73 protein-coding genes (2 of these 73 only partly in view) are annotated in these 52476 nt (G+C 62.1%); 28 read left to right on the forward strand and 45 right to left on the reverse strand.

All coding sequences use genetic code 11. From position 1 onward, the window contains the following. The 23 genes from GGR00_RS06170 to GGR00_RS06280 all read right to left on the reverse strand — a co-directional run. On the reverse strand, positions 1–722 hold the 5' portion of the coding sequence (locus GGR00_RS06170) for a hypothetical protein (protein WP_184698550.1). The gene continues 1654 nt to the left of window position 1, outside the view; only the first 722 of its 2376 coding nucleotides appear in the window; the start codon lies at positions 720–722; its stop codon lies off the left edge, out of view. Beyond that, positions 722–1465 (reverse strand): phage terminase large subunit family protein, encoded by a 744-nt coding sequence (locus GGR00_RS06175; RefSeq protein WP_184698553.1) that lies wholly within the window; start codon positions 1463–1465, stop codon positions 722–724. Before GGR00_RS06175 ends, GGR00_RS06170 begins: the two co-directional genes overlap by 1 nt. Further along, positions 1465–2133 (reverse strand): SPRY domain-containing protein, encoded by a 669-nt coding sequence (locus GGR00_RS06180; protein WP_184698555.1) that lies wholly within the window; start codon positions 2131–2133, stop codon positions 1465–1467. Before GGR00_RS06180 ends, GGR00_RS06175 begins: the two co-directional genes overlap by 1 nt. A gap of 8 nt (positions 2134–2141) precedes the next feature. Then, complete coding sequence (locus tag GGR00_RS06185) at positions 2142–2690, reverse strand: hypothetical protein (protein ID WP_184698557.1); 549 nt, start codon at positions 2688–2690, stop codon at positions 2142–2144. 5 nt (positions 2691–2695) lie between these two features. Continuing rightward, on the reverse strand, positions 2696–3004 hold the full coding sequence (locus GGR00_RS06190) for a hypothetical protein (RefSeq protein ID WP_184698559.1): 309 nt from the start codon (positions 3002–3004) through the stop codon (positions 2696–2698). After that, complete coding sequence (locus tag GGR00_RS06195; protein WP_184698561.1) at positions 3005–3259, reverse strand: hypothetical protein; 255 nt, start codon at positions 3257–3259, stop codon at positions 3005–3007. It lies immediately after the preceding gene. Positions 3260–3263: 4 nt separating this feature from the next. Beyond that, positions 3264–4049 carry a terminase large subunit domain-containing protein gene (locus GGR00_RS06200; protein WP_184698563.1) on the reverse strand — a complete coding sequence of 262 codons (786 nt, stop codon included), beginning with the start codon at positions 4047–4049 and terminating at the stop codon, positions 3264–3266. Positions 4050–4051: 2 nt separating this feature from the next. Further along, on the reverse strand, positions 4052–4735 hold the full coding sequence (locus tag GGR00_RS06205; protein WP_184698565.1) for a hypothetical protein: 684 nt from the start codon (positions 4733–4735) through the stop codon (positions 4052–4054). A gap of 202 nt (positions 4736–4937) precedes the next feature. Beyond that, on the reverse strand, positions 4938–5198 hold the full coding sequence (locus GGR00_RS06210; protein WP_184698567.1) for a hypothetical protein: 261 nt from the start codon (positions 5196–5198) through the stop codon (positions 4938–4940). Next, positions 5198–5536 carry a Gp49 family protein gene (locus GGR00_RS06215; RefSeq protein ID WP_184698569.1) on the reverse strand — a complete coding sequence of 113 codons (339 nt, stop codon included), beginning with the start codon at positions 5534–5536 and terminating at the stop codon, positions 5198–5200. The genes GGR00_RS06210 and GGR00_RS06215 overlap by 1 nt, the downstream gene beginning before the upstream one ends. A gap of 25 nt (positions 5537–5561) precedes the next feature. Then, positions 5562–5834 carry a hypothetical protein gene (locus tag GGR00_RS06220; protein ID WP_184698571.1) on the reverse strand — a complete coding sequence of 91 codons (273 nt, stop codon included), beginning with the start codon at positions 5832–5834 and terminating at the stop codon, positions 5562–5564. Between the two features lie 39 nt (positions 5835–5873). Continuing rightward, entirely contained in the window at positions 5874–6104 is a 231-nt protein-coding gene (locus GGR00_RS06225) for a hypothetical protein (RefSeq protein ID WP_184698573.1), read from the reverse strand. A gap of 520 nt (positions 6105–6624) precedes the next feature. Next, complete coding sequence (gene nusG / locus GGR00_RS06230) at positions 6625–7167, reverse strand: transcription termination/antitermination protein NusG (RefSeq protein WP_184698575.1); 543 nt, start codon at positions 7165–7167, stop codon at positions 6625–6627. Further along, entirely contained in the window at positions 7164–7457 is a 294-nt protein-coding gene (locus tag GGR00_RS06235) for a hypothetical protein (protein ID WP_184698577.1), read from the reverse strand. The genes nusG and GGR00_RS06235 overlap by 4 nt, the downstream gene beginning before the upstream one ends. Beyond that, entirely contained in the window at positions 7454–7735 is a 282-nt protein-coding gene (locus GGR00_RS06240) for a hypothetical protein (RefSeq protein WP_184698579.1), read from the reverse strand. The genes GGR00_RS06235 and GGR00_RS06240 overlap by 4 nt, the downstream gene beginning before the upstream one ends. Then, entirely contained in the window at positions 7732–7950 is a 219-nt protein-coding gene (locus GGR00_RS06245; RefSeq protein ID WP_184698581.1) for a hypothetical protein, read from the reverse strand. Before GGR00_RS06245 ends, GGR00_RS06240 begins: the two co-directional genes overlap by 4 nt. Beyond that, on the reverse strand, positions 7947–8207 hold the full coding sequence (locus GGR00_RS06250) for a hypothetical protein (protein ID WP_184698582.1): 261 nt from the start codon (positions 8205–8207) through the stop codon (positions 7947–7949). Before GGR00_RS06250 ends, GGR00_RS06245 begins: the two co-directional genes overlap by 4 nt. Continuing rightward, the gene (locus GGR00_RS06255; RefSeq protein WP_184698584.1) at positions 8204–8464 is read right to left on the reverse strand and encodes a hypothetical protein; all 261 of its coding nucleotides are present in this window, start codon (positions 8462–8464) and stop codon (positions 8204–8206) included. Before GGR00_RS06255 ends, GGR00_RS06250 begins: the two co-directional genes overlap by 4 nt. Next, positions 8455–8691, reverse strand: a complete 237-nt coding sequence (locus GGR00_RS06260; RefSeq protein WP_184698586.1) for a hypothetical protein — start codon at positions 8689–8691, stop codon at positions 8455–8457. The genes GGR00_RS06255 and GGR00_RS06260 overlap by 10 nt, the downstream gene beginning before the upstream one ends. An 11-nt stretch (positions 8692–8702) precedes the next feature. After that, positions 8703–9026, reverse strand: a complete 324-nt coding sequence (locus GGR00_RS06265) for a hypothetical protein (protein ID WP_184698588.1) — start codon at positions 9024–9026, stop codon at positions 8703–8705. A 43-nt stretch (positions 9027–9069) separates the two neighbouring features. Further along, a complete protein-coding gene (locus GGR00_RS28240; RefSeq protein ID WP_246441288.1) occupies positions 9070–10020 on the reverse strand; it encodes a hypothetical protein in 951 nt (316 codons plus the stop codon). Beyond that, a complete protein-coding gene (locus GGR00_RS06275; protein ID WP_184698590.1) occupies positions 10017–10382 on the reverse strand; it encodes a RusA family crossover junction endodeoxyribonuclease in 366 nt (121 codons plus the stop codon). Before GGR00_RS06275 ends, GGR00_RS28240 begins: the two co-directional genes overlap by 4 nt. Next, complete coding sequence (locus GGR00_RS06280) at positions 10379–10627, reverse strand: hypothetical protein (RefSeq protein WP_184698592.1); 249 nt, start codon at positions 10625–10627, stop codon at positions 10379–10381. The genes GGR00_RS06275 and GGR00_RS06280 overlap by 4 nt, the downstream gene beginning before the upstream one ends. Before the next feature lie 80 nt (positions 10628–10707). On the opposite strand from GGR00_RS06280, the gene GGR00_RS06285 reads away from it, so the two are divergent. Continuing rightward, positions 10708–10932 carry a hypothetical protein gene (locus GGR00_RS06285; protein ID WP_184698594.1) on the forward strand — a complete coding sequence of 75 codons (225 nt, stop codon included), beginning with the start codon at positions 10708–10710 and terminating at the stop codon, positions 10930–10932. A gap of 167 nt (positions 10933–11099) precedes the next feature. Here GGR00_RS06285 and GGR00_RS06290 read toward each other — a convergent pair whose 3' ends face one another. The 11 genes from GGR00_RS06290 to GGR00_RS06340 all read right to left on the reverse strand — a co-directional run bounded on the left by GGR00_RS06290 (position 11100) and on the right by GGR00_RS06340 (position 18037). Beyond that, positions 11100–12260 (reverse strand): DNA cytosine methyltransferase, encoded by a 1161-nt coding sequence (locus GGR00_RS06290; RefSeq protein ID WP_184698596.1) that lies wholly within the window; start codon positions 12258–12260, stop codon positions 11100–11102. Continuing rightward, on the reverse strand, positions 12257–12451 hold the full coding sequence (locus tag GGR00_RS06295) for a hypothetical protein (protein ID WP_184698598.1): 195 nt from the start codon (positions 12449–12451) through the stop codon (positions 12257–12259). The genes GGR00_RS06290 and GGR00_RS06295 overlap by 4 nt, the downstream gene beginning before the upstream one ends. Next, on the reverse strand, positions 12448–13200 hold the full coding sequence (locus tag GGR00_RS06300; RefSeq protein WP_184698600.1) for a hypothetical protein: 753 nt from the start codon (positions 13198–13200) through the stop codon (positions 12448–12450). Before GGR00_RS06300 ends, GGR00_RS06295 begins: the two co-directional genes overlap by 4 nt. After that, positions 13197–13556: a helix-turn-helix domain-containing protein gene (locus GGR00_RS06305; RefSeq protein WP_184698602.1), complete on the reverse strand. Its 360-nt coding sequence runs from the start codon at positions 13554–13556 to the stop codon at positions 13197–13199. The genes GGR00_RS06300 and GGR00_RS06305 overlap by 4 nt, the downstream gene beginning before the upstream one ends. Further along, entirely contained in the window at positions 13553–14104 is a 552-nt protein-coding gene (locus GGR00_RS06310; protein ID WP_184698604.1) for a GcrA family cell cycle regulator, read from the reverse strand. Before GGR00_RS06310 ends, GGR00_RS06305 begins: the two co-directional genes overlap by 4 nt. Before the next feature lie 2 nt (positions 14105–14106). Continuing rightward, entirely contained in the window at positions 14107–15225 is a 1119-nt protein-coding gene (locus GGR00_RS06315) for a DNA-methyltransferase (RefSeq protein ID WP_184698953.1), read from the reverse strand. A gap of 86 nt (positions 15226–15311) precedes the next feature. After that, on the reverse strand, positions 15312–15545 hold the full coding sequence (locus GGR00_RS06320) for a hypothetical protein (RefSeq protein ID WP_184698606.1): 234 nt from the start codon (positions 15543–15545) through the stop codon (positions 15312–15314). Continuing rightward, positions 15542–16036 (reverse strand): hypothetical protein, encoded by a 495-nt coding sequence (locus GGR00_RS28245; RefSeq protein WP_246441289.1) that lies wholly within the window; start codon positions 16034–16036, stop codon positions 15542–15544. Before GGR00_RS28245 ends, GGR00_RS06320 begins: the two co-directional genes overlap by 4 nt. Before the next feature lie 109 nt (positions 16037–16145). Then, positions 16146–16463, reverse strand: coding sequence for a hypothetical protein (locus tag GGR00_RS06330; RefSeq protein WP_184698607.1), 318 nt, complete (start codon positions 16461–16463; stop codon positions 16146–16148). Positions 16464–16904: 441 nt separating this feature from the next. After that, complete coding sequence (locus GGR00_RS06335) at positions 16905–17810, reverse strand: GapR family DNA-binding domain-containing protein (protein WP_184698609.1); 906 nt, start codon at positions 17808–17810, stop codon at positions 16905–16907. Beyond that, positions 17807–18037 carry a helix-turn-helix domain-containing protein gene (locus GGR00_RS06340; RefSeq protein ID WP_184698611.1) on the reverse strand — a complete coding sequence of 77 codons (231 nt, stop codon included), beginning with the start codon at positions 18035–18037 and terminating at the stop codon, positions 17807–17809. The genes GGR00_RS06335 and GGR00_RS06340 overlap by 4 nt, the downstream gene beginning before the upstream one ends. Before the next feature lie 49 nt (positions 18038–18086). Here GGR00_RS06340 and GGR00_RS06345 point away from each other — a divergent pair, with 49 nt between their 5' ends. From GGR00_RS06345 to GGR00_RS06475, 27 genes are all read left to right on the forward strand, one after another. Continuing rightward, positions 18087–18743 carry a helix-turn-helix domain-containing protein gene (locus GGR00_RS06345; protein WP_343065524.1) on the forward strand — a complete coding sequence of 219 codons (657 nt, stop codon included), beginning with the start codon at positions 18087–18089 and terminating at the stop codon, positions 18741–18743. A 22-nt stretch (positions 18744–18765) separates the two neighbouring features. Beyond that, positions 18766–19215 carry a hypothetical protein gene (locus tag GGR00_RS06350; RefSeq protein ID WP_184698613.1) on the forward strand — a complete coding sequence of 150 codons (450 nt, stop codon included), beginning with the start codon at positions 18766–18768 and terminating at the stop codon, positions 19213–19215. A 154-nt stretch (positions 19216–19369) separates the two neighbouring features. Continuing rightward, complete coding sequence (locus GGR00_RS06355) at positions 19370–19705, forward strand: hypothetical protein (protein WP_184698615.1); 336 nt, start codon at positions 19370–19372, stop codon at positions 19703–19705. Positions 19706–19726: 21 nt separating this feature from the next. After that, positions 19727–20038 carry a hypothetical protein gene (locus tag GGR00_RS06360; protein ID WP_184698617.1) on the forward strand — a complete coding sequence of 104 codons (312 nt, stop codon included), beginning with the start codon at positions 19727–19729 and terminating at the stop codon, positions 20036–20038. Then, positions 20038–20253: a hypothetical protein gene (locus tag GGR00_RS06365; RefSeq protein WP_184698619.1), complete on the forward strand. Its 216-nt coding sequence runs from the start codon at positions 20038–20040 to the stop codon at positions 20251–20253. Before GGR00_RS06360 ends, GGR00_RS06365 begins: the two co-directional genes overlap by 1 nt. Beyond that, positions 20253–20645, forward strand: coding sequence for a hypothetical protein (locus GGR00_RS06370; protein ID WP_184698621.1), 393 nt, complete (start codon positions 20253–20255; stop codon positions 20643–20645). Before GGR00_RS06365 ends, GGR00_RS06370 begins: the two co-directional genes overlap by 1 nt. Positions 20646–20739: 94 nt before the next feature. Continuing rightward, positions 20740–21012, forward strand: coding sequence for a hypothetical protein (locus GGR00_RS06375; RefSeq protein ID WP_184698623.1), 273 nt, complete (start codon positions 20740–20742; stop codon positions 21010–21012). Then, positions 21009–22550 (forward strand): DUF6745 domain-containing protein, encoded by a 1542-nt coding sequence (locus GGR00_RS06380; protein ID WP_184698625.1) that lies wholly within the window; start codon positions 21009–21011, stop codon positions 22548–22550. The genes GGR00_RS06375 and GGR00_RS06380 overlap by 4 nt, the downstream gene beginning before the upstream one ends. Before the next feature lie 20 nt (positions 22551–22570). Beyond that, positions 22571–22921, forward strand: coding sequence for a hypothetical protein (locus GGR00_RS06385; protein ID WP_184698627.1), 351 nt, complete (start codon positions 22571–22573; stop codon positions 22919–22921). Between the two features lie 195 nt (positions 22922–23116). Further along, positions 23117–24124: a hypothetical protein gene (locus GGR00_RS06390; RefSeq protein ID WP_184698629.1), complete on the forward strand. Its 1008-nt coding sequence runs from the start codon at positions 23117–23119 to the stop codon at positions 24122–24124. Between the two features lies 1 nt (position 24125). Next, entirely contained in the window at positions 24126–25220 is a 1095-nt protein-coding gene (locus GGR00_RS06395) for a recombinase RecT (protein ID WP_184698631.1), read from the forward strand. A gap of 3 nt (positions 25221–25223) precedes the next feature. Beyond that, a complete protein-coding gene (locus GGR00_RS06400) occupies positions 25224–25646 on the forward strand; it encodes a hypothetical protein (protein ID WP_184698633.1) in 423 nt (140 codons plus the stop codon). Beyond that, a complete protein-coding gene (locus tag GGR00_RS06405) occupies positions 25643–25855 on the forward strand; it encodes a hypothetical protein (protein ID WP_184698635.1) in 213 nt (70 codons plus the stop codon). Before GGR00_RS06400 ends, GGR00_RS06405 begins: the two co-directional genes overlap by 4 nt. Beyond that, the gene (locus GGR00_RS06410) at positions 25855–26268 is read left to right on the forward strand and encodes an HNH endonuclease (RefSeq protein WP_184698637.1); all 414 of its coding nucleotides are present in this window, start codon (positions 25855–25857) and stop codon (positions 26266–26268) included. Before GGR00_RS06405 ends, GGR00_RS06410 begins: the two co-directional genes overlap by 1 nt. Next, the gene (locus tag GGR00_RS28210) at positions 26261–26650 is read left to right on the forward strand and encodes a hypothetical protein (protein ID WP_210314955.1); all 390 of its coding nucleotides are present in this window, start codon (positions 26261–26263) and stop codon (positions 26648–26650) included. Before GGR00_RS06410 ends, GGR00_RS28210 begins: the two co-directional genes overlap by 8 nt. Then, positions 26647–27099: a hypothetical protein gene (locus GGR00_RS06420; protein WP_184698639.1), complete on the forward strand. Its 453-nt coding sequence runs from the start codon at positions 26647–26649 to the stop codon at positions 27097–27099. The genes GGR00_RS28210 and GGR00_RS06420 overlap by 4 nt, the downstream gene beginning before the upstream one ends. Continuing rightward, positions 27096–27350, forward strand: a complete 255-nt coding sequence (locus tag GGR00_RS06425; RefSeq protein WP_184698641.1) for a hypothetical protein — start codon at positions 27096–27098, stop codon at positions 27348–27350. The genes GGR00_RS06420 and GGR00_RS06425 overlap by 4 nt, the downstream gene beginning before the upstream one ends. Next, a complete protein-coding gene (locus tag GGR00_RS06430; protein ID WP_184698643.1) occupies positions 27347–28402 on the forward strand; it encodes a hypothetical protein in 1056 nt (351 codons plus the stop codon). The genes GGR00_RS06425 and GGR00_RS06430 overlap by 4 nt, the downstream gene beginning before the upstream one ends. Continuing rightward, complete coding sequence (locus GGR00_RS06435) at positions 28403–29275, forward strand: adenine nucleotide alpha hydrolase family protein (RefSeq protein WP_184698645.1); 873 nt, start codon at positions 28403–28405, stop codon at positions 29273–29275. It begins immediately after the preceding gene. After that, the gene (locus GGR00_RS06440) at positions 29269–29595 is read left to right on the forward strand and encodes a hypothetical protein (RefSeq protein ID WP_184698647.1); all 327 of its coding nucleotides are present in this window, start codon (positions 29269–29271) and stop codon (positions 29593–29595) included. Before GGR00_RS06435 ends, GGR00_RS06440 begins: the two co-directional genes overlap by 7 nt. Continuing rightward, on the forward strand, positions 29592–30035 hold the full coding sequence (locus GGR00_RS06445; RefSeq protein WP_210314956.1) for an ASCH domain-containing protein: 444 nt from the start codon (positions 29592–29594) through the stop codon (positions 30033–30035). The genes GGR00_RS06440 and GGR00_RS06445 overlap by 4 nt, the downstream gene beginning before the upstream one ends. After that, entirely contained in the window at positions 30032–30262 is a 231-nt protein-coding gene (locus GGR00_RS06450) for a hypothetical protein (protein ID WP_184698649.1), read from the forward strand. Before GGR00_RS06445 ends, GGR00_RS06450 begins: the two co-directional genes overlap by 4 nt. Further along, positions 30255–30593, forward strand: coding sequence for a hypothetical protein (locus GGR00_RS06455; protein WP_184698651.1), 339 nt, complete (start codon positions 30255–30257; stop codon positions 30591–30593). The genes GGR00_RS06450 and GGR00_RS06455 overlap by 8 nt, the downstream gene beginning before the upstream one ends. A 417-nt stretch (positions 30594–31010) precedes the next feature. Further along, entirely contained in the window at positions 31011–31199 is a 189-nt protein-coding gene (locus GGR00_RS06460) for a hypothetical protein (RefSeq protein ID WP_184698653.1), read from the forward strand. Between the two features lie 223 nt (positions 31200–31422). After that, on the forward strand, positions 31423–32673 hold the full coding sequence (locus GGR00_RS06465) for a tyrosine-type recombinase/integrase (protein ID WP_184698654.1): 1251 nt from the start codon (positions 31423–31425) through the stop codon (positions 32671–32673). Positions 32674–33250: 577 nt separating this feature from the next. Continuing rightward, positions 33251–33865, forward strand: coding sequence for a TadE/TadG family type IV pilus assembly protein (locus tag GGR00_RS06470; RefSeq protein WP_082496650.1), 615 nt, complete (start codon positions 33251–33253; stop codon positions 33863–33865). Further along, entirely contained in the window at positions 33866–35629 is a 1764-nt protein-coding gene (locus GGR00_RS06475; RefSeq protein ID WP_184698657.1) for a TadG family pilus assembly protein, read from the forward strand. A 46-nt stretch (positions 35630–35675) separates the two neighbouring features. On the opposite strand, the gene GGR00_RS06480 is transcribed toward GGR00_RS06475, so the two are convergent. The 11 genes from GGR00_RS06480 to GGR00_RS06530 form a co-directional block, all read right to left on the reverse strand. Continuing rightward, positions 35676–37292 (reverse strand): ABC transporter ATP-binding protein, encoded by a 1617-nt coding sequence (locus GGR00_RS06480; RefSeq protein ID WP_184698659.1) that lies wholly within the window; start codon positions 37290–37292, stop codon positions 35676–35678. A gap of 1 nt (position 37293) precedes the next feature. Continuing rightward, on the reverse strand, positions 37294–38412 hold the full coding sequence (locus GGR00_RS06485; protein ID WP_184698661.1) for an ABC transporter permease: 1119 nt from the start codon (positions 38410–38412) through the stop codon (positions 37294–37296). Further along, positions 38405–39328, reverse strand: a complete 924-nt coding sequence (locus GGR00_RS06490; RefSeq protein ID WP_055978356.1) for an ABC transporter permease — start codon at positions 39326–39328, stop codon at positions 38405–38407. Before GGR00_RS06490 ends, GGR00_RS06485 begins: the two co-directional genes overlap by 8 nt. A gap of 82 nt (positions 39329–39410) precedes the next feature. Continuing rightward, positions 39411–41006 carry a peptide ABC transporter substrate-binding protein gene (locus tag GGR00_RS06495; protein ID WP_055978355.1) on the reverse strand — a complete coding sequence of 532 codons (1596 nt, stop codon included), beginning with the start codon at positions 41004–41006 and terminating at the stop codon, positions 39411–39413. Positions 41007–41194: 188 nt separating this feature from the next. Further along, positions 41195–42838: a beta-galactosidase BglA gene (gene bglA / locus GGR00_RS06500; protein ID WP_055978354.1), complete on the reverse strand. Its 1644-nt coding sequence runs from the start codon at positions 42836–42838 to the stop codon at positions 41195–41197. A gap of 18 nt (positions 42839–42856) precedes the next feature. Continuing rightward, positions 42857–44866: a glycogen debranching protein GlgX gene (gene glgX / locus GGR00_RS06505; protein WP_184698663.1), complete on the reverse strand. Its 2010-nt coding sequence runs from the start codon at positions 44864–44866 to the stop codon at positions 42857–42859. Further along, the gene (locus tag GGR00_RS06510) at positions 44866–46494 is read right to left on the reverse strand and encodes an alpha-D-glucose phosphate-specific phosphoglucomutase (protein ID WP_184698665.1); all 1629 of its coding nucleotides are present in this window, start codon (positions 46492–46494) and stop codon (positions 44866–44868) included. The genes glgX and GGR00_RS06510 overlap by 1 nt, the downstream gene beginning before the upstream one ends. Then, a complete protein-coding gene (glgA, locus tag GGR00_RS06515) occupies positions 46495–47940 on the reverse strand; it encodes a glycogen synthase GlgA (RefSeq protein ID WP_184698667.1) in 1446 nt (481 codons plus the stop codon). It abuts the gene before it with no gap. Between the two features lie 3 nt (positions 47941–47943). Then, on the reverse strand, positions 47944–49206 hold the full coding sequence (gene glgC, locus GGR00_RS06520) for a glucose-1-phosphate adenylyltransferase (RefSeq protein ID WP_184698669.1): 1263 nt from the start codon (positions 49204–49206) through the stop codon (positions 47944–47946). A gap of 14 nt (positions 49207–49220) precedes the next feature. Then, the gene (gene glgB, locus GGR00_RS06525) at positions 49221–51437 is read right to left on the reverse strand and encodes a 1,4-alpha-glucan branching protein GlgB (protein WP_184698671.1); all 2217 of its coding nucleotides are present in this window, start codon (positions 51435–51437) and stop codon (positions 49221–49223) included. A gap of 52 nt (positions 51438–51489) precedes the next feature. Continuing rightward, on the reverse strand, positions 51490–52476 hold the final stretch of the coding sequence (locus GGR00_RS06530) for a glycogen/starch/alpha-glucan phosphorylase (protein ID WP_184698673.1). The gene runs 1482 nt beyond the window's last position; 987 of the gene's 2469 nt are visible here — the last part of the coding sequence; its start codon lies off the right edge, out of view; the stop codon is at positions 51490–51492.

The following is a 52476-nucleotide window of genomic DNA, read 5'->3' on the forward strand; positions in this document are numbered from 1 at the left end:
TCGGGGTTCCTGGCCGGCTCCTTCTGCATCTGCCAGCCCTTGCGGACCCGGTCGCCGGTCACTGGCCCCTTGGTGACGCCAGTACCGAGCTTGCTCGCATCCTCGATCTGGTCACGCTTGACCGCGTGGTAGCTCGATTCCTTGAGCTGGTCGTCGATCTCGGCGGCCATCAGGTCGCAGCGGCGGCCGCCTTCTTCGATGATGCCCTGAAGCTCTTCGGCCTTCTGCTGGGCAATATCGGCCTGCGCCTTGAGTGCTGCAGCCTGCGGATCGGCACCCTGGCCTTCCTGCTGTGCCGCTGCGGCCTCGTCTGCCTTCTTCTTGGCGTCGAATGCGGCACGCTCGGCCTGTTCAGATGCTTTGGTCAGGCGCGGAACTGGCGTCGGCTGGATGCCCCAGTTCTTGTCGTCGGTCGGGAACAGCAGATCCATGAGGCGCGCCGACATCGCGTCGGTCTTGGGCCGCGTCAGGTTGATGAACAGCTTCGACTTCTTCGATCCCGGGGCATTCAGCTTCCGCTGGGTGTCGGCATCATAGCGGCCATGATACTGGGCGAGGTCTTCGAGCCAGCGATCCTCAAGGGACTGGCGCTGCGCGATGCGCTTGGTCGCCATGTTCTCGAAACGACCGATGATGCCACCCAGGCGCTCGGCAAGCTTCTGGCGCTCAAGCTCCGGGTTGGGCTGCTGTTCGCCCTGCTCGATGATCTCTTCGTCGGCCATCAGTAGCCTGCGTCCGAATCCGCGATCACAGAGCCGCCCCCGACGGTACGGTCAGGAACCTGCACAGAGGCGATCTTGCTCCATGTCGCGATGAGGTAGCGCATTGCATCCATAGCGTGATCGAATTCCTTCACGATCTTGCCGTGCTCATCGCGGCGGTAGAGCTTGTATTCGGCCTTGAGGTTGACCAGCGTCGAGAAGACCTTGAGCCGGCCGGTTTCGAGTAGCGCCCAGACCTCATAGAGCCCGCTTTCCACGGCATTGACCGCGTTGACGAGGTCGAGCCCCTGCCCCTTATAATCAGCGATCAGTTGCTCGCCGTCGCGTTGAGAGCGGCCGCGAGCCGCAGGATCGATCGCGCCCTTGATCCAGATGCCACGCGCCTTGATGGCTTGGGCATGGATCACTGGAAGCTGATGGCCGCGATAATGCTCGGCATAGAGGTAGATCGTGCCATCGGCGGGGTCTTCGGCGCCCCAGATCGCCGCGGTGCATTTCCAGCCCACATCGAGTGCGTATGCTCGCTTCCAGAAGCGCGGGATCGCGAACGGGGCGACCTCGATATCATCGAGATCAACGGGGTAGATCGCCCCAGCACCCATCGACGGGATACCCTGCGAGCGCGCCTTGCGCATATGCGGCGGGTAGCTGCTGAGCAGTTCGGCTTTGGTCTTTTCGTCCAGGTGCGGGACGTCATCCCAGGCCGCCTGGACGAGGTATTTCGAAGCCGTGATGGCGGGCATCAGCGGTTCATCCATCGGCCCATGGCGAGCATCTGGCCATTCGGATGAGGGGTATCCACTCCGGCGGAGGCAGCATCCCATGCGGAGAAGCCTTCAGGGATGGCATAGACCATGTCCGCATCCTCGAAGCCGCTCGTTACCTGGACTGCTTCACCGAAGCCCAGGAGGTTGATCGTCGGGAAGTACGGAAGGACCGCCAGTGATGCGAAACTGAACCCGCCGAGACCAAGCTCAGGATTCTGGGTGCCCCCTGCCGTAGCATTCCATGTGCCGCTGTTCTTCCTGAACCAGATCAGCCTGGCATCGAAATCGACCGCCATGCAGTAGGTGACGCCTTCACCGGGGCCTTCCTGAAACTGCTGGTAGGCATTGGCGAGGTAGAAGTCAGTGCCCGCGAACTCGAACCTGTACTGGTACAAGCGGATCGAATTGACCTCGCTCGAAGTGTAGCTAAGGCCTTCGGCCAGAACGAACGTGGAAGGCAGGAAGCCGAAATCAACCTCGTAGTCCGGGTCAAACCCGAAATCGAGCGTGAGTTCGAAGTACCATTTGCCCGTCTCGCGCCCGGTGGTTGCCCTGGCCTTTGCGCCATCTACGGAAGACGATACAGTCCGCCCGCCGTTGGTAATCGTCAGATTTGCGGTCTTGGCCGCCGGGTCCCATCCCATGGCACGGGTCAGGCCACCAGCGACTTGAGGGCTTTGAGCTTGGCCTTATAGTCCTTGGCCGCCGTTTTCGCAGCGGCCTCTGCCACCACCAAGACAGCCTCTCGCTCATCGAGCATCGCGGCGCGGACATTGAGGCCATTCTCCATGGCGGCATTCATATCTGCGGTTTGTTTCAAGGCCTTTCGTTCCGCTGCGATTTCAGCCTTGAGGGCGGCAGCCTTGGCGTCGCGCTCGACACGGCCGGCTTCGAGCTTGGCCAACTTGGCGTCGATGTCGGCTTCGCGCTTGGTCGCGGCCTTCTCGCGCTCGACAAGGGCGCGTTCCGCATCGCCGATCTCGGTGACGAGCTTGCAGAGTTCATCGTCCTTGCGACTCAGGGCCTCGGCGCGTGCGTCCAGTTCGGCGCGCTGCTCGGCCAGCGCAGCCCGGGCTTCGCCAAGCTGGGCTTGGGCATCCTTGAGTTCGGCGAGCTTGGCCGAGAACGCAGCGGGGTCACTGACCAGCGTCATCAGGCCTTCGAGCACGCCGGCCTCGCTTCCACGGGATCCAGACATCATATCGATCAGCTCCCGTTGATTGCAGCCAGCTTGTAGCCGGCACCTTGAGGCACGCCATAGAAGCGGGTTTCGCCAGCACCGAGGCGGTGCCTGTTGTTGACGGCCGTCGGGTTGGCGCCGACAGCGACATGCGCAGCCGCCGAGGCATGAACCATGATGAACGCGGTCTGCGCGTTGAAGGCGCTGGACTGCGTCGATGTCGCCGGGTTTGCAATCTGCTGCTCGGCGACCGACGGTTCCTTGCCGGCGGCGATCAGGTAGTTGTGCCCGTCGCGCGCCAGCGTGGCGTATTCGGTGATGTAGATGTCAGCCATTTAGGCGACCCTTTCGAGTTCTGAGACATTGAGCGCCTCAAGTGCCCGCTCTTCGATTGTGGCCATGAAACTGCGCAGCAAATCAGGTGTCAGTTGATCGGTGCCGTCAGGGACAGGAAGCGGGGCAAGGCCGCCGTCCATCCACTTTCCGTTCGCCTTCCATGCCAGATACGCCCTGGTGCCAAACGGGTCATCTTTGGTCTTTTGGCTTGCCGGGATGAACACGATTTCGATCCTGGTCGTCGGTCGAGCCATTGCTTCATTTCCTCTCGAATTCTGCGGGCCGATCTTCGTTCGGCATGAACGCCAGCACGGTCTGCGTTAGCCCCTCAAGCGGGGTGAACGTCAGCAAGATCAGGCCATTCGTGGTCGCTGTTCGCGTCAGGCACTCGCCATAGACGTCAATCGGGCACTCTTCGTCAGGCCATATGACGTGCTGTGCCGTGCCTTCGAATGCGCCGCGCCCCTGCTGGTAGGACTTGAAGCCAAGCGTCGACCATTTGCCGCTGACGTGTCTGACCTTGATCGTGTCGACGAGGTCCTGGACACCCTGCTTCCAGCTTGGCAGGCCAATGAGGCGTCCCGGCAACAAGCCGGTTCCGGTGACGGTCTTTCGCTGCCCTTCGAATGTGATCTCGCCAAGCAGCGCCTTTTGCACCACGTCGCGAGTGCTTTCGTTGGTCTTGCCGCAGGCCCATGCCCGGATCGGACCATCGAAGCGCCGGCCCTCCCACCAATCGGGATAGAGGCCAGTCAGGTGGGCGGAGACTTCGTATCCACCCGCGACTGTCTTTCCCACGCGATTGGCGGCAAGGAAACAGCGCTCGCGATATTCAGCACCCGCCCGGAAGAACTCCATATGCTTGGCGTATTTGTGCCTGGCGTGGATGATCCGGCCGTCGGGCTGGATCGTGTCCTCGTCAGGGAACAGGGTGTGAAACATGCGCTGCGACTGGCGCTTCTGCTTCTCTGCCAAAATCGCGGCAATGACTTCTTTCCGCTCACGCGGCAGCGCTCGCAGCGCCTCGGGCGTCAGCGAAAGCATGATCAGTGGGCCGTCTGGCCCTCTTTCCCCGAAACCGCCTGCTCCAACTCTTTGTCGAGCTCGTCGTCCGACATGTCGGCGAAGGTGTGCCTGTGCTCGACCTCGGTCTTGTCGCGCCAGTCATCCTTGCGGCGGTTTTTCAGCCAGAAGATTGCAGCCGTCGTGTCCGCCGGGATGTGCTTGCGAACCTGGACGACCTCGACCTCTTCCTCGTGCTGGGCAACCTTGATCTTGATCGCCTGCTCCTCGGTGACCTCGTAGCCGGTCGCCTTCTGGTACAGAGAGCGCTCAACCCGTTCATCTGCATGGGCTTTCGCGCTTTTTATGGCGTCGCAGAAATCCTCGTGGTCGAGCTTCCAGCGATAGAGCGTTGCCCGATGGATGCCGAAGAAATCCGCCATCTCGTCATCGGTCGCGCCGAGCAGGCAAAGCTTGGCCGCTTGCTCGGCATATTCCGGCATGTAGCCGCTTGGACGGCCTTGCGGCCTGTCTTCGGTGCCGGCTGGCGCATCTGCCTGTGCGCGCAGTTCCGCGACGCGAGCGACGATGTTCTCATTTGTTGCCAGCCGCGATGCTGACGAGCGGCCACCCTTGAACCCGGCTTCTGCATAGGCGACCGCTTGTGCGATGCCCTGTGCCAGAAGCTTTGCGTATGCCTCGTACTTGGGCTTGGAGAGGGCCGGCACTAGTGAACCCACCCATCGGCGGCGGTCCAGACAACAGTGCTGTCGGCCGGCATGCGCGGTGGCATCTCGGTATTGCAGACCGGGCAAGGATCGCCGGCGCCGCCACAGCAGTTATCGCCTTCGCCCCACGAGACATGAGGATGGTTCTCGCATACCCAGCCAGTGCTTTCGCAGTTGAGGCATTTCGGTTGCGCGGTCATCGTCAGGCGCTCGCCACGCTCTTGAGGCTGTCCCAGATGGACGAGGACGCCTGTGCTGTTCCGGGTGTATCGGCCTGCACTTGGCCTGGCATCTCGAAATGACGCTGCGCTTCTGCCGGCAGGCGATCATACATCACGCGGATGCTGCCGCCGTCATAGGCTGGCATCGCCGCAATGATGGGCATGCAGAGTGCGAGCTCGTAAGTCGAGATGTCGGGGCGCGGCTTCCACGTCACGGAGAAGATGGCTACAGCGGTGAACATCAGCCGGCCACCTTCGCCTTCAGCGCCGCGACCTCCTGCTCATGCAGGCGCTGGCGCAGCAGATAGCCTTCGAGCTGCCAGACCTTGTTGCGCGCATTCTCGCGAGCGATCTTGCGGCCTAGCGCCTCATCGAAGTTCGCCGCGCTGGCGGATGCGCTTTCCCCGGTGACGATGAAGCTGTTGCGCAGCATGAGCGCGCAGACGGTCAAGGTGGTGCCCGGGAAGACGTGGTATGCCTCGCCGACGATGGCGGAGTCGACCAGATCAGGCGTGAGGCGCGGCGCGGTCAGCCCCTTGGTCTGGATCTCGGCCTCAATGGCGGTTTCGTCTCGGCTCATCTTCATCTCCTGGAGAGCGAGGGGTTCAAGCGCTATGGTCGGGATTGCGGCCATAGTCAGTCGGGTCTCTCGGGTCGTCCCCGAGATCGTAGCGGCTAACGGTCTTGCCGTTCTCGTTCATGACGAAGCATATGCCGCCCGTCAGCGGGAGCCGGGGGTCGGGCGATGAGTGTCCAACCGGTTCAATCCAAAGGGTCGGCGGACTCCGCCTGAAGTCGGCCGTGGGGACGTAATTCACGATGGGCGATGCGTAGATCGTTTCTTCGCCAGACGGCTGGATATGCTTGATGCTGAGCATGTGGATGCGTCCTTGTGCTGGTTCGTGCTGCTGGGTGATTCAATCGATGTCGCGGAGGTCCGCGATCTGGAATTCGAGGAAGTCGATCATCTCTTCGATCGACATTGCATGCAGCGCCATGCCGATCATGTTTTCGAGCGCGGCCTTGTTGGCGCGCTTGAGATAATCGGCTGTCGCCTGCTCTGAAATACGGTCAAGGTCGCGGTCGGACATGGTGTCCTCGCTGATGGTGGAATTGGCGTTGTGGTTCGAACGGAAGCCTTTTGACATGGGCTTCCTCCCACTATCCCCGCAGGGCGGGAGGGTCAGGACGGGCCGGGCTTGATACCGGCTACTGCAAGGGGCGGTCACCCTCGATGTGCACTCCGATCCACAAGGTACGGCCAAGACCACAGTCGCCGTTTTTATGGTCATCTGGTTTGCTACGCTGGCGGGCACACACATACCGCCTCGATAGCCGCTTTGCGTTTCCTTCAACGCCGCCGTCCTGAACTGCTTGGGAGCATAGGCACTCACCGAACCGAGCCCTGTGTCTGACATCAACGCCGTTCGGTCGTGGCTTAACGATGCCGGTCAGACACGTTGCCGTGCTGACGTACTCCCAACTGTGAATTTGGAATTGCTTACGCACTTCGTCGGGGGCCTATTGCCTCGACGGGAACGGGTGCTAGACGCTCAACCCTATGGCTGCGTACTGATCAGCAAATCGTCCCGAAGCGGTTATCGCTGATATTCGCTGAAAAATCAACATCTCGTGCATGACCAAATCAAGAACACGAGATATGGCTGACTACGCCGCCTGTATCAGGTCTTCCGGGACAAGGACCGTCTGATCCTTGCCCAGCATCCTCGACAGGACGAGCTTGGCAAATCCAGGCTTTACCTTGCCTTCCCTGAATGTGGCGGTGATGTTGTCAAACGGCCCGCCTATGATCAGAACCTTGTCTCCGTGGATGAAACCTGATCTCGGCCGCTTGCCCTGATCGAATGCACCGTCGGCGCAGAGGTAGCGCAGCTGCTCCACGGCTTTTTCATCGACAGGCAGGGCTCTATCCGTTCCCGGTGCCCTGACAATGCTGGCGACGTGCCTAAAACGGCGATCATGCTTATTCACGGTCTTGGTCTGCTCGATGGATAGCTGGGCGAACAGATAGCCCGGCATGAGCAGCATCTCTGTTTCCTTGCGCTGGCCCTTGGTATGCTTGATCAAGGTGAAGCGCTTGAAGGTCGGCATGAAATGGTTGATGTCGGCTTCCTTCAGCTCGTCCGCTGCGCGTCTGTCGCCATGGACAGTCGGGCGCACAACATACCAGTTCGGCTTCTGCTCGGTCATGAATGATCCTTCTGGTATGGGCTCGGGAGTTCTTTGGCGGCGGATCGTTCGATGTTGAGGCGGTGAAGCGCTTCGGCCTCGGAAATCAGGTGGTAGGCCGCGATCTGCACCGTGTCCCAGCCCTTGCGGAAGAGTTCGAGGGCTGAAAGCGGATTGACCTTGTGCTTCGATGGGCCGCGCCCTCGCGTCTCTTCGAAACCTGCGTAGGGGATCAGCGCCATCGGACCTGTCCCCCAAACTGCTCTTTCGACTTCGAGTGCGTCCGAAATGTTGTTTTCGCTACGCTTCATCCCTGCTCTCCCCCTTCATTTCGAATAGCGGAGGCGATGTCTTGGACCGCGCTGTTTGCCCAGTCTTGCGGGGTGGTGTGCCTGAGTTTGCCACCCACCTCGCCAAACGTGACAAGCCATTGTTCAGCGATCTGCGCACACCGCTCGCGTTCCTCGGCCTTGGCCTCCATAATCGCCGTGGCGACGTCGGCAATCGCGTCACCTTTCCAGACGTGGACCGTTGCAATCCGGTCAACGATTTCCTGCGCCTTCTTCTCGATGTCAGCGGGTATGGTCATTGGGCTGGGTCTCCGGCGTCGAGATAGCGAAGTTGCCACGTTGGGTGATACGAACCGCTGTGCTTTGAGCCATCGAGGCGGATAAGCAGGTATGGCCCCCGCGTGCCGGTGATGGTGCCAAATTTGCCCCGCGCATCCTTGAACGGGTTGTATTCGACGCGCCCGCCCCGCTTGGCGGGGACTCCATAATTGCTCCTGACCCATTCGATGCTCATTTCGTCTCCCTGGTATTGGAGAGGGCGGCGTGGCGCAGGAAGGCTGCTGTTGCCAAGATATGGTCGTTGCCTTGATTGCGGTTATCGGCCTTGCGGCGCTCCACGAGGGCGTCAATCTCTGAGGCGCAGGCGTCTATGGCTGCGCGGGCCTTATCCATGAGGTCGTACCGCATCGGGTGATCTTCGAATGCCCGGTTCCGGCAATTGGGGACCATCGGGAACATCGCCCTTGCGACCTTCTCCACCATGTCAGTCATCGTGCCGCCTCCATGTGTGTTCTTGCGATGTCAGTCACCGCATACCGGGAGTCAGAACGCCCGCCGGACCGCCGTAGAGGCTCGCCAAACAGCAGCGCGCCCTTGGTCATCAGCCCTTCGACCAGTGAATGGGAAACCTCTGGCCCGTTCGGCTCCAGCGTCCACCAGACCGTGCGTTCCCTGTCGAAATGGCACCACAGCGCCAAGCCGCCGATGATCTGCTTGAGCAATTCGGATTGAGCCGGGGTCAGGCGCATTGAGCCTTCTCCACGATCTGCAGGCTTTCGCCGCCATAGAGGAAATGCAGGTATGGCAACGACACCGGGACGATTTCAGCAGTGCGGGGTCCAAGTGGATTGCTGGCCGGCACCTGCTTCAAGGTGATCGCGCGGATTCCGAACGCGCGGCCGATCATCCGCCAGGAATGGCCGGCGAGGCGCATCCGTTGGGCTTCGGCAACATGGCATTCCTGCATTTTCGACATGACGCTTACTCCTACGCAGCTTTCGAACGTGACTTCGGTGCCGGGCCATAGATGATGCCGAGGCAGGCAACCCACTTCGCGCCGGCCGGGATCTGCCTGGTCAGGCTCAGCCGGCGGAACACATCGAGGTTGGCGTCTTCGACCAGCACGGGAAGGTGCGCGTTTTCGGCCAGCGCCTTCTGGCGCTTGATCAGGAATGGTGGGGTCGGGCCGGAATGGTACGCTGGGGCCGGTAGCCGTGGGCGGGCCCGGATGTCTATAAACTCCTGCCGCCTGCGAACTTCTTCAATGAATTCCGGCCCGGAGGGGGCAAACTTCTTCGACTGGTCCTTCACGTCGCCAGCCGCGAACCGTTCCGACGCCTCGATTATCGCCTGATCAGTCTGGCCAGCGCATAGCTTGCCCAGCGTTGCGAACAAGAGCTCGTAGTTCTGGCTTGTCTGGGGAAAGCAGTTCAGCATCTGTGTTATCGAATCTTCCGCCTGCTGGTTCATTTCGCTTGATCCTTCGGGATATGTTGGCTTCGACGGCGGTTTGGTGGCGGCCTGGCGGTGAACCCGAGTGCTGTGCCGGTGGCGGCGAATGGCTGTTGTTTTGCTTGCGATCGAGCCATGAGACGACAAAGCGCCGCATCCCTTTGCGGGTTTTCCGGCGTGTGGGATTGGCGATCAGCCAGGAGCGCATGGCACCAAGCTGCTGGATGACATCAACAGCGGGGAATGAGGCTCGCCATTCGGCAACATCCGATTCCGAGACCGGGTACATCTCACCCGAAACGCATGGAAGCTCGAATGCAGTCGGCGAAGCGACCACGACCGGAGCGGATTTTTCCGGCTCCGGGCAAGAGGATGCGTTAGCATCCGATATATCTGTATCTGTATCTGTCTCTTGGGCCGTCACCTCACCGTCACGTGACGGTTGCGTTACGTCACGCGTTACGTTCTCTTGCGTAACGTTATGGTCACGGTCGCGTTGTTGAACGTCAGATTTAGACTTGATGCGTTCGCGATATCGGCGCTGCCGTTCCTTAGCCCCGTCACTGTCGTATTGACGCTCCCCCCACTTCGCCACCATCCCGCCACCGATGCGGCCGAGACTTTCCAAGCCAGCGAGAATAGAACCCATGTCAGCGTCATCACATCGAAGAAAGTAAGCGGCCTCTCCGGTGTCGAATTCAAAGCGACCTCCTTCGTTTATCTCTGCAGCGCTTTCGAGAAGCGCGCCCCAAACCCACACCACACGCTCGACTGGCTGCTTTACGCGCACGGCCACCCGGACGAGTTTTTCGTCACGCATCATTCCTGCGTAATGGCGGAACCACCTGCTCAAGCCGCGATTCCTTGTTCCGTCTGCTGAATCAGCACGACACAGCCAGGGCCATCCTCAGCCCACTCAAACGAGAGCTTGCGGACGAAGTGGTTGCTGTCGTCTTCGATCAGGCCGTTGGCCTTGAGCGTGTCGAGAATGCACTTGCCGAGGTTGTCAGCGTCCCGTGCGCGCTTGTCGGGCGCCACGAGGCGGACATAGACAGACACCTGCCCCTTGAGCTTGTTCGGCCGCTGCTGGGCGATCACAGCCCATGCTTCACGGCCATAGGCCTTGTAGCGCGGGGTCGGCACACGGCCCCTGCCCTTCACGTTGGTGAAGCAGTCATGCAGCGGGACCGGGAAAGGCAGTTCAACGCGCGTCATGCATCCTCCAAACGTCGGAGAACGACGAGCAGGCCCGTTGAGCCAGCATTTCCACATGCAACGCGACGGACGTAGCCACGGGCAATGAGTTGGTTCAGATACGAATGGAAAGTCCCATAGGCGCGATAGCCAAGATCGGCCGCAACGTGTTTGCGCGGGATCTCAATCAGGTTTCCGACCGGCGCCAAGCCTGTCAGGTACGAAAGCAGAATCTCGCCGCACGGGGATGGGTGCTTGGCCTTCATGCCATACCCCCCCCTATTCCGAGATTGACATATAGGGCCAATGGTCCTAAGTTGACTGCGACAAGATCGGAGTTGCAGCCATGAACATTGAAGCCTTCCTCGCCGAACAGCTTGCCCGCCCGATGACGCATCGCGTCGTCACGACCTACGCCGACGGCAACACCAAGAGCCATGACACGTTCGGCGCTGCTCAGGCTGAGAATTGGGCCGTTGGCGAGCGCCGGAAGATTGGCCGCGACCTGACCGACCGTACGACGGGTTCCACCGTTCGCGTGGTATCGGTCGAGGTTGCCGCCCTCGCATGACGCCCGTTGATCTTGAGAGGCGAGCCTCATCTCTTTTCGGGCCTGACTGGCAGTCCGCACTTGCGCGACGCATCCGCGTAGACCCGCGAACCGTTCGGCGCTGGAAGGCAGGCGACCGCGAAATCCCCGAATGGCTGGACGTGATGCTGGAGTTGCTGGAGCGGTGATCATGATGTAGCCCTCCGAATTGAGGGCAATCCATAGACATCTATGAATGCCGCTATAACTTCCGCCGCGGCTTCCGGTACGATCGCATTGCCGCCAACGCGCCAGAGATCCACTCGGCCGGGAAGCCCATCAACCAGAAAGCGAATACCGGATTGGGCGCGCCGCGCTTTGTCGTCGTGGCAGACGATCCAGTCGGCGTCGGACCAGTAGGTTCCATTTCGAAGCAAAGACCGTTGAGAAGCGGTTCGCCTGAACGCGCTCCCGACCTCGCCTTCCTTCCACCCTGCACGTCCGCCACGGTTGGCGTCGGCATGTAGGCTAATGCCGTCGCCGCCAGATAGTCGTTCAAGTTCGCCATGCCGTGGCCATTCGCCTTGTGCTTCGCCACGTATTCCGGCGAATGAGGTGGAAAGCCGTCCCGAGCCTGTGCTGTCGGCCACATTGATTGCGGTACCTGCGCCATCTGCCTCGGCAACTGGTCGACCCTGTTCCGGTCGCCTGCTTCCGTTGCCATGCCCGCGCTGTCCTTCCAGTCCCGAGCCGAAGGCGTCACCCAGGGTGACGCCTGATGCATCTGCGCCGGCAGAGGCTGGCCGCCAGCTCCGAAACTCATGTTCGGGCCACCCTTCTCCCCATCCGAAGCTCTCGGCGTCGACCACGTTGATTGCGGACCAGTATTGCCGGTTCCGTTGGTGTGGCGCGTCGACACTGCAAGCCGGGAAATCGACTGACCGGCTGGCGTAGTTTTCTCGCGCCAGATCAGCGCGGACTCCGTCGAACCAACCGTAGCCAGCCGCTCCCGCAACCTGCTCTCCCATGATGACAGGGGGCCGGGCGGCACGGGCGAGGCGATGTACGTCCGGCCACAGATGCCTTGGATCATCGGTTCCTTCCCCTTTGCCGGCCGCCGAGAACGGCTGGCAGGGGCATGAAGCGGTCCAGATGGGAGCCCAGTCAGGCCAGCCAGCAAGTCGAGCTGCGACGGACCAGAGCCCGCCTCCAGCGAAGAGATGGACTTGGGTGAATTTTGCAAGGTCATCGGGCGTCAGTTCCTTGATGGAGCGCGTGTCGACGACGCCTGGCGCGATCACGCCGTCGTCAATCATTCGGCGGAGAATGTGGGCCGCTGCCGGGTCAATCTCGTTGTAGAGGGCCGTCATGCCGCAGCCCCTTTCCGCTCTATCGATCGGCGATAGTCATCAGCGATGGCGTGAAGGGTTTCGACCTGATACCGCATCCGCTCGCCCTCATGGTCGGGGCGCTTGTTGCGGCCTTGGCCATGCTGCTCGAGCCATGTCGTCTTGGCCTGGATGATGCCGTTGAGGCAGTCGAGCTTGTCCTGGAGGGTCATAGCAATGCCTCCTGCTTCGGAGCCCGCACGGGCTCAGCCGGGTTCCGCCACTTGTCGTAGTCGGCCTCTATCTGCGGGAAATTGACCGGGTGCTGAGCCCTGAAATCAGGAAGGTATTGACCGGCAACCCAGCCACCACGCCCGTCCTGGACAAGCCACCGGCCTTGCGTCCATCGAGACATCGAAATCTTGAAGTGGGAGAAGTCCTGCCTCGTGACGAAGCCGCGCTTTTCGAGCGTGACCACGATCTTGATTGCCCGTATTTTCCAGTCCGTCAGAGCAATGGGGGCACTGGCGCCAGCAGCGACGTCAGGAACCCATTCGGGCAGATCGAGCCGCCGCGCGGGCGCGAGTTCATGCCAGACTTCGTTCCAGTACTGGTCCGTGGCTGTCGGGAGATCTGGCCATATCGGCGAGCGGACTACTCCGGGTTCGCGCGGCCGATGGACAACGACAGTGACGCATAGGAGCCGACACAACTCGGCCAGTTCGCGGTTATGAGCCTCGGGAACCAGCACTGCACGGCAATCGGGCCCCGGCATTGCGACATAGCTTCGACGGCAGTCTTCTGCGGCCTGAAGGATCACCTTGGCATTGAGTTTGAGCTTGGCCTCGACCCCGATCTGAAAACCGTCGGCGCGGGACAACAGAATGTCGAAACCTCCGGTTTCTGGATAGGCGGTCCAGTTCGCTGGCAAGGCTGCGATGAATGCTTGGCAGAGGTCGGACTCCTTGGCGAATGTCGTCATGCCGCCCTCGCCTTCTTCCGGCGATCGACGAGCGTATAGCCCTCGCCCCAGACGGTTTCGATGTGGAGGTCGAAGGGCTTCAACTTGCGGCGGATGCGGCAGATGAAGACGTCAACAACCCTGTCATAAGGCTCGTCGCTCCGGTTGCTGTAGAGAGCCTGCATGATCGCCGATTTGCTGGCGAGTTCGCGCGTCGTCAGAAAGGCATAGATCCGCTTCTCGTAGTTCGTCAGTTTCCATTCGACTGGTATGTGAACGCTGGGCGGAGCCAGGGCTTCCTCAAGCTGGCGCACCTGCTCCTGCAGCGTTTCGATCTCGCGCCGCTGCCGGATGACGAGATCGTCGACGCCAGTCATGCCGCGACCTTCCGCAGCAGATCATCAGCCCTGCGTTCGCCCTCGGTGCCGCGACCAACAGACCGCAATGCATGGTGGGCGCAATACGGGCTGTCGAGCACACTGGGATGACCGCAGAACAGGTGATCCTCGCCCTTGGCTGCATCATTGACCGCCCAGCGGCATTCGAAGCGGCTGAGATCAGCGAGCGGGACATGACGCGACGCAGCATCATAATCGGCGCTGCGGATGGCAGGCACTGCAGGTTCCATTCGCTTGACCTTTGCGGATAGCGGGATGACGGCGCTCTTTCGTGGGCTGGACGCTGGCTTGAGTTTTTTCGCGGGCTTGATCTGGGCTGCTTCGCCTGTGGGGCGGCCGCCAGGATTTGCCCAGAACCCGATTTCGCGCAGGGTCCGGTCCCGGTGGACGATGCCGATAATCATGTTGCGAGTGACTTCGGAGCCGCGCTCGCGCGACAGCGCATTAGCGATCTGCGAGGCGCTGAGCTTGTCCCGCAGCTTGCGGGCGATGAATTCGATCTCATCCGGGGAATAGCTCGGGATCATGGCTATGCGGCCTCCCCACCAAAGAGCGGACCAAAATCCGGAGAAATTGCCTTCTGCGGAACCCGCCATTCCGTTTCGATGCGCCTGCGCGACATCTCGGCGTATTCAGGGTTGAGTTCGATCAGCGCCGCGCGCCGTCCGTGGCGCAGCGCGACCAGCGCCGTGGTTCCGGCCCCGCCGAACGGGTCGAGCACCAGCCCACCTTTTGGACAGCCGGCGAGAATGCAGCGCTCGGCGAGTTCCGGCGGGAACGTGGCAAAGTGGGCATCGCTGAAGGGCTGCGTGGCGATGTTCCAGACACTAACGGGTGCCGGCTCATAATTGCGAAGGTTGCGGCCGAACCCGCGGAGCGTAGCTTCTATGCCTGTGTGGTTGACACCACCAGCATGGCGCGGACTGGCAACGTCCGTAGCGCGAATCTTGGTGCGGGGACCGCCAACGGCCTTCATGGTGCCATTTGTCTTGGCGCCACCGTTGGCCCTATGTGAGCCTTCCTGGCTTTCGACATCTTGCGACCAGCGTCCGTTGCTGGCTTCAGCAGATGGCTGGCGCACAGCTTCTGCGTCATAGAAGTAGCGGGCGGACTTCGACAGGAGGAAAATCTTCTCGTGACTGGTCGCCGGACGGTCGCGGATGCTTTCGGGCATCGGGTTCGGCTTCGCCCAGATGATTTCCGAGCGGACCCACCAGCCATCTTCCTGCAGCGCGATCGCCAGGCGGTTTGGCACCATGCAAAGGTCTTTGGCCTTCAGCGCGCCGCCGATGGTTGAGAAGGGCTTGTCTCGGAAGGTGCGGTCGTCGTTACCTGTTGCCTTCGTGTCTGCTGCCGAGCGGCCATTCGGGCTGGTGGCGTAGCAGTCGCCGTAATTGATCCAGAGCGTGCCAGCCGGTTTGAGCACGCGGCGAATTTCGCGGAAGACAGCAACCATGACTGCCAGATGCTCGGCCAGCGTCGGCTCGAGGCCGATCTGCCCGTCGACGCCATAGTCGCGCAGCCCCCAATAGGGCGGCGACGTCACCACACAGTCGACGGAGTTGTCCGGCAGCAACGCGAGCTGCGCCAGGCAGTCGCCGACAAAGAGCGTGACGCGCCCGTCGAGGAACCGCCCGTAGGCGTCCATCCAATCATGGGTATCGCCACGCAAGCGCTTGGCCTCTATGGCCGCGTCATAGCTCTTGCGGGCGTCGTCGGCGGGATCGTAGTCGCTCATGCCTGTTCAAGCCTTCGAATGACGGTGAAGATTCCGCTGGTGCCGGCGTAGCCGCGGGCGATCTGGCGGATGCGACGAGTGGAGACCAGTTCGCGGATCAGGACCGCGAACGTCTGGGAGCTTCCGATCTCAAGGTCTTCCATGATCCACTTGCGAGGAACCTCGAAGGTCTCGCCAACGGGAGCCAGGCCAGTGAAATAGGACAGCAGGACTGCGGCGCGCGGCGTCATCCCATCCTCGCGCCGGCAAAGAAGCAAAGCTGCTTCAAAGAGGTTGGGAGCAGACAGATATGGTAGAGCCCGTCGGGGCTATCCTTGGTCTCGGCATAGGGGATGACATACGAGCGCGGGCCGGTTTTCGCGGTGATGAAGTCATGGTCGCCCGGGAGAAGCGTGACCTCGTAGCCCGAAGGGCCTTCCTTGACCCTGGTGGCAGGGACGGTGCCACAGTCCCGATTGGAACAGCACGAAAGAGGATACCTCCACCCGCTCGGGGCCTCATGCGCCTTGGCGTTGGTCGCGGCAAGAACAGCCATCCCAAGCGCTGCGATACCAGCTATCCCGGCTCCCCAGCACAGCACATGGAGCACGACGCGAACGGCCGTCGAGCTGCGCACCGGCTCGCCGTCACAGCGCTCATCGATGCATCCGCACGCTGGCCAGATCGAACAGCCATCGTCCATCGACGTATCGGTTAGGTATGGATAGCCGTTCTGCTTCATATGCCGTCCCCTTGTCCGTAGTTTCGATGTCGTGTCTGGCCAGTTCGTCGACCTCCTCTTCGGAGGCGTGACGAACGAAAACTTTGCGGAGCGCTGTCATCAGGAGCGCTCAGCCGTTGGCCTTCATGGCTTCTTTCGACGCTTGAACGCGCGCCACCAAATGCGCAGCTTCAGCTGCCAGATCTTCCAGATTGTCATCGCTACCCAGGGCCTTTTCGATCTCGATCTCGCGCAGCAGTTTCTGGACCTCGCTCTCGCAAAGGTTCAGGTATGCCGACCTGATCTGGTGGTAGAGCCCCGTGTCGCAGGTCTTCGCCCGCTTTGTTCTGAGATGGTTCAGCGTCCAGAACGGGATGCTGTACCGGCGCGCGATGCGCTTGAGAGCGTTGAGCTGATCGCCCCAGCCCGAGCTCTCCTTTTCGACCATGCGATTTACATAGCCACCCGCCTTCGTGGCGTAGTCGCAGCTACTCATAATCTTTGGCTCCGAATGCTGAGATTTTGTGCACTTCATGCTGCCAGTCCTTCGCTAGGTTTTGCCCATGAGCGAAGGACGACGAAAGGAACTGGACGACGGCCACGACAGGTGGACCGAAGACGATGCGAAGGACGCTGCTCGATTGCTTGCGAGGCTGGAGCAGCGGTGTGCAGGGGCTTCGGGAGGCCTTCAAAACACTCCCGAAAAAATTCAAGGGCAGCCGAGCAGGCGCGGACACGCAGCCGCTCAAGGCGCTCAATATCAGATGGATTTCAGCCGCACTTCGTCCCCGTCGGCTGAAAAACGCGGGGAGGCCAGCGCCAAGCGCTAGGGCCTCCCCGCAATCACCTGACGCAAGGCGGGGGGTGGGGAATTGCGCCAGGGTGCCGGTCATGCTGCCGCCCTCGACTTGGTGCGCTCATTGGCACAGCCGGAGCACAGGACGGACAGCGACTTGATCTTGCACGATGCCGGGTTCAGACAGCCCGGCTCTTTGACTGGTTTCAGGAAGGCCGGAATTTCGGCCTCAGAGATTTGATTGGCGGCTTGCTCCGATTTGGCGACTACGGCCTCGGTCTCAACGACCGCCCGCACACCGGCGCCGGCATCAGAACTTGGTTCACTCAGATGGCCGCCGTCACCTGTTAGAGGCCGGTGGCGGGTAATCTCATGCGCATCAACTTCATCGGAAAGGTCTGCCCCGGAGACTTCGTTGACTTCGGAGGGGGTCGAAGCCTCCGGGGCACTCGACGTCGTGGAGGAACGATCCGTCGAGGGGGAAGCAATTGCCGAGCTTTCGTCGCCCGACTGCTCGGCGGAGTCGGCTGGCTCTTGGGTCGGGTTAACAGGCCGGCCCTGCGACAGAGTGCTTGCTGCGCCTTCGGCTGCATCATGGTCTTCGAAAATGACGCCGTCCTCATCGTGAGGCGGCAGGTCCGTCGCAATTCCGCTATGGCGCATGTTGATGTTGGCGCCGTTGTCGGAGCGATTTTTCTCAATGTTTTCTACGTGCGCAGGCGCGGGTCGCGCGGGAGCCTTCGAAAGGCCCTTGTTGAGCGCATTCATGTAGAGGTCGTACATCGCTTCCTGCTCCTGCACTTCGGCAGGATCGGCGTTCAGTTCCTTCCGCTTGTCACGGAACACAGCGCGCGTGGCCTTGGTGTCGTAGCCACCGCCCTTCATGTCTGCGAACAGGTCTTTGGATTCGTCGCCGAGCTTGCCCTTGGCATCTTCGATTTCCTGCCAGCGGCGGAAAAAGCCAGCAAACTGCTCAAAGGCGATGGTATCGTCGCTCATGCCGCCCGCTCCGGCTTGGTGGACGGTGCAGGCTCGAAAAACAGCTTATCCGACCACTTAATGCGCCGTTCCGCCGCCGCATCCCTGATGCGTTGCATCTCCTCGAGGGTCGGAGACCCGCCCTTTTCCCATCGGGAAACAGTTGCCTGCGTAACACCTGCAATCGCGGCAAACTCGGCCTGGCTGAGGCGGAACACGGTCTTGCGGATATGTCGGATAACGCTCATAGCGCATTTATACGCATACGCATACGATTAGGCAAGAGGATATGCGTTGGTGTATTTTATTTCCATGTCACCCCTTGATATGCGCTGGCGTATGGAGTTGAAAACAGCTATTCGCCGCCTGCGCACCGTCGCCAGTTTGAACCAAGGTGAGTTTGCCGATGTCCTCGGTGTAACTCAGCCCACGGTTTCAAGATGGGAGCGCGGGTCCAAGCCGGAGTTCGAGCACGTCGCGAAGCTGAAAGCCTTCGCCGATGAGCGTGGTATTGACTTTGACCTATCAGAGACAGGCTGGGAAACCGGCTGGACACAGACCGTGAGTATTTTTGGGTATGTCGGTGCCGGTGCCGAGGTCACACCCATACTTCACGATGACAACCATGGCATCGACCATGCTGAGGTCGACTTCCCTATCCCTGACGGGACAGGTGCTGTCATCGTTCGTGGCGATTCTCAAATGCCTGTATTTGAGGATGGGGATCTGGTCGGCTACCACAAGGAAGGCCGCCCGCCTCACGACTTGATCGGGCGGACTTGTATTCTCCGGCTGGCAGATGGGCGCATGTACATCAAAAAACTTCGCCGCGGATCGTCCGATGGGCTCTATACCCTGGTCAGTTCCAACGCCGCAGATATCGAAGATGTCGTGATTGAGTGGGCTGCTCCATTCCGCTTCCGTATTCCGCGGGAGGAATGGTCACGAATGTAAAAGCCTTGGGAGGGGCGCGCGCATGGCTTGGGTCGCCGGTATTGGGCTTGGCTTAGTTCTGCTGTTCATGTTTCCCAAGCAGGTTGGGCTTCTCGCGCTTGCCATAGCCGCAATAGGTGGTGCGACCTTCGCTTACATGTGGGCTGAAAGTAAGATCGACGAATCCGAGCGACTAAAAATCATTGTGACAGTAGAGTACAATACGGTGCGTTGCGCGCCCGAGCGCCCTATTTATATCGTCTTCAGAAACTCGAACGACAAGACCCTGACGAGGATGTCTTTCGTTTTAGAAGGATACCGACCCGGATACAGTTCATCGGTATCCGATGACTTGCTTTTCTCAGACAAGATTATCGAACCCTTGAAGGGTTATGGCGGTTGCTGGATGTTCGACCAACCAACCTACAAAGACCCAATCGATGCCCCGTCTCTGGACTGGCGCGTTCGGTTGACCAGCGCTACGTGGGAGTAGCCGAGGTCTCCGTCACTTCCAAGTAACCATAAATGCGCATCACCCCGCATCGTCGAGCGCAAAATTAAATATGCGTAGGCGTATTTTTGCACTTGCGGTTTATGCGTATGCGTATATATTCGCTCCATAGGCACACAGCCAACGGAGCGAGCAGATGACCGAGGACGACCTCAAGGATTTCTTGGAAACGAACAAGGCCGAGATCCAGGCCGCCGTTAAGGTTCGGATGATCGAGAACCTTCTCTCGCAGAACCAATGGGCAATCAGCGGACAGATCGCAAAGGTGGTCGAGGAGTTCGTGACCGCCGAGATTATTCCCGATGTCAGGGCGTACCTCGCCGACAACAAGGGGCCCCTCCTTCAAGCTGCCATCGCTGGCGCTGCTGAGATCGGTGACACCCTGTCCAAGGCCATCGTTGCTCGCACCGCTAAGCGTCTCCAACCCGACAACTACGAGTTCCGCAAGGTGCTCGAAGCTCTGTTCTCCTAACCCTCCATCAGGAGCAAGCAGATGAGCCTCTACAACTTCTGCACCCACCTCAGGAACGGAAACGACCTGATCATCGTGCCGGATTTCGAATGCCAGATTGAAGTCTCTGTCGGAATCGAAGGCAGCATCCCGGAATACACCGTCGGCGCCATCATCAAGGATGGCGTTGATCTGACCAGAGGTCCGGATGCCTTCTCCCTGCTGATCGCCAGTCAGGTCGAGAAACATGCGATGCAGGATTGCCGCTTCCTTGACCTCGTCAACGAGCGCGAAGGCATCGTCTATCGCGGCATGAGCTACAACGACCCGGCTGGATATTGGAGGGCTGCGTGATGCGCGTCGTCATCGAATATCGCGACTTCGAAATCCGCCCGTCGCTGGTCAGCTACATGGCTGCTTCGGACTGGACCTACGCCCACAAGGATTACGACCCGACGCCAGTCTATGCCGATGACGGTCCGAGCGACAGCCGCTGCGGCTTCGCCGGTTCGATCGACGAAGCCATGGCCGAAATCGACGAGTTCTATTCCGAGCAGGAGGCCGCGTGATGGACACCAATGTCATTCAGAAGCGCTTGAATGCTCTCGCCAAGGCGATGATGGCCAAGGGGCTGCGCAATCCAGATGCCAAATTCAACCTGCGCGCCAACGTTGAACCTCAGGTCTACCTGACTTGGGACAACATCAAGGTAAAATACAACAACCACTACGAGTTTTTCAACGACGCCGACATCACGGCAATGTTGGCAAAGGCTGACGCGTTCGTAGCCTCCCTGCCGAGCCCCGATGAAGCCCGCATGAATGAATTCATGACCGCGCTTGGCTCGGTCATCGATCTTGGCCGCGAAAACAACATCGAGGTCGAATTCGTCAATCCGCTGATCGCGACGATGAAGCGGCTGTCGGAGAACGTGCTCACTGACCAGCGGGTGGCGTCATGATCGCCCGTATCATCAACAACCTCGAACCATTCGAACTCGTCGGCCTCGCCATCATGTTCGCGCTCGTCGTCGATGCAATTGAGGGGTGGATCTGATGGCAAACGAGATTGAAGACGGCGGGCCTGCCTTTGCCGCTCTCGCAGCATCGCCAATGGGTGATGTGCATCACCAAGAAGGCATGAGTTTGCGTGATTGGTTCGCTGGTCAGTTTCTCGCTGGCGCGGCTACCGACAGCGGCGCCTTGGACGTCAGTGTAGCCGCAGACCAGTACGACATTGACGTCGCTCTTGGCGAGTATTGGGCGAAAGTCGCTCGCGCCGCGTACATCGCCGCAGACGCCATGCTCAAGGCGAGGAAAAGGCCATGAACGCCCCCTTCGTCCGAGGCGCATCGCTGCATGCTGAAACGCCAAGCCGCGAACTCTATCGCCCAACACCCAAGACCATGGCCCATGGCGGCATCACGCCTCGTGAAAAGGAGTTGATGGACGAGCACGCCAAGCTTTGGATCGCACGCGCCATGCGCACGGCACCGATCGAGCCCGACAAGATCATACCGGCCATCGAAGGCCTCTATGCCGTAGCCGGCCTCAAGAAGCCTCGCATCGTCATTGTTCCATCTCCTATGGTCATGGCCTTCGCCTATGGCGCATCGGCGGCGATCTGGCATACTCGGAAGCAGGCGACCGATCAGGCGACCGATCAGGCGACCGATCAGGCGACCCGTCAGGCGACCGCTCAGGCGACCGATCAGGCGACCGATCAGGCGACCCGTCAGGCGACCGATCAGGCGACCCGTCAGGCGACCGCTCAGGCGACCTATCAGGCGACCGCTCAGGCGACCGATCAGGCGACCGATCAGGCGACCCGTCAGGCGACCTATCAGGCGACCTATCAGGCGACCCGTCAGGCGACCTATCAGGCGACCCGTCAGGCGACCGCTCAGGCGACCGATCAGGCGACCGATCAGGCGACCTATCAGGCGACCCGTCAGGCGACCGCTCAGGCGACCGCTCAGGCGACCCGTCAGGCGACCGCTCAGGCGACCCGTCAGGCGACCGCTCAGGCGACCCGTCAGGCGACCGCTCAGGCGACCCGTCAGGCGACCCGTCAGGCGACCCGTCAGGCGACCGCTCAGGCGACCCGTCAGGCGACCGATCAGGCGACCTATCAGGCGACCCGTCAGGCGACCGCTGCCGCTCAGGCATGCTTTGACCTAGCCAACGATCTCGGAATCCAGTGTGCGCGCCGCTGGGGCTATGTCTACCAGGGCGGCAACATGTGGGCGGGATACGATAGCTACCTGACCGCGTGCCGGGACATACTCGGGCTCGAATTGACCAGCCATGCCGGCTACGCGTTCTGGGAACAGGCAGCTATACACGGCGGCTTCCGCGTCATGCACGAAGATTTCTGCTTGGTCTCTGACTTCCCGGAGACGCTGCATGTTGACGAGCAGAACCGCCCCCACGGCGAAACCGGACCTTCGCATCGCTGGCGCGATGGCTGGAGCCTGTATCACTGGCACGGCGTTCAGGTCCCTGCCGATTGGATCGAGAGCCGTGAAACCGTGACCCCGGTTGAGGTCCTGCAGGCATCGAACGTCGAGCAGCGCGCAGCAGGCATGCAGATCATGGGTGCCCGCATGATCCCGGCGTTGAAGCCACGGATTATGGACGGCGACCCGGACAGTGACATCGGCGCTCTGGTCGAGGTCACGCTCGAAGGTTTCCCCGATCCGGGACGTTACCTGCAGGCCAAATGCCCTCGCAATGGGACCATTTTCGAGGGCGTACCACTCACTTCCGACATCGATGGGAAACCCATCAGCACCGCCTTGGCCGCACAGGCCTGGCGAGTTGGCCTTGCCCCGTCGGAATACCGGCACCCCCCGAAGCGCACCTAACCCAATCGAAAGGAACCACCATGCGTGAAGTCATCGGAGCACAGGGCGAAGTTACGATCATCAAGATCGATGCGCTGCCCGACAACATGGACACCAAACCGGTCGAGCGCCATGGAGCCAAGGGCTACATCATCAGCCACAGCGAGCAGGGCCATCATCACTGCCTGTCGGGTGGCGATGTCCTGGAGCGGACCAGCGGCGTCCCCGTCGGCATGCAGATCCTTTACGCCGTTCTGGCGGCGCCGCAGCGGTTCTTCCAGGACGCCGCTCATCCGCACGGCGAATACGAACTGAACCCCGGCATCTACGAAATGCGCATTGCTCGCGAATACGACCCCTTCGCCGAGCAGGCGCGTCGCGTCGCCGACTAACCGGAGATCGAGGGCGATGGATAGCGTTCTTGTCCGAGGCGCATCGCTGGAACCGACCGAGCGCGAACTCTGGCGCCCGTCAAAGCACGACCAACTCCACGCCCTCGAAATCCTTTTCGCATCCGACATTTCCTCAGAGCTTCGCAGCGTCCTCATGGATCGCGAGCGAGAGCTTGCTACACGGGAGGACTGAATATGAACGCTCATTTCCCGCCTCAGTACGCATGGTACTTCAAGGCCCTCGCCATGGCTGGCGACTGCGGCGAACTCACCCGCAGCCAGCTTTCGACGCTCGGCATTTCCGAGGGCGACCCGCAGCCAGGGTTCTATCGCAAGCGCACCCACAAGGATGGCCCATTCGTCCCGGTTGCGATCTGGAACACCGAGGGCGGGATGGTGGCGCTTGTCGGCGGCACCGCTGCCGATCCGGCCAACGTCTGGTCGTTCTGTGCTCGTCATCCGATTTCCGAGGCCACCTACAACGCTGTCGATGCTGGCGCGAACTGGCCGGATGCCGATCCGGTCGTCGCTGAACAGATCGCGCCTGCCGGCCACAACAGCGGCGCTGTCGATGAAGCCGAGGCACTGCGCGATCAGATCGACGCCGCCCGCAAGGGTGTCGACGCCTACAAGGTGATTGCCGACGACGAGACGTTGGCCAAGGCGCAGTCGCTTCGTTCCCGGCTCAATGAACTCTCCGGCGAGGCGGATAAGAAGCGCGAGGACTTGAAGCGCCCTCACCTCGACGCCGGCCGCGACATCGACAAGAAATGGCAGCCCTTGGTGAAGTCGGCCAAGGAAGGCGCGGACGAAATCCGCAAGGCCATGAGCGCCTACGAGACGGCGAAGCTGCAGCGCCAGCGTGAAGCCGAGCGCAAGGCCGAGGCGGAACGGCGCGCGGCGGAAGAAGCTCGCAAGGCTGCCGAGAAGACCGAAGAGGCGTTCGACCCGGTTGACGAGCCTGCAACACCCGAGCCCGTCACCTCTGCAGCCCCAGCGCCGATCAAAGGCAGCTATGGCCGAGCGGCGTCGGTCAGCGTCATCAATGTCGTGACCGCGATCACCGATCAGGCCGCGCTCTACGAGTTCCTGAAAGACCATCCCGACCTCAAGAACTGCATGTTCGACCTCGCCAAGCGCGCGGTGGCCAGGGGCCATACCGTTCCGGGCGTTTCGGTCGAAGAACAGGCAAAGGTGGCTTGATATGAACGCTCAGACCGAAGTCCGGCTTCCAACCATCGTAGGTGGTGGCCATGTCGCGGCGATCGTGCCGCAGACTTTCGAAGAAACATGGCGCATCGCAAAGGCCGTGCTGAAAGGCGGGCTTGCACCGAAGTCGCTTGTCGGCAAACTCGTCGGCGACGACGCTGTCAGCGCCGTGGCTGTGGCCATTATGTCCGGTGCCGAGTTGGGCTTGAAGCCCATGGTGGCGCTGCGCAGCTTCACCGTCATCGAGGGCAAGCCCGCTCTATATGGCGACGGGCTGATCAACGTTGTCAGGCAGTCGGGTCGTGTCGCCTATCTCCGCACCGGCTTTGGCCGGGACAATATCAAGGTCATGCAGGCCGCTGGTGTGCTGCCGTCCGATGAGGACGAAAAAGAGCGCCCCGGTTCGATCCAGACTGCACTCGCCGCAATGACGCAGGACGAACGCACTTGCGGCTGGTGCGCAGCCAAGCGCAGCGACACCGGCGAGGAAAAGACCGTACTGTTCACCGTCGCCGACGCGAAGCGCGCCGGCCTCTGGCAGGACAGCCCGACGAAGCCCGGCTATGCGTGGAAGGGCGGTAACAAGGTCTGGGACGAGAACGCCCCGAATACCAGTCCATGGTTCCGATTCCCGCAGCGAATGGCCCCGTGGCGCGCCGCCGGCTACTGCCTGCGCGAATTGTTCGGCGATGTCCTTGGCGGCATCCACGACGAGTTCGAGGTCCGCGAGATTTCGGACGCAGAGGAAATGCGCGACGTGACACCGTCGCGTCCGGCAGTGTTGCGGCCACCATCGCCGACAGCATTGATGGCGGAAACCATCGAACACGAGGCGGTCGAGGAACAGACCGCGACGGAAACGTCCGAAGAATCCGAGCCTGCCGATGAGGACACCGGCACCGACTATGGCGACTACTTCGAGCGGCTGAACACCGCAATGAACGGCGCGGCCGACGCCGCATCAGTGGAAGAAGTCTGGACCGAGTTCGATCCCGAAGCAAAATTCCAGGATGACAAGGAAAGCCGGGAACTGGCCGACCTGATCAAGCGCCGCCGCCTCACCGCAGTCCATCCGCTGAACGGGATGTGAGCGATGGCAAAGAAACCTGAGCGCCCCGTCTTCGCTTTCATTCGCCGCGGTAACCATCTGGTCCCGGAAATGGACATGGACATCCATGCTCTCGACGGCATCAGCCAAAACCAGCGCGTCCGCATCGAGATCAAGGAATTCCGCAACGTCGACCGCCACCGCGCCTATTGGGCGATGCTGCAGGAGGTGGTTGACGCCACCGAGTGCGCGCTATCGCCGGAACGACTGCACGAAGTCCTCAAGCTCGAGACTGGTGTCGTCGACCTGATCGGACTTCCGAATGGCATGAGGGTCGCGATCCCAGGATCCACCAGCTTCGATAAGATGTCGGAAGGCGAGTTCGAAACCTTCTTCAAGGCTGCCGAGCGCTGGCTTTCCGAAACCTATGGCTACGTCAACGAACGGAAGCGGAGGGCAGCGGCATGAAAAAGCTCGTCTCTGTCTCGTCATATCTGCGCCAGCCTGCCGGCTACTCCGAGTTCATCAAGACCACCGAGCAGCTTCGGGCCGAAGTCGCGAACTTCGACCATGTTCCGCTCATCCTCATTGCTGAGCTTGAAACGGCTCTGACCGGTTTCCGTGGCGAGGCTATTGACGTGCCGGCAGGCGCCAGCACAGCGCGGGAGGCGTTCTGATGGCCCGCACCGTCTCCGAGTGGATCGGCAAGACCGACGACAGCGCGCCATCCGAGGCATGCAAGCGCCGCATCGTTGCGAAGCAGGATGGCGCGTGCGCTCTCACTGGCCGACCGTTCACACCGCAGGATCGCCCGCAGTTCGACCACAAGGTGCCGCTGTGGCTTGGTGGGGAGAACCGCGAACGCAACCTCCACGCCATTATTGACGAAGCCCACAAGGCGAAGACCAAGGCCGAGGCAACGGTTCGTGCCCAGGTAAACGCGCGCCAGTCCTCGCATCTTGGCCTGAAAGCTCCGCCCAAGCGGAAAATCGCCTCTCCTCCCAAGCCCCCGAAACCCAAGGCCGACAAGCTGGCGATGCCCAATCCCCGCCTCCTGTTCGCCCCCGCAAGGACTCCCTCCAATGTCTGAGATCAACGACGGCCCTATCTCTGAGATCGATGTAACCGGCTGGGGCGTTTGGATGGGCCACGCCATCCCGATCTCCGTCGCGAGGCACATTGCCGGGAAGATCAATGACCTGATCGCAGGTGTCCACTCGCCCGCGCTCAGCGACGAGCAGATTGCTCATATGGTGAGCCGCTTCCTAGGTTGGCGTCTTCCTGACGACTTCAGCCCCGACGGCGGCATCAGCTTCAAGCGCGACTACAATACGGCCACGCCTTGGCCCTCAAAGCACGAGCCGGTTGGCACCAACCTGTTCGATGTCAATCAGGCTGAGGCGATGGTGCGACACATGCTTGAAGGCATGCCAGCCGCCACCCGCTCCTCTTCTATGAGGAGTGCGGGATGAGTGGGCGCACCGAAGACCGCTGCAAATTCTCGACCTATGGCTACGCCTGTAGCAAGCCTGTCGAGCATGGGCGATATCTGTGCGAAGAGCACGCAACCGCCAAGTGCTCAAGCTGCGGCCAGCCCGCGACGCACGGTTGCGACTTCTGTGGCCAGTTCGTATGCGGCGCACCCCTCTGCGACGAATGCACCTATGGCACTGACGAGACCAAGTCGTCGGGCGCGTGGGGCTTCATGAACCATATCCACGTCAGCAAGCCGGAATTCGCGCTCAAGCACAGCCACGCGCGCCTGCTGGCGGCTCTGACGGAGACGGCAAACGCCATCGGCGAATGGTCTCGCCCGACTGGCGCGAATGGTATGACCACGCCCCGCAACAACCACCCTCTATTGCTGGCGCTGAGCAACGCCAACGCCGCCATCGCTCGCGCGGAGGGCCGCCGCCCATGACCAGTCTCATCCGACGGGTTCTTTGCCGCATTGGGCATCACAGGCAGCTCGACATCATCCAAACGTTTAGAGCCGCGCAGCACGTCGGTTGCCCCGACTGTCGCAGGCGCTACGCCATCCACCACGGCTTGCGGACGTTCGTCCCTTGGGACAGCGATTTTGCCGACCTCTACGAAGGCATGGGCTACGACACTGCCCATGCAACAAATCGGTGGTTTGACTACCTCGATACGCGGGAGCACCGTCCATGACCCTCAACGCAAAGGCTCTGGAAGCGGCGCTCGTCAAGATCATCGAAAACGCGCTTGTCGCTGTCCGGTTTGGTCAAGACCCGGTCGAAAATGAACGGCATCTGGCCAAAGTTGCGGCTCGGCAGTTCATGGGCTCCATCAAGTCCAACCCGGTGGCCTGGACGAACGTTTACAATCTCGACTTTGGCAGCCGGCAGATGGCCGCGATATGGCGCGAACCTCGCGCTGCTGACGGAGTTCTAGACTCCGTAGACGTTCCGCTCTTCGCCTCCGCTCTCGAAGCCCTTCCCCAGGCAGGGGTAACCGAGGAGATGGTCGAGACGTTCCGTCGCCCCGGCATGATGGTCTTTCTCGACGGGCGCAACGAACACGGCTCGCACGTCATCCCGTCACTGCCCACGAACATGGAAATTGACGGCTGCGAAGGCGATATGCCCGAGTTTGCCGAAGAGATCATCAGTGCAGCAGAAGCTTTGGGCTTCGCGGTTGGGGACTGCGTCTGGACAGAATGGCTGTGGAATAAGCCCCAGATAGGAGACGAGGGCCGCGTCGAACTCGACGGATATTGGGAGTTCGTTCGGGTCAACCCCGTTGTTTCCCGAGCCCTTGCTGGTCAGCCTCTCGAAGCAGCCCTTTCCAGCCAGCGAGAAGAGGCGGTGCCGGTCGGGTGGAAGCTTGTCCCTGTCGAACCGACAGAGGCGATGTGCCGATCTGGAGAAAGCAGCAAAGGCGCCTCGTCTCCCGAGAGTTGGGTGGACGGCTCCTACACGCCAGAAAACGTCGAACTGATCTGGAAGGACATGCTCGCAGCGGCACCAGCCTCTCCCGTCCCAGCAGATGCAGGAGAGCCGGCGATCAGGGCGCTGGAGACACAAACAGACAGGCTCATGGACCTGCTGTTCGGGCAGTACAATCAGAACAGCAACTACCATTGCTGGGTTCCGACATCGAGAAAGGAGACCAGGCAAAAGCTCCTCGCCGCTCTCATGTCCATGTCGTCACATGGGGACGTGCTCATCCCCGCCACAAGCAAGGCGAAGGGGAGCGAATAGATGGCGTCCCCTTTTCTGTTGCCAGACGGCAACGTGCAGATTGCGTTCAGTGGCGGTCGCACGTCAGGTCGCATGTTGCACGACATCATCCTGGCGAACCAGCCGTGGCCTGCCGATCGGGTGAAGGTCATCTTCACCAACACCGGCAAGGAACGTGAGGAAACGTTGGAGTTCGTGCGGGATTGCAGCGTCCATTGGGACGTCGACATCATATGGCTTGAATATCGACTGCGCTGGACCGGCGGCCCTCATGACCCGAAGAACAAGGTATTCGACACGAAGGCGCATAGCTTCGATGTTGTCACTTTCGAGACGGCCAGTCGCAACGGAGAGCCCTTCGAACAGCTCGTCCAATATTTCGGCTTTCTCCCCAACCGCGTTGCCGATTTTTGCTCGCACAACCTGAAGAGCCGCACCGCGCGGCGCTACTGTGTCGTTGAGGGGTGGGAACACTGGACCACGGCCATCGGCATGCGCTCCGATGAACCGCAGCGTATCCTGAAGAAGCAACCCAAGGAGCGCTACCGCGTCTGGTATCCGCTGAACGGAGCTGGCATCACAAAACCGGACGTGTCGCTGTTCTGGCTGCTTCAGCCGTTTGATCTGGCGCTCCTGGATGTCGACGGCGTGACCCCTTCAGGGAACTGCGATGGCTGCTTCAAGAAGTCCGAGCGCAAGCGTGCTGAGCTGGCCCGGAGCGAGTGGCACCGCGCCGAATGGTGGGCCGCCCTTGAGCGCCAGTACGGTGGCACCTTCGACAAAACAACGTCGTGGGACGAACTGCGGGGCTACATCAACAGACAGGGCGATTGGCTCTTCCAAGACAACGATGCGTTATGCCAGCGCGACCAAGGGGAGTGCTCCCCATGGTGACGATGACGCCCGCCCCAACGGTCCGCTTTGACATCTTCATTGCCGGCGATCTCGCGCATGCAAAGCAGGTGTGCCGCGAACATTGCCTCGCCGTCGGCCTGTGCGTCACCGTCGAGCCCGTGGCTTACATCTATACGGGCGGCGAAGAAGCTGGCGTTCGTGTCGGATTAATCAACTATCCGCGCTTCCCTGCATCACCCGACGAGCTTCGGGACAAGGCCCGCGCTCTCGCCGGTCTTCTCATGGAGCGGCTTTGCCAACATTCCTATTCCATCGTCGGGCCTGAAACGACTGAATGGTATTCGCGGAGGCCAGCATGACCGCCCCTGACCAAGTGGAGAGGCTGCGCGGGCTTATCGAGCGCGTCGAAGCCGGGGAGATCAAAGCCCTCAGCATCAAGCAGCCGTATCCTCATCACATCTTCCATGACGGCAAGGATGTCGAGAACCGCGACTGGCCGACGAAGGGCCGGGGCTGGATCATTATCCATGCCGGCGTCTCCAAGTCAGAGCTGGACATGGACGAGCCCCGCGAACGCGAGATGCCCCGTGGTGGTGTGGTCGGCATGGCGCGTATCGTGGATTGCGTCACTGAGATGGATAGCCGGTGGTTCTTTGGCCGGTACGGGTTCGTTCTTCGCGATGCCTTTCCTCTGCCGCTGATCCCATGCCGTGGGCAACTCGGCTTCTTCCGCCTCGAGCCAGACACGTGCACGGCAGTCGCCTCAACCCTCCGCGCCCTTCAGGAGCAAAGCAAATGAAGCTGACGTCGAAACAGCGCGAGTTTCTGATACGTGCGCGGCGCGACACACACGCCGACGGCAGCGGGTCGGGGGCGAGGCCCCATGATCGACGCGAGATCTTTACCGCCACAACACTGCACCGGAAGGGCTTGGTGACGCTCCCGGCGGCATGGACTTTGTTTTCTGGCTGCCGCATCACCGAAGCCGGTCGCGCTCTTATCTCGAAGGAGCAGGACAATGGCTGACATCGCGAACAGGCTGCGTGAAGGCGTGCGCTGGAGTGGTGCGCATCCTATCGCCGGAGACATAGACGACGCCGATACGGTCATGACCGAAGCAGCCGATGCCCTCGACGCCAAGGACAAGCGGATAGCCGAACTGGAGGCGGCGCTGCTCATGCACCCCATGGCCGAGCGGATCGCCGATCTGCCCGACTTCATGGTCGCGCTGTCGGACTGGGGCTGTGTCGACCCCGGCGAGCAGGCTGACACAATCACCAAGTTCCTGAATTCGACCGTCGGGCTGCGCGAGTACCTGGAGGATCAAACACAAGCAGGAGGCCGCGATGGCAACTGAATGCATCCACCTCCTGCGCTCAGATTTCGATGAACGCACGCTCCTTTGCGAATGGCCGGACCAGCATCCTGAGCGCTTCGAAAACGCACCGATGTGGCTCCTGAAGCTCGTCGGATCAGGGTTGTGCGTTCGCCCTGAGGTCGACTGCGTGAAGTGCCCGGCGTTCCGTCCCTCTTCCCCATCAGGTGATGCAAATGGGTGAAACGCTTGCTCGTCTGCTTGGTGGCCGGCCTATGATGTGCGAGGGCTTTGCCTTCACCGACCTCGTTTCGGGCCGCTCCGTCTACTACTGGCGTGACAGGTTAGGCCGCCCATGGCTGGCAGAAAGCGCTTGGGCGTCATTCCGTGTCCGCCCCTCACCCGACGGTGAAGCTCATGGATAGGCGGACGCCGGAGCAGATCATCGGATCTGATGCCTTGATGCAGCTCGTCTTCGAGGGCTACGAGGTCGTGCCAGCAGTTGCGACACCGCAGATGCTCGCCGCTGGCTGGCAGCAACTCAAGCGCGCTCACCTGCCGCGCCTTGGCCCTGGTCCCGGCCTCGTTGAGGCATATGCAGCCATGCTCGCAGCCGCCCCTGTATCTGCACAGAAGGATAAGGCATGACGCGGGCTCTGCGACAGCATGTGGAAGTCGGGGATAAACTGCCGGCAGAAGTGGCCGTTGATGCCCCGTTGCGCCTCGATGTGGCTGCCAGGCTCGCTTTCCCCGACGGCTCAATGGGTCCGGCAGGCTTGCGGAAGGAGCGAGACGCGGGCAGGTTGGCAACCGAAATGATCGCTGGCAAGGAGTATGTCACCTTGGCAGAGATCGCGGCTATGAGGGAACGATGTCGAGGACTTCGAAAGGCGCGCGCCTCGTCTGGCGGGACGAAAGCCGGAAAGCCAACGGCTCCCTACGCAACAAGGCCGGCTGGTTCATCCGCGACGGGCAATCCTTCATCAGCGCTTGCGGCGGCACTGGCGACCGCGAACGCGCTGAAAAAGCGCTCGCAGAACACATCACCGAAAAATACCGGCCGGCCCGCGAGCGCGGACGTGATCCCCATCAAGTAGGCGTCGCGGACGTCGTGAACGTCTACATGCAGGACGTCGTGCCAACTCATGCATCGCCGTCGGAGGCCGCAAGCCGCTTGGTGGCTATCCTTGGCTTCTTCGGCGGCGACATGCTGTCGGATGTCAATGGGCAGCGATGCCGCGACTATGTCGACCAGAACCCAAAGAAGGCGGCAGCGCGCCGCCAGCTCGAAGATCTGCGGGCTGCCATCAACCATTATTGCGCTGAGGGCTACGTCACCACAGCCCCCAAGATCACGCTTCCAAAGAAGCCCATTGCACGCCACAGGTGGCTGACACGACAAGAGGCTGCCCGGCTTCTGCTCGCAGCCTGGCGCATGCGTCAGACATGGAAGGGCGAGGAAAGCGACCGCCGCACTGGCCGCCATGTGGCCCGCTTCATGCTGACGGGCCTCTACACCGGGACTAGATCCGGCGCGGTATGCGGGGCTGCGATGCGACCGACCGAAGGGCAAGGCTTCGTCGACCTCGCCCGCGGCGTCTTCTTTCGCCGAGCACAGGACGCAGTCGAAACCAAGAAGCGCCAACCAGCCGTTCGCTTGCCCGATCGCCTTGTCGCCCACATGCGTCGGTGGGCAACAACGCCGCTCGAGATGAAGACCCGAGGGCGCAGCAAGAGCCAGATCGTTGGCCGCATGATCGCGCATGACTACGTTGTGGAATGGAACGGAAAGCCTGTCCTGTCGATCAAGAAGGCCTTCAAGTCGGCCGTCGAGGCTGCGGGGCTCGGCTGGTACGAAATGGCAATCGGGAAAGATGGCAAGCCGAAGCGTGTCTTCAAGACCGACGTCACACCCCACACGCTGCGGCACACCGCGGCAACATGGCTGATGCAGAACGGCACCGAGCTATCCCTGGCGGCCAGCTACCTCGGAATGACCGAGCAGGTTTTGCGTGACACCTATTGGCACCACCATCCTGATTTTCAGGCCAAGGCCGCCGCCCTGATCACCGCCAAATCGCCGGAGATGAGGGTCAAGAGCAACGTCGTCAGGATGCCCTGACCGCCCCACAGCTACCCCACAGAAACCTCACAGGAACAGCGGAAATAAACAGGAACATTCAGAGTCAGGAAGAACGGGAAAGGCCGGAATTCTGCGGTTTTTCTGGCGGCCATACTTGTTCGGGACGATGGGGTCGCAGGTTCAAATCCTGCCACTCCGACCAGAAAAAAATCCCGACATCACGATCTGCAAAGCCTTGGCGGCACACCCGCCGGCGCATGCGCGCCACAACTGGGCGCCACCCGTCGCTTTCGCCTGCCACTCGCCACAAGCAAGCCACCATGTCCTGCCTGCATCGATACAGATGCCGCCGTTGCAGGCAATCCGTTGTTTGGCCAATCAGGCGCGTCTTCTTGAAACCTTCCCACACAACCCAATAGCACAACTCAATTCACGCAATGATTGTAGAAGAATTTATATGGATTGTTGGGATATGATACAGTCTTTCTTGAGCATCAGCTACCATCAGTCATCACATTAGCAAATCAATAATCTTCTATGTGCAATCTGCTGCTGATCTTGAGCGTCTCCACAGGGTGATGTGAATAGATCTTGGCTATCGCCAAACAGGTGGCATATGGAATATCATAATTACTTTGCATACAAACAATGTTCTCGTGACATTCAGGCCTCGCAAAGACGCACGAAGCGGTGTTTGTGGCGCACGTCTCGCCTGCGCGGCAAAGTGGGTGCAGACGGTTCCAAGCCCTTCACCGAACGGATCGGCCTGAAGGCCAGGCAGGACAAGTCGCTGTCCCGCACCCGGCCACCTGATCGGCAGACCATCATTCGAGACCAATCCGGCACTTCGGCAATCGAATTTGCAATCGTCGCCCCGGTCTTCATCCTCTTGGTATTCGGGATGATCGCCTACGGCATCTATTTCGGCGCACTGCATTCCGTCCAGCAGATGGCAGCCGACGCAGCCCGCACCGCAATTGCGGGTCTTGACGAGAACGAGCGCAAGACACTTGCGCAACGCTACATCGATCTCAACGCGGACGGTTACGTCTTCATCGACAGGAAAAAGCTCGTCGTCGAGGTCAAGGACAGCGACAAGGACAGCGAGCAGTTCGTCGTTTCGCTGCGGTACGACGCCAGCCAGCTTCCGATCTGGAACCTGCTGCCGATGCTGCCGCTACCGGAAAAGACCATCTCTCGTTCTTCGACAATTCGGGTGGGGGGCATCTGAATGCGCACGAGCATCATGCAGAAGCTTCACAGCTTCCGACGTTCGACCAGGGGCAACTTTGCGACGATGTTCGCCCTGAGCCTGCCGATCGGCATTGCGGCGGCGGCATTTGCCGTCGACGAAGGCGCGCTCTACGTCGAACGCCGCGAAGCGCAATCGATCACCGACCTGGCCGCGATCTACGCCGCGGCCAACATCGCCAAGGCCGATGCTGCGGTGCTCAAGGTTTTCGCCAACAACGGCCAGGGCGGCGTGTCCCTGTCCGGTTCTTTCGACGTCCAGCCGGCGGCGGTCGGCTATAGGGAAGTCCGGGTCGAGAAGGGCCGCTACACGCCCGACGCGCTGGTCGAGGCAGACAAGCGGTTCGTCGTCGATGCGACGCCTTACAATGCGGTGCGCGTCACCTACCGCAAGGACGGGACCACCTACTTCGCCAATCTTGTCACCGGCCAACGCAACATCGTCACCTCGGCGGTCGCCAGCGCGCCCGCGGAAGCGGCATTTTCCATCGGCTCTCGCCTTGCCAGCGTCAACACGCAGCAAAGCGCCCTGCTCAATCCGCTTCTGGGCGGACTTTTGGGAACCAACCTGTCCCTGGCGGCGATGGACTACAACGCCCTGCTGGCGACGGACGTGAACGCCCTGCAGTTCGTCGATGCCCTGGCGACCGAAATCAAGGTCAGCGCCGGCACCTACAATGACGTGCTGAAAGCCGAAGCCACCGTCGGCCAGATCGTGTCGGCGCTGGCGGCCACGACCAAGGACAAGGATGCCGACGTGGCCCTTGCCAAGCTGCTCGGCGCCAAGCTGCCCGTGACGCTGAAAGTGCCGTTGTCGCACTTCATCGACCTGGGTCAGGTCGGCAAGCTGGCCCTGGGCCACGGCGCGTCGGCATTCGACGCCAAGGTCGGCCTGATGGAACTGATCGGCGCTGCCGCGGCAATCGCCAACGGCAAGAACCAGGTCGCGGCCAACATCGGTGCCGGCGTCCCCGGCCTGCTGTCGGTCAAGCTGGACCTGGCAATCGGCGAGCCGCCGCAAGGCGGCACCTGGTTTGCGATCGGCGAGGCAGGCAAGATCGTCCGCACCGCCCAGACGCGCCTGCAGATCGAAGCGACGGTCGGCGGCGCCGGCGGATTGCTCGGCGGCGTGCTTGGCGCCTCCATCAAGCTGCCCGTCTATGTCGAATTGGCCTATGCCGAGGGCCAGCTCAAGAGCGTCTCCTGCCCGACTGGAAAGCCGGCCAGCGCAATCGTCAACGTGGCCGCCAAGCCCGGCATCGCCGAGGTCTGGCTGGGCCAGGTCAATCCGGCCGATCTCCGTGTCTTCACCAAGGAACCGACGGTCCAGCCCGCGGAGTTGGTCAACGTCAATGCCGTCGGCCTGATCAAGGTCGAGGTCAACGGCAGCGCGAATGTCGACATCGGCAACACCACGCCCAAGACGCTCGCCTTCAACAAGAACGACATCGACGACCGCACCATCAAGTCGGTGTCTTCCAGCAACCTCACGCAGTCGCTGACCAGTTCGCTGATCAAGAACCTGACGCTCAGTGCCGATGTAAGATTGCTGGGCCTGGGGATCGGTATCCTCTTGCCCTCCGAGGCCGCGGTCAAGAACGCCGTCGCAAACCTGTTGTCGAGCGTCACGGCCCCGGTCGACGGCCTGGTTTTCAACGTCCTTGCGCTGCTGGGCGTCAAGGTCGGCGAGGCCGACATCCGCGTCCACGGCGTGTCCTGCGGCCGCTCGGTGCTGGTTCTGTAGCCAGAGGAGCAAACGCCTGCGGGGACAACCCCGCAGGCGCGTTCGTTCAGGCCGATTGCCGGAACTTGGTCTCGTCGATCGCCGCAGCCATCAGCGTCTTGGTATAGGTCTCGCGCGGATCGCCGAAGATCGCCTCGGTCGGCCCCTCCTCGACGATCTTTCCCTGCTTCATGACGATGATGTAGTCCGACATCGCCCGCACCACGGCCAAATCGTGGCTGATGAACAGATAGGACAGGTCGTGGTCCGCCTGCAGCTTGCGCAGCAGCTCGACGATCTGCTTCTGCACCGACCGGTCGAGCGCCGACGTCGGCTCGTCGAGCACGACGACCTTGGGCTTCAGGATCATCGCCCGGGCAATCGCGATACGCTGGCGCTGGCCGCCGGAGAATTCGTGCGGATAGCGGTTGCGTGCAGCCGGATCGAGGCCGACCTCGCGCAAGGCTTCGACGGCACGGGCATCACGCTCCTTGCCCGACAGCGACGGTTCGTGGACGAGAAGGCCCTCGGTGATGATCTGCCCGACCGTCATGCGCGGAGACAGCGAGCCGAACGGATCCTGGAAGACCAGTTGCAGTTCGCGCCGCAACGGACGCATTTCCGACTTGTCGGCCTTCGACAGGTCCTGGCCACCGAAGTGGATCGACCCCTCGCTTGGCAGCAGCCTGAGCAGCGCCCGTCCGAGCGTCGACTTGCCCGATCCCGACTCGCCGACGATGCCGATCGTCTGGCCGCGCTTGAGCGCTACCGAAATGTGGTCGACTGCCTTGAGCAGCATAGGCGGACCAGCGAGAAAACCACCGCCGATCTTGAACTCGACCTCGACGTTGCGCCCGTCGAGCAGGATCGGTGCGTTGTCTGGCGGTGCGGCCTTGCGTCCGGTCGGTTCCGCGGCCAGCAGCATCTTGGTGTAGTCGTGCTGCGGATTGGCAAACAACTCGTCGGCCTTGCCCTCCTCCACCACCTCGCCCGAGCGCATCACATAGACCCGGTCGGCAAAGCGCCTGACGATGCCGAGATCGTGGGTGATGAAGACGATCGCCATGCCGAGCTTGCGCTGCAGTTCCGCAAGCAGCATCAGGATCTGCGCCTGGATCGTCACGTCGAGAGCCGTCGTCGGCTCGTCGGCGATCAGGATGTCCGGATCGTTGGCGAGCGCCATGGCGATCATCACGCGCTGGCGCTGGCCGCCCGACATTTCGTGCGGATAAGACTTCAGGCGGCGCTCGGGGTCGGGAATCTTGACCAGTTCGAGCAGCCTGAGCGCTTCGGCGCGCGCCGCCTTGGCATCGAGCCCGCGATGCCGCCGTATCGGTTCCATCAGCTGGTTGCCGATCGTGTAGAGTGGATCGAGCGAAGTCATCGGCTCCTGGAAGATCATGCTGATCTTGCGGCCGCGGACCTTGTTGAGTTCCGACTTGCCGAGCGTCAGCAGGTTCTTGCCGCGATAGTCGACCGCGCCCGTGGCCTCGCCGTTGGACGCCAGCAGGCTCATCGCCGCCATCATCGTCTGGCTCTTGCCGGAGCCGGACTCGCCGACCACCGCCACCGTCTCGCCGGCATCGACGTGAAGGTTGATGCCCTTCACCGCCTCGACGGCGCCGTCGAGCGTGCGGAAGCGGACGCGCAGGTCCTTGACCGAAAGGATCGTTTCGCCAGCCATCTCACCTGTCCTTCGGATCGAGAGCGTCGCGCAGTCCGTCGCCGATGAAATTCAGCGCGAACAGCGTCGAGACCAGGAAGAAGGCAGGAAACAGCAGCAGCCAATTGGCGGTGCCGATGTTCTTTGCCCCGGCGGAAATGAGCACGCCCCAACTGGTCATCGGCTCCTGGACGCCGAGCCCCAGGAACGACAGGAAGCTCTCCAGGATGATGACCTGTGGCACCAGCAGCGTCATGTAGATGACCACCGGCCCGAGCAGGTTTGGAATGACGTGTCGCTGAACGATGCCGCGCGACCTCACCCCGAGCGCTTCCGCCGCCTGGACGTATTCCTGTCTTCGGATCGACAGTGCCTGGCCACGCACGATGCGCGCCATGTCGAGCCACAGCACCGCTCCCACGGCCAAGAACATCAGCACGAAATTTCGCCCGAAGAAGACGACCAGCATGATGACGAAGAAGATGAAAGGAAGCGAATACAGCACATCGACAATGCGCATCATCACCTCGTCGGTCTTGCCGCCCATGAAGCCGGCGGTGGCACCATAGACGACACCGATGACCACCGCGACAATGCCGGCCAGGAGACCGATCGCCAGCGAAATGCGGCCAGCCATCAACGTTCGCGACAGCAAGTCACGGCCGGTGTTGTCGGTGCCGAAGAAGAAATATTGCTGCTTGATCGTGGCGCTCATGACGGCCGACAGACCGTCGGCGGACGTGCTCTCGAGCTTGGCATTGTCGAATGTGTCGGAACGGTCGAGATAGCGGATGTTGCGCGCATCCAGCGGCTTCGCCGACGTCACCGTGATGAACACGCGTTCGTCTTCCTGGCGCCACTCCTTGACGTCAACCCGCATGCGGCGGACGGCGTCGTTCATGGCGGTCTCGATCATTTCCGGCTTTGGATAGGCCGAGAAGCTCGGTGGGGTCCTGACATAGTCGGCATAGATGGTGGTGTACTGGTGCGGCACGAAGTACGGGCCGACAATACAGACCACGCTCATCGCAATCAGGTAGAACAGGCTGAACATGGCAGCCTTATTGGCCTTGAGGCGAGCCCAGGCATCGCCCCAGAGCGAGCGCCCGACGACGGGCGCGGTGATGGCAGTGTCAGTCATAGCGCACCCTCGGATCGAAGAAGGCGTAGAGGATGTCGACGATCAGGTTGAAGGCGATCGTGAACAGCGCGATCACCACCACCGTGCCCATCACCAGCGTGTAGTCGCGGTTGAGCGCGGCATCGACGAAGTACCGGCCGACGCCGGGAATGGCGAAGATGGTCTCGACGATGATCGAGCCGGTCAGCAGCGCCGCCGCTGCCGGTCCCGCATAGGACACGATGGGCAGCACGGCGCCCCTGAGTGCATGCTTGACGACGACCGACCAGTCGGAAAGCCCGAGGGCCCTCGCAGTGCGGATGTGGTTGGACCGTAGCGACTCGATCATCGAGCCGCGCATAAGGCGCGCCACGATGGCGATCTGCGGCAGCGACAGGGTTAGAATCGGGCCGATCTTGTTGATCAGGGCGCCGTCGCCCCAGCCGCCGATTGGCAGCAGCTTCCAGGTCAGGCCGAACAGGAGCTGGATCACAGGTGCGATGACGAAGGTCGGGATCGTGCTTCCGGCGGTAGCCAGCGCGATCACCGAATAGTCCCCGGCCTTGTTCTGGTTGAGCGCGGCTACGATCCCAAGGATTCCGCCGATGAAAAGGGCGAGCGCGAGCGCCGAGAAGCCAAGCTGGATAGAGATCGGCAGCCCCTTGGCAAAGAGCTCGGTGACGGTGAAATCGGGGAGATTGTAGCTCGGCCCGAAATTGCCGTGCAGAAGGTTCTTGAGGTAGTTGACGTACTGGAGCCAGAGGGGGTCGCCCAGGCCGAACTGCGCTTCGAGGTTGGCCTTGATCTCCGGGCTCAGTCCTCGCTCCTGATTGAATGGCCCGCCTGGGGCGATGCGGATCAGGAAGAATGCCAGCGTCACGATGACGAAAAGGGTGGGAATGGCGGTCAGAAGCCGCCGTATCACATATACAAACATGGGCGCCGTACTCCGTTACGCCAGCCAGAAACATTCCAGCTAGGGTCGCCGCTCCCAGGTGGGAGCGGCGACACGATCAGAGTTACTCGACTTTGCTGATGAAGCGGGTCGGGTGAACGTCCATGACGTTTTCATCGAAGCCCTTGAGCTTGGACGAAACGAGGTTCTTGTAGCTGTAGTAAAGGATCGGAATGAAGCCCGTGTCCTCGAGGACGATGCGCTCGGCTTCCTGCATGTCCTTCATGCGCTCTTCCGGCTTGCCGCCAGCGGCAGCAGCCTTGTCCATGGCTTCCTCGAACTTCGGATTGTTGTAGACCGAGTAGTTGTTGCCGCTCGCCTTGCGCGCGACGCCGAGGAAGGTCTCCGGGTCCTTGTAGTCGGCGATCCAGCCGACGCGGGCCGTATCGAAGTCGCCCTTCTGCTCAAGGAACCCGTAGTGGGTCTTGGTGTCGGTGTTGACCAGCGAAACCTCGACGCCGAGCGGCTTGAGCTGCTCCTGGATGGCGACGGCCGTGTTCTTGTGGTTCTCCGACGTGTTGTAGCGGATCTCCATCTTCAGCGGCTTGTCGGGACCATAACCCAGTTCCTTCAGGATCTTGGCGGCCTCGTCTTCGCGGTCGATCTGGGTTTTCTCGGCATAATCGGCAGCGATGGGCGTGTAGCCTTCGATGCCCGGAGGCACCATCGTGTAGCTCGGCAGCATCGAATTCTGCCAGACCTTCTCGGCGATGAAGTCACGGTCGATCGCCATCGAAATAGCCTTGCGAAGCTGCAGGTTGGTCCACGGCTCCTTGTCCCACTTCATCGCGTAGTAGTAGGTGCCAAGCTGAGCACCGACGCGCAGCTGCTCGCCGAACTTGGCCTTCAAGTCCGCCATCTGCTCGGTCGGGATGTCGTCGTTGCTGTCCAGTTCGCCAGCCTCGAAACGCTTGATGGCGGTCGAGCGGTCTTCGGTCGGGATGTAATTGACGACGTCGACCTTGACGTTCGCCGCGTCATAGAACTTCGGGTTCTTGACCAGCTTGATGTGATCGTTGGGCACGAATTCGGCCAGCGTGAACGCACCATTGGAAACCAGGTTGCCCGGCTTGATCCAGTCGGCGCCAAGCTTCTCGATCGCCGCCTTGTTGACCGGGTAGGCCGCCTGGTGGGTGAGCATTTCGAGGAAATAGGGCGTCGGAGCCTTCAGCGTCACTTCAAGCGTCGAAGCGTCGACAGCCTTCACGCCCATGTCCTCGAGCTTTGCCTTGCCGGTATTGACCTCTTCGGCATTGACGATGGGGTAGAGCATCGAAGCGTACTCGGCGCCGGTTGCCGGGTCTTCCAGGCGGCGGAACGAGTAGACGAAGTCTTCAGCCGTTACCGGGCTGCCGTCCGACCAGGTCGCGCCCTGGCGCAGCTTGAAGGTGTAGACTTTGCCATCGTCCGAAACGGTCCAGCTTTCGGCCGCACCGGGGATCAGGTTGGCGCCCTGGTCCTGCATCACCAGGCCAAAGAACAGATCGCGCAGGATGTGCGCTTCGTAGACGGTGGACGTCTTGTGCGGATCCAGCGATTCCGGATCGGCCGAGTTGCCGCGATTGTAGGTCACCTCTGCAAAGGCCGGCATCGAGATCGCGCCGGTAGCCAAGGCAAGCGTCGTGGCGAACACGGTCGCTTTCAGCATGTTCTTCAGCATGATTGTTTCTCCCAAGTGGCCTGTTCCTCGCAAAACAAGGCCTCGCCTAGTTGCGCCCGAATGCCGGATTTTTCCGGTTTCGTTGAGCGAGCCGGCAGCTCCCTACCGCCAGCGGTGGCTGACACTATCCATGGGAAATTTTTATTTCAACACGACTCGCACCTCACCTAAAGTCAACTTGAGCGCGCTCAAACCAAGCGTCCGATGAAATAACCGAGCGGAGGAAGCACGATGCTGCCTCGTTCGAATTCGCCCGAGGCGCCAGGAAAATCGAGCGGCAGCAACCCGGAAAGCCGTGCAGGAACCGGCCAATTGGCGGAATCCCTGGCAAAACTGAAAACGCAAAGCAGCCGCTCGCCATCTGCCTCGCGCACGAAAGAGAGCACGTCGCCATCTGCTTCGAGCAAGGAAATCGAACCGTGGACAAGTGCCGGCAGCCCCCTGCGCGCCGCGAGAACGGCGCGGTAGCGGGCCAGGACCGAGCCCTCGTCTCGCTGCTGCCGGTCGACGGCATGGGCGCGATGGCCGGCCGGAATCGGCAGCCATGGCTTGCCGTCGGAAAAGCCGCCCTGCTCCGACTGGGCTTCCCAGACCATCGGCGTGCGGCAGCCGTCCCGGCCCTTCTGGCCAGGCCAGAACCGGATGCCATAGGGGTCGCGCAGGTCCTCGAAGGCGAGTTCCGCCTCCTCCAGGCCAAGTTCCTCGCCCTGGTAGATGCAGATCGAGCCGCGCAGGCAGGCAAGCAGGGCAATCGAGAACTTCGCCACCGCCTCCGGATCGCCGCCCGGCCGCGTCCAGCGCGTCACATGGCGGGTCACGTCGTGGTTGGAGAACGCCCAGCAGATCCAGCCGTCGGTGACAGCCGCCTCGAAGTCGGCGATGCATTTGCGGACATGGGCGGCCGAGAATTTCGGCCCCAGCAGGTCGAAGGTATAGCACATGTCGAGCTTGTCGCCGCCGGAGGTGTAGGCGGCCACCGTCTGCAGCGAGCGCTCGCCGTCGCCCACCTCGCCGACCGAGCTGCGCCCGTCATACTCGTCGAGCAGCGCCCGGAACCGCTTGAGAAACGCGAGGTTTTCCGGCTGCGTCTTGTCGAACAGGTGGTCCTGGAATTCGTACGGGTTGGTTTCCTCGTTCTCGCCGGCGATGCTCTTCGGCAGGGGCGGGTTGTCGCGCAGCCATTTGTCGTGGACGTAGAAATTGACCGTATCCAGCCGAAAGCCATCGACACCCCGGTCGAGCCAGAATCGCACCGTCTCCAGCAGGGCATCCTGCACGTCGGGATTGTGGAAGTTGAGGTCGGGCTGCGAGGCAAGGAAGTTGTGCTGGTAATACTGCCTGCGCGTCGAATCCCACTCCCAGCCCGGGCCGCCGAAGATCGATATCCAGTTGTTCGGGGCGCTTCCGTCGGGCTTGGGCGGCGCCCAGACGTACCAGTCGGCCTTGGGGTTGTCGCGGCTGGCGCGGCTTTCCACGAACCAGGGGTGCTGGTCCGACGAGTGCGACAGCACCTGGTCGATGATGATCTTCAGCCCCAGGCGATGGGCTTCGGCAATCAACGCGTCGAAGTCGGCCAGCGTGCCGAACATGGGATCGACATCGCAGTAGTCGGAAACGTCGTAGCCCATGTCGGCCATGGGCGACTTGAAGAACGGGGAAAGCCAGACGGCGTCGACGCCAAGCGAAGCGATATGCGCCAGGCGCCGGGTGATGCCGGCAAGGTCGCCACTGCCGTCGCCCGTCGTGTCCTGGAAGGAGCGCGGATAGACCTGATAGATGACGCAGCCGCGCCACCAGTCAGCCGCAGGCGTCGTTGCCGTTTTCCGCACCATCGCAGTTCTCCTTGACCGTCACTCGCCTGGACGTTCGATCGCAAAAATCGCGCTGCGCGCCGGCACGGCGAACTGGTTGTCGACCGGCCTTGTCCCGCTTGCCGCCGGCAGCCACTGGAAGCCGGGACGATCCGGCAGCCGAAAGGCGGCGTCGCGCCGCGCGCCGTTGATCATGACGGCGAGCCGGCCTGCCAGGGCAGTTCCGCTTCCAAGCAGCATGGTCAGGCGATGCCGGTCGGGCTCGCGCCAGTTGGCGTCGGTCATCGACCGTCCCGTTTCCGTCAGCCATTCCACATCGGATACATCCGAGCCATGCCTGGGCGCGCCGGTCAGGAACTCCACTTCGGCCAGCGCGGGCATCTCGCGCCGGAGCCTCGAAAGGTCGGCGACGAAATCCTCGAGCGCGACGTCCCGGTCAGCCCAGTCCAGCCAGGTCAGCTCGTTGTCCTGGGCATAGGCATTGTTGTTACCATGCTGGCTGCGGCCGAACTCGTCGCCCGCGGTCAGCATGATCGCGCCGCGCGAGGCAAACAGTGTGGCCAGCATCGCACGCACGTCCCGACTGCGCTCGGCGGCGATCTCGGGATCCCGGCTTTCGCCCTCGACACCGTTGTTCCACGAGAAGTTCTCGTTGTGGCCGTCGTGATTGTGCTCGCCATTGGCCTCGTTGTGCTTGCGTTCGTAGCGCACGATATCGGCCAGCGTCATGCCGTCATGGGCGGCGACGAAATTCACCGTGCGCGTCTGCGCACCGCCGCCGAAGATGTCGGACGAACCCGCAAGCCGTGTCGCGAGCGCGCCGACCATGCCGCGGTCGCCGCGCCAGAAGCGCCTGACGTCGTCGCGATAACGATCGTTCCACTCCAGGAATTCAGACGGGAAGCCACCAAGGCGATAGCCGTTGTGGCCGATGTCCCACGGCTCGGCGATGAGGATGCGGTCGCCGATGACCGGGTCCTGCCGCATGGCCTGGAGCAGCGGTGCATCGGCCCTGAACTCACCACCGACCCGTCCGAGTACGGGCGCGAGATCGAAACGGAAGCCGTCAATGCCGGCATGGACGACAAAATGCCTGAGACTGTCGAGGATCATCTCCTGCGCCACCGGATGGTCGCAGGCGAGCGTGTTGCCGGTCCCGGTATCGTTGGCGTAGCGGCCGGGGTCGTCGACCGCGGCGCGATAATAGGCGCGATTGTCGAGACCACGCAGAGAGAGCGTCGGCCCGAATTCGTCGCTTTCGGCCGTATGGTTGAAAACGAGATCGAGGATGACGCCGATGCCGGTTGCGTGGAGCGCTGCCGTCGTCGCGCGCAGGTCGTCCATTCCGCCGGGTGCCAGGCGGGGATCGAGCGCCATGAAGGTGACGGGATTGTAGCCCCAGGAATTGCTGAGCCCCAGCGCCGGCAGGTGGCGCTCGTCCATCGTCGCCGTCACCGGCATGAGTTCGACAGCCGACACCCCGAGCCGCAGGAAATGGTCGATGACGACCGGCTCGGCCAGGGCGCGGATCGTACCGCGAATCTTCTTCGGGATGGTCGGATGGGCCGTCGAGAAAGCCCGCACCGGCACCTCGTAGATGAGCCCGCCCGGCGTGAAGGCGGGTGCGGTGGTCGACGCGGCTGGCAGCCTCGCCGCCACCGCCTTGGGCATCAGGTCGGCGGTGTCGCCGCCCTGGCCTCTTCCCGCCGCCAGCCGCCCGTCATGGCGATAGGCCCTGTCAATTCGAGCGGCATAGGGATCGACCAGCAGCTTGTCCGGATCGAACCACTGGCCTTCGTCGGGCGCATAGGGCCCGTCGGCGCGGAAGCCGTAGCGCGTTCCCTCGGGCAAGCCGGCCACCGACAGCGCGAAAACGCCGTCGCCCGCGCGCTGGAGTTCCAGCCTGTCGGTCTCGGACTTGCCGACCGCATCGAACAGCGACACCCAGATGCGCTCGGCAGCACCGGACCAGGCGGCAAAACGGATGCCGCCTTCGGATACGGTCGCGCCGAACCGCGGCCGATATGCAGCCGCACCGTCTGCTGGCATCAGGTGATAACGCTCGGCTTGTCGCGGCCGGTGTGACTGCGGATGCCGGCAATGTCCTCGGCAGCCTGGATCAGGTCGGCAAGGGCGGCCTGCGTGTCGAGCCCGTGCCGTGCAGGGTCGGGCTCGTAGCGCTCGATATAGACACGCAATGTGGCACCCGAGGTGCCTGTGCCCGACAGCCTAAAGACGACGCGCGAGCCGCCTTCGAACAGGATGCGGATGCCCTGGTTTTTGCTCACAGAGCCATCGACAGGATCGTGGTAGGCAAAGTCGTCGGCACTGGCGATCTTCATGCCCTGCACACTCGTCCCCGTCAGCGAGTCAAGCTTGCCCCTGAGTTGGTCGACCAGCGCGTTGGCGCGGTCGGTCTCGACCTCCTCGTAGTCGTGGCGTGAATAATAGTTGCGGCCATAGGTCGCCCAATGCTTGGAGGCGATGTCCTTGGCACTCTCGCCGCGCACGGCCAGGATGTTGAGCCACAGCAGCACGGCCCACAGACCGTCCTTCTCGCGGACATGATCGGAGCCGGTGCCGGCACTCTCCTCGCCGCAAATCGTCGCCATGCCGGCGTCGAGCAGATTGCCGAAAAACTTCCAGCCGGTCGGCGTCTCGTACATGCCGATGCCGAGCTTCTCGGCCACCCGGTCGGCGGCCCCGCTGGTCGGCATCGAGCGCGCGATGCCCTTGAGCCCGGACTTGTAGCCCGGTGCGAGATGGGCGTTGGCGGCCAGCATCGCCAGCGAATCCGACGGCGTGATGAAAATGCCGCGGCCGATGATCAGATTGCGGTCGCCGTCGCCGTCGGAGGCCGCGCCGAAATCCGGCGCGTTCGGCCCCATCATCTCGTCATAGAGATGCTTGGCGTGGACCAGATTCGGGTCCGGATGGTGGCCGCCGAAATCCTCCAGCGGCACGAAGTTGCGCGCCGTGCCCTCGGCAGCACCCAGCCGGCGCTCGAGGATTTCCTTCGCATAAGGGCCGGTCACGGCATGCATGGCGTCGAAGCGCATGCGGAAGCCCGACTTGAACAGTGCGCGCAGGGCGTCGAAATCGAACAGCTTCTCCATCAGTTCGGCATAGTCGGCCACCGGGTCGACGACCTCGACCTTCATGCCGCCAACCTCGAAGGTGCCGAGCTTGTCGAGATCGACCGCGCTGACATCGGCGATCTTGTAAGCCGTGATCGCCTTGCTGTGCGCGTACATCGCGTCGGTCAGCTTTTCCGGCGCCGGACCGCCATTCTCGGCATTGTACTTGATGCCGAAATCCTCGTGCGGACCGCCGGGATTGTGGCTGGCCGACAGGATGATGCCGCCGAAAGCCTTGCGCTTGCGGATCAGGTTCGAGGCAGCCGGCGTCGACAGGATGCCCCCCTGCCCGACCACCACGCGGCCAAAGCCGTTGGCCACCGCCATGGCGATGACCTTCTGGATCACCTCGCGATTGTAGAAGCGGCCGTCGCCGCCGACGACCAGCGTCTTGCCGGCAAAGCCGTCGAGCGCGTCGAACACCGACTGGATGAAGTTCTCGGCATAGTTCGGCTGCTGGAAGACAGGCACCTTCTTGCGCAGGCCTGACGTGCCGGGTTTCTGGTCGCCATAAGGCGTGGTGGATACGGTGCGAATCATTCAGGCATCCCTTTTTGAGAGAAGCTTGCGGTAAAGTGCGGCATATTTCTGGGCGCTGCGGTCCCATGACACATCCGACTTCATTCCCTGCTTCTGGATCGCGGCCCAGGCGGCCGGGTCGGCATAAAGCGCGTTGGCCCTGAGGATGGCGTGGTGGAAATCGCCCGCGTTCTCCGGCGCAAACTGGAAGCCTGTCGCTACCCCTGCCGTGACCGCAGCCTCGTTGGCGTCGATGACGGTGTCTGCAAGGCCGCCGGTGCGCGCGACGATCGGCACGCAGCCGTAGCGCAGGCCATAGAGCTGGGTCAGGCCACAGGGCTCGAAGCGCGACGGGATCAGGATGCCGTCGGCACCGCCCTGCAACTGGTGGGAAAGCCCCTCGTCATAGCCGATGACGACACCGACCCGGCCACGATGGCGCGCAGCCGCAGCCAGCAATGCGCCTTCCAGACCCGCGTCACCCGAGCCCAGGATCGCCAGTCGCGCGCCGGAGCCGATCACCGGATCGATGATCGACGCCAGGATGTCGATGCCTTTCTGCCAGGTCAGGCGGCTGACGACGCAATAGATCGGGCCGTCGTCGCGGTCGAGCGTCATGCGCTCCTCGATCGCCCGCTTGTTCGCCTTGCGCCCCTTCAGGCTCTTGGCCGTGTAGGTGGCGGCGAGATGTTTGTCCGTCTCGGGGTTCCAGATGTCGTCGTCGATGCCGTTGACGATGCCGGAGAGATCGGGCGAGCGCAGGTTGATCAGCCCGTCGAGCCCCATGCCGAAGGCCGGCGTCCGGATCTCCTGGGCATAGGTCGGGCTGACGGTGGTGATCGCCCAGGCCGCCTGCAGGCCAGCCTTGAGGAAGCCGACGCCGCCATAATATTCGACGCCGTCGAGCGCCATCGCCTGCTGCGGCAGGCCGAGGCCGGCAAAGATGTTGACGCCGAACTGACCCTGGAAGGCCAGGTTGTGAACCGTCATCACCGACGGCACCTGTGTCGCCTCGCCGTAGCGCATGTAGGCCAGCGTCATCGCCGACTGCCAGTCATGGGCGTGCACGATATCGGGCTTGTAATCCTTGGCCGCGCCGGCGGCGATATCGGCGCCGACACGCCCCAAGGCCGCGAAGCGTCGCCAGTTGTCCTGCCAGTCGGCGCCGGTGGCATCGCCATAGGGACCACCCGGCCGGTCGAACAGGTGCGGCGCATCGAGCACAAGCAGGTCGAGGCCCGCCACCTCCGCCGCATGCAGCGTTGCCTTGCCGCCGTGCAGGGCGGTGTATTGATGAACCGCCTTTTTCTTCTTCAGCGCGCTCATCACGACAGGATAGCCCGGCACCAGGCTGCGCATGCCGACGCCGAACCCCGCGAGCGCTTGGGGCAGCGCACCGGTGACATCGGCCAGCCCGCCGGTCTTGATCAGCGGGAAGATCTCGGGCGTGACCGAAAGCACCTGCACCAGTTACGACTCCAGCCTGTTGATCATGTCCTGGGTAATCAGGCAGATTCCCTTTTCCGAGACGCGGAAGCGCTTGGCGTCCAGCACCGGGTCCTCCCCGACGATCAGCCCCTCGGGGATGTGCACGCCGTGGTCGATGACAACGCGGCTGAGCCGGGCGTTGCGGCCGACATGGCAGGCCGGCAGCATCACGACATCCTCGAGCGTGGCGTAGGAATTGATCCGCGCGCCGGTGAAGATCAGGCTGCGCTTCAGCGAGGCGCCGGAAACGATGCAGTCGCCGGACACTAGCGAAGAAACCGCCGAGCCGCGCCGGCCATCCTCGTCATGGACGAACTTCGCCGGCGGCGTCAGTTCCGAATAGGTCCAGATCGGCCAGTCGCGATCATAGAGGTCGAGTTCAGGCGTGATGTCGGTCAGGTCGATGTTGGCTTCCCAGTAGGCGTCGACCGTTCCGACATCGCGCCAGTAGGCCTCCGCCTCGGTGCTCGAGCGTACGCAGGACTTGGCGAAGCGGTGCGCCACGGCTTTGCCGTGCTGGACGATGTAGGGAATGATGTCCTTGCCGAAGTCGCGGCTCGATTCCGGCTCGTTGGCATCGCGTCGCAGCTGCTCCATCAGGAGCTTGGTCTTGAAGACATAGATGCCCATCGAGGCGAGCGCGTAGTCGGGCTTGTCGGGAATGCCGGGCGGGTCGGCAGGCTTCTCGATGAAGGAAATGATGTTGTCTTTCTTGTCGACGTGCATCACGCCGAAGCCGGTGGCTTCCATGCGCGGCACTTCGAGGCAGCCGACGGTGACGTCGGCGCCGGCATCGACGTGCTGGCGCAGCATCAGCTCGTAATCCATCTTGTAGATGTGGTCGCCGGCGAGGATGACCATGTATTCGGGGCCGTAGGCCTCGATGATGTCGATGTTCTGGTAGACCGCGTCGGCGGTGCCTTCGTACCATTGCGTTTCCGAGACGCGCTGGCTTGCCGGCAGGATGTCGAAACTCTCGTTTCGCTCCGGCCTGAGGAAGTTCCAGCCGCGCTGCAGGTGGCGGATCAGCGAATGCGCCTTGTACTGGGTGGCGACGCCGAGGCGGCGGATACCCGAGTTCAACGCGTTGGACAGCGCAAAGTCGATGATGCGGGTCTTGCCGCCGAAATAGACGGCGGGCTTGGCGCGCCGGTCGGTCAGCTCCTTCAGGCGGCTGCCCCGGCCGCCGGCAAGCACATAGGCCATGGCATCGCGCGCCAGCGGCTGGTTTCTCTTCAGTTCCATGCCATCCTCCCTGCTCAGTCCGCCACAAACTCGAGCATGACCGTCGCCAGCGGCGGCAGGAGCAGCGTCGCGGCCGCCTCTCCTCCGTCCACCTGCCTGGCGGTGACCATGCCGCTGTTACCCTTGCCCGACCCGCCATATTCCAGCGCGTCGGAATTGAAGATTTCACGCCACTTGCCCGGTTGCGGCAGCGGCACCCGGTAGTTATTGCGCAGAACCGGAGTGAAGCTTGAAATCACGGCGATCGGCGCGCCGCCCGGCGCCTTGCGCAGCCAGGCGAAGACCGAGTTGGCGGCATCGTCGACGATCAGCCATTCGAAGCCTTCCGGCTCGCAGTCACGCGCGTGCAGTGCCGGGCGCGAGCGGTAGAGGTAGTTGAGGTCGCGCACCAGCTGTTTCACGCCGCGATGCGGGGCGAAGTCGAGCAGGTTCCAGTCGAGCGCCCGGGCCTCGCTCCATTCCGAACGCTGGGCGAACTCCTGGCCCATGAACAGCAGCTTCTTGCCCGGATAGCCCCACATGAAGGCATAGTAGGCGCGCAGGGTCGCAAACTTCTGCCAGTCGTCACCGGCCATCTTGCTGAGCAGCGTGCCTTTGCCGTGCACGACCTCGTCATGGGACAGCGGCAGGACGAAGTTCTCGCTGAAGGCGTAAAGCAGTCCGAAGGTGATTTCATTGTGGTGGTGCTTGCGATGAACAGGCTCCTTGGAGAGATACTCCAGCGTGTCGTGCATGAAGCCCATGTTCCACTTGAAGCCGAAGCCGAGCCCGCCTTCATGCACCGGCTGCGACACCTTGGGCCAGGACGTCGATTCCTCGGCGATCGTCATCACGCCGGGATGGGCACCATAGACGGCGGCATTCATCTTCTGCAGGAAACGCACCGACTCCAGGTTCTCGCGGCCGCCGAACTCGTTGGGGATCCACTCGCCTTCCTTGCGGGAATAGTCGAGGTACAGCATCGAGGCCACCGCATCCACGCGCAGGCCGTCGACATGGTATTTCTCGGCCCAGAACAGGGCGTTGTTGACGAGGAACGAGACGACCTCGCGCCGGCCGAAATTGTAGATCGCCGTGTTCCAGTCGGGATGGAAGCCCTGGCGCGGGTCGGCATGCTCGTAGAGTGCGGTGCCGTCGAAATGCGCCAGGCCGTGCTCGTCGACGGGGAAATGGGCCGGCACCCAGTCGAGGATGATGCTGATGCCCGCCTGGTGGGCACCGTCGACAAACCGCGCGAAGCCATCGGGGTCGCCGAAACGGGCGGAAGGCGCATAGAGCCCGGTCGTCTGGTAGCCCCAGGACGGATCGTAGGGATGCTCGGAGATCGGCAGGAATTCGATATGGGTAAAGCCCATCTCCGCCGTATAGGGGATGAGCCGGTCGGCCATCTCGTCCCATGACAGGAAGCTGCCGTCGTCGCGGCGCTGCCACGAGCCGGCATGCACCTCGTAGATGCTGATCGGCTCGCGCCGATGGTCGGCTGCCTTCCAATGGGCGCGGTGCTTGCCGTCGGCCCATTCGTGGGCCTGGGGCCTGTCGGTAACCGACGCGGTGGCGGGCCTCAGTTCCGAGCGGATGGCGTAAGGGTCGGCCTTGAGCGGCAGCCGGACGCCACGGGCGCCGATCAGTTCGAACTTGTAGGGGCGGCCCGGGCCGATGTCGGGAATAAAGATCTCCCAGATGCCGATGTCCTGGCGCAGGCGCATCGGGTGCCTGCGACCGTCCCAGTCGTTGAACTCGCCGACCACCGAGACGCGATGGGCATTGGGCGCCCAGACGGCAAAATGCGCGCCATCGACGCCTTCATGCGAAATCAGATGGGCGCCGAGCTTGTCGAACAGCCTGAGATGCGAACCCTCCGAAATGAAGTAGTCGTCCATCGGCCCCAGCACCGGGCCGAAACTGTAGGGATCGGTGAGCCACCAATCGCCGTTGCCATTGCCGGCGTGCAGTTTGAGCGGCTGGCGCTTGCGGATCGACAGCTTGCCTTCGAAGAAACCGGCATCGTTGCGGCGCAAAAGCTGGCCGCACGCCTTGCCTTCGAGCGTATGGGCGGTCACCGTTTCGGCATGCGGCACGAAACAGCGTGCCAGGAAGCCCTTGCCCGACTGCTGGAGCCCGAGCACCGCGAACGGGTCGCCATGGGTGCCGTTCACGATCGCCTCGATATCGCCATCCGTGGCTCTGTCGAGCTCCGGTTTCGTTTCGGCGGCCGCGCCGGGCTTCAGCATGTTTCGGTGTCCCCTCCCAAGGCTTCGTGCGAGGTCAGTTCATGCAATCACATCAGGCCGGTACGTTCCAGATTTCTTTGGCATATTGGCGGATGGTCCGATCGGAGGAGAACCAGCCGACACGGGCGACGTTGCGGATGGCGCGGGCATGCCAGTCGGGGCTGTCGCGCCAGACAGTGTCGACCTGGCGCTGTGCGGCGGCGTAGGAATCGAAATCGGCGGCGACCATGAACCAGTCATGCTGGTAGAGACCGTCCATCAGTTCGCGATAGCGGGCCGGATCGTCGGGCGAGAACACGCCGGACGAGATCGCGGCCACCGCCTGCTTGAGTTCGGGCGAACCGTCGATCACGGCGCCCGGCTGGTAGCCGCTGCTGCGGCGCTGGGCGACCTCCTCGGTGGTCAGGCCGAAGATGAAGATGTTGTCGTCGCCGACATGTTCCTTGATCTCGACATTGGCGCCGTCGAGCGTGCCGATGGTCAGCGCCCCGTTGAGCGCGAACTTCATGTTGCCGGTGCCAGAGGCTTCCATGCCCGCGGTCGAAATCTGCTCCGACAGGTCGGCCGCCGGCATCAGGATCTCGGCGGCGCTGACATTGTAGTTCGGCACAAACACGACCTTCAGCAGGCCCCGCACGGAGGGGTCGCTGTTGACCACCCTGGCAACGTCATTGGCCAGTTTGATGATCAGCTTGGCATTGTGGTAGCTGGGTGCTGCCTTGCCGCCGAAGAATTTCACCCGCGGCGTCCATTCGCGTTCGGGGTGCGAGCGGATCTGGTCGTAGAGCGCCACCGCCTCGATGATGTTCAGCAGCTGGCGCTTGTATTCGTGGATGCGCTTGATCTGGATGTCGAACAGCGCCGACGGATCGACCCTGATCCCCAGCCGTTCGCCGACGAGGTTGGACAGCCGCTCCTTGTTGACGCGCTTGACGTGGGCGAACTTCTCCCGAAACGCGGCGTCGCCTGCGAACCCGTCGAGTTCGCGTATCGCCTCGATATCGTCGAGGAAGCGGTCGCCGATAGCCTCGCGCGCCAG

Source organism: Aminobacter aganoensis, from assembly GCF_014206975.1.
Taxonomy (GTDB): domain Bacteria; phylum Pseudomonadota; class Alphaproteobacteria; order Rhizobiales; family Rhizobiaceae; genus Aminobacter; species Aminobacter aganoensis.

What these genes read in the sequence shown, in the direction of transcription:
- bglA (WP_055978354.1), bottom strand. Translation starts at nt 42,838, where the DNA reads ATGGTGCGGAAAACGGCAACGACGCCTGCGGCTGACTGGTGGCGCGGC.
- GGR00_RS28210 (WP_210314955.1), top strand. Translation starts at nt 26,261, where the DNA reads ATGTCTGAGATCAACGACGGCCCTATCTCTGAGATCGATGTAACCGGC.
- GGR00_RS06510 (WP_184698665.1), bottom strand. Translation starts at nt 46,494, where the DNA reads ATGATTCGCACCGTATCCACCACGCCTTATGGCGACCAGAAACCCGGC.
- GGR00_RS06430 (WP_184698643.1), top strand. Translation starts at nt 27,347, where the DNA reads ATGACCCTCAACGCAAAGGCTCTGGAAGCGGCGCTCGTCAAGATCATC.
- GGR00_RS06470 (WP_082496650.1), top strand. Translation starts at nt 33,251, where the DNA reads ATGGAATATCATAATTACTTTGCATACAAACAATGTTCTCGTGACATT.
- GGR00_RS06245 (WP_184698581.1), bottom strand. Translation starts at nt 7,950, where the DNA reads ATGAGCATCGAATGGGTCAGGAGCAATTATGGAGTCCCCGCCAAGCGG.
- GGR00_RS06295 (WP_184698598.1), bottom strand. Translation starts at nt 12,451, where the DNA reads ATGACCCTCCAGGACAAGCTCGACTGCCTCAACGGCATCATCCAGGCC.
- GGR00_RS06215 (WP_184698569.1), bottom strand. Translation starts at nt 5,536, where the DNA reads ATGAGCCGAGACGAAACCGCCATTGAGGCCGAGATCCAGACCAAGGGG.
- GGR00_RS06435 (WP_184698645.1), top strand. Translation starts at nt 28,403, where the DNA reads ATGGCGTCCCCTTTTCTGTTGCCAGACGGCAACGTGCAGATTGCGTTC.
- GGR00_RS06210 (WP_184698567.1), bottom strand. Translation starts at nt 5,198, where the DNA reads ATGTTCACCGCTGTAGCCATCTTCTCCGTGACGTGGAAGCCGCGCCCC.
- GGR00_RS06440 (WP_184698647.1), top strand. Translation starts at nt 29,269, where the DNA reads ATGGTGACGATGACGCCCGCCCCAACGGTCCGCTTTGACATCTTCATT.
- GGR00_RS06320 (WP_184698606.1), bottom strand. Translation starts at nt 15,545, where the DNA reads ATGACGCCGCGCGCCGCAGTCCTGCTGTCCTATTTCACTGGCCTGGCT.
- GGR00_RS06225 (WP_184698573.1), bottom strand. Translation starts at nt 6,104, where the DNA reads ATGTCAAAAGGCTTCCGTTCGAACCACAACGCCAATTCCACCATCAGC.
- nusG (WP_184698575.1), bottom strand. Translation starts at nt 7,167, where the DNA reads ATGACCGAGCAGAAGCCGAACTGGTATGTTGTGCGCCCGACTGTCCAT.
- GGR00_RS06490 (WP_055978356.1), bottom strand. Translation starts at nt 39,328, where the DNA reads ATGTTTGTATATGTGATACGGCGGCTTCTGACCGCCATTCCCACCCTT.
- GGR00_RS06315 (WP_184698953.1), bottom strand. Translation starts at nt 15,225, where the DNA reads ATGGACGCCTACGGGCGGTTCCTCGACGGGCGCGTCACGCTCTTTGTC.
- GGR00_RS28245 (WP_246441289.1), bottom strand. Translation starts at nt 16,036, where the DNA reads ATGAAGCAGAACGGCTATCCATACCTAACCGATACGTCGATGGACGAT.
- GGR00_RS06365 (WP_184698619.1), top strand. Translation starts at nt 20,038, where the DNA reads ATGCGCGTCGTCATCGAATATCGCGACTTCGAAATCCGCCCGTCGCTG.
- GGR00_RS06175 (WP_184698553.1), bottom strand. Translation starts at nt 1,465, where the DNA reads ATGCCCGCCATCACGGCTTCGAAATACCTCGTCCAGGCGGCCTGGGAT.
- GGR00_RS06180 (WP_184698555.1), bottom strand. Translation starts at nt 2,133, where the DNA reads ATGGGATGGGACCCGGCGGCCAAGACCGCAAATCTGACGATTACCAAC.
- GGR00_RS06395 (WP_184698631.1), top strand. Translation starts at nt 24,126, where the DNA reads ATGAACGCTCAGACCGAAGTCCGGCTTCCAACCATCGTAGGTGGTGGC.
- GGR00_RS06330 (WP_184698607.1), bottom strand. Translation starts at nt 16,463, where the DNA reads ATGGTCGAAAAGGAGAGCTCGGGCTGGGGCGATCAGCTCAACGCTCTC.
- GGR00_RS06495 (WP_055978355.1), bottom strand. Translation starts at nt 41,006, where the DNA reads ATGCTGAAGAACATGCTGAAAGCGACCGTGTTCGCCACGACGCTTGCC.
- GGR00_RS06445 (WP_210314956.1), top strand. Translation starts at nt 29,592, where the DNA reads ATGACCGCCCCTGACCAAGTGGAGAGGCTGCGCGGGCTTATCGAGCGC.
- GGR00_RS06280 (WP_184698592.1), bottom strand. Translation starts at nt 10,627, where the DNA reads ATGAAGGCCAAGCACCCATCCCCGTGCGGCGAGATTCTGCTTTCGTAC.
- GGR00_RS06480 (WP_184698659.1), bottom strand. Translation starts at nt 37,292, where the DNA reads ATGGCTGGCGAAACGATCCTTTCGGTCAAGGACCTGCGCGTCCGCTTC.
- GGR00_RS06465 (WP_184698654.1), top strand. Translation starts at nt 31,423, where the DNA reads ATGTCGAGGACTTCGAAAGGCGCGCGCCTCGTCTGGCGGGACGAAAGC.
- glgC (WP_184698669.1), bottom strand. Translation starts at nt 49,206, where the DNA reads ATGGAACTGAAGAGAAACCAGCCGCTGGCGCGCGATGCCATGGCCTAT.
- GGR00_RS06235 (WP_184698577.1), bottom strand. Translation starts at nt 7,457, where the DNA reads ATGAAGCGTAGCGAAAACAACATTTCGGACGCACTCGAAGTCGAAAGA.
- GGR00_RS06355 (WP_184698615.1), top strand. Translation starts at nt 19,370, where the DNA reads ATGACCGAGGACGACCTCAAGGATTTCTTGGAAACGAACAAGGCCGAG.
- GGR00_RS06405 (WP_184698635.1), top strand. Translation starts at nt 25,643, where the DNA reads ATGAAAAAGCTCGTCTCTGTCTCGTCATATCTGCGCCAGCCTGCCGGC.
- GGR00_RS06240 (WP_184698579.1), bottom strand. Translation starts at nt 7,735, where the DNA reads ATGACCATACCCGCTGACATCGAGAAGAAGGCGCAGGAAATCGTTGAC.
- GGR00_RS06200 (WP_184698563.1), bottom strand. Translation starts at nt 4,049, where the DNA reads ATGCTTTCGCTGACGCCCGAGGCGCTGCGAGCGCTGCCGCGTGAGCGG.
- GGR00_RS06220 (WP_184698571.1), bottom strand. Translation starts at nt 5,834, where the DNA reads ATGCTCAGCATCAAGCATATCCAGCCGTCTGGCGAAGAAACGATCTAC.
- GGR00_RS06250 (WP_184698582.1), bottom strand. Translation starts at nt 8,207, where the DNA reads ATGACTGACATGGTGGAGAAGGTCGCAAGGGCGATGTTCCCGATGGTC.
- GGR00_RS06300 (WP_184698600.1), bottom strand. Translation starts at nt 13,200, where the DNA reads ATGACGACATTCGCCAAGGAGTCCGACCTCTGCCAAGCATTCATCGCA.
- GGR00_RS06255 (WP_184698584.1), bottom strand. Translation starts at nt 8,464, where the DNA reads ATGCGCCTGACCCCGGCTCAATCCGAATTGCTCAAGCAGATCATCGGC.
- GGR00_RS06310 (WP_184698604.1), bottom strand. Translation starts at nt 14,104, where the DNA reads ATGATCCCGAGCTATTCCCCGGATGAGATCGAATTCATCGCCCGCAAG.
- GGR00_RS06370 (WP_184698621.1), top strand. Translation starts at nt 20,253, where the DNA reads ATGGACACCAATGTCATTCAGAAGCGCTTGAATGCTCTCGCCAAGGCG.
- GGR00_RS06410 (WP_184698637.1), top strand. Translation starts at nt 25,855, where the DNA reads ATGGCCCGCACCGTCTCCGAGTGGATCGGCAAGACCGACGACAGCGCG.
- GGR00_RS06335 (WP_184698609.1), bottom strand. Translation starts at nt 17,810, where the DNA reads ATGAGCGACGATACCATCGCCTTTGAGCAGTTTGCTGGCTTTTTCCGC.
- GGR00_RS06185 (WP_184698557.1), bottom strand. Translation starts at nt 2,690, where the DNA reads ATGATGTCTGGATCCCGTGGAAGCGAGGCCGGCGTGCTCGAAGGCCTG.
- GGR00_RS06385 (WP_184698627.1), top strand. Translation starts at nt 22,571, where the DNA reads ATGCGTGAAGTCATCGGAGCACAGGGCGAAGTTACGATCATCAAGATC.
- GGR00_RS06485 (WP_184698661.1), bottom strand. Translation starts at nt 38,412, where the DNA reads ATGACTGACACTGCCATCACCGCGCCCGTCGTCGGGCGCTCGCTCTGG.
- GGR00_RS06425 (WP_184698641.1), top strand. Translation starts at nt 27,096, where the DNA reads ATGACCAGTCTCATCCGACGGGTTCTTTGCCGCATTGGGCATCACAGG.
- glgX (WP_184698663.1), bottom strand. Translation starts at nt 44,866, where the DNA reads ATGCCAGCAGACGGTGCGGCTGCATATCGGCCGCGGTTCGGCGCGACC.
- GGR00_RS06195 (WP_184698561.1), bottom strand. Translation starts at nt 3,259, where the DNA reads ATGGCTCGACCGACGACCAGGATCGAAATCGTGTTCATCCCGGCAAGC.
- GGR00_RS06420 (WP_184698639.1), top strand. Translation starts at nt 26,647, where the DNA reads ATGAGTGGGCGCACCGAAGACCGCTGCAAATTCTCGACCTATGGCTAC.
- GGR00_RS06290 (WP_184698596.1), bottom strand. Translation starts at nt 12,260, where the DNA reads ATGACGGCCCTCTACAACGAGATTGACCCGGCAGCGGCCCACATTCTC.
- GGR00_RS06375 (WP_184698623.1), top strand. Translation starts at nt 20,740, where the DNA reads ATGGCAAACGAGATTGAAGACGGCGGGCCTGCCTTTGCCGCTCTCGCA.
- GGR00_RS06275 (WP_184698590.1), bottom strand. Translation starts at nt 10,382, where the DNA reads ATGACGCGCGTTGAACTGCCTTTCCCGGTCCCGCTGCATGACTGCTTC.
- GGR00_RS06390 (WP_184698629.1), top strand. Translation starts at nt 23,117, where the DNA reads ATGAACGCTCATTTCCCGCCTCAGTACGCATGGTACTTCAAGGCCCTC.
- GGR00_RS06380 (WP_184698625.1), top strand. Translation starts at nt 21,009, where the DNA reads ATGAACGCCCCCTTCGTCCGAGGCGCATCGCTGCATGCTGAAACGCCA.
- GGR00_RS06360 (WP_184698617.1), top strand. Translation starts at nt 19,727, where the DNA reads ATGAGCCTCTACAACTTCTGCACCCACCTCAGGAACGGAAACGACCTG.
- GGR00_RS06475 (WP_184698657.1), top strand. Translation starts at nt 33,866, where the DNA reads ATGCGCACGAGCATCATGCAGAAGCTTCACAGCTTCCGACGTTCGACC.
- glgB (WP_184698671.1), bottom strand. Translation starts at nt 51,437, where the DNA reads ATGCTGAAGCCCGGCGCGGCCGCCGAAACGAAACCGGAGCTCGACAGA.
- GGR00_RS06340 (WP_184698611.1), bottom strand. Translation starts at nt 18,037, where the DNA reads ATGAGCGTTATCCGACATATCCGCAAGACCGTGTTCCGCCTCAGCCAG.
- GGR00_RS06350 (WP_184698613.1), top strand. Translation starts at nt 18,766, where the DNA reads ATGGCTTGGGTCGCCGGTATTGGGCTTGGCTTAGTTCTGCTGTTCATG.
- GGR00_RS06305 (WP_184698602.1), bottom strand. Translation starts at nt 13,556, where the DNA reads ATGACTGGCGTCGACGATCTCGTCATCCGGCAGCGGCGCGAGATCGAA.
- GGR00_RS06260 (WP_184698586.1), bottom strand. Translation starts at nt 8,691, where the DNA reads ATGTCGAAAATGCAGGAATGCCATGTTGCCGAAGCCCAACGGATGCGC.
- GGR00_RS06450 (WP_184698649.1), top strand. Translation starts at nt 30,032, where the DNA reads ATGAAGCTGACGTCGAAACAGCGCGAGTTTCTGATACGTGCGCGGCGC.
- GGR00_RS06190 (WP_184698559.1), bottom strand. Translation starts at nt 3,004, where the DNA reads ATGGCTGACATCTACATCACCGAATACGCCACGCTGGCGCGCGACGGG.
- GGR00_RS06400 (WP_184698633.1), top strand. Translation starts at nt 25,224, where the DNA reads ATGGCAAAGAAACCTGAGCGCCCCGTCTTCGCTTTCATTCGCCGCGGT.
- GGR00_RS06455 (WP_184698651.1), top strand. Translation starts at nt 30,255, where the DNA reads ATGGCTGACATCGCGAACAGGCTGCGTGAAGGCGTGCGCTGGAGTGGT.
- GGR00_RS06285 (WP_184698594.1), top strand. Translation starts at nt 10,708, where the DNA reads ATGAACATTGAAGCCTTCCTCGCCGAACAGCTTGCCCGCCCGATGACG.